Here is a 57,671-nt window from a genome sequence, read left to right as displayed (position 1 = left end):
CAAATCCCGAACTAAAACACTAAATGTCAAATTCTTACCCGACTCCACATTCCATTCGGCGCCCATTTGTCCCTTTCCTTTTGTCTGATGTTCTGCCACAACCACGGTAAAATTTTCTACAAATTGTTTTGTCAGTAAATCTTTTAAAAAATCATTTGTGGAACTTGTGGCACCGAGTTTGATAATATTCATAGAAATAAATAACTTTACTATCGCTAATCTTGTGTTAAGGTTCAAAAATAAAGACAAAATTTGATAACTTTGCGAAAATATATAAAATAATAAATGGCAAAAAAGGATAATATTAACAATGATGATCTGTTAGCTAACATCATTAAGGGAGTTGAAGAAGTAAAAGGTAATGATATAGATATTCTGGATCTAAGAGCAATCGAAAATACCGTATGTGATTATTTTGTAATTTGTAACGGTAATTCCAATACACAGGTTAACGCCATTGCCAATTCCGTACAAAAAATTGTTTCCAAGGAACTAAAAGACAAACCCTGGCATGTTGAAGGTGCCGAAAACGGAGAATGGATACTAATGGACTACGTAACGATAGTGGTACATGTATTCCAGAAACACATCCGTGAGTACTACAACATCGAAAGCCTTTGGGGTGATGCAAAAATCACTTCTATCCAAAACAAATACTAAACATCCACATTTCACATGTCAAAAGATAAAAAACCAAATCCTTCTAAGATCAGAATTAGCCCATGGGTTATTTATGGGGCCGTACTTTTGATTTTAATTGCGATTCAACTTGTTTCAAGCGGAACGAATTTTCAGGAAGTAAAACCTACCTCGTTATCCCGTTTTTACCAATACCTTGACTCTGGTCAGGTCGAAAAAGTCGTTTTCAACAAAAGTACGGCTCAGGTATACTTGAACAAAGAAGCACTTAACAGCAAAACCCACGAAAAAATTGAGAAGAAAAACCTGTTGGGCAAAGACAATACAGGTCCTCATTATACGCTGGACATCGGTACCAACAGCGAACTTTTCCAAAAGAAACTGGAGGAAGCCCGTTTAGAAGGTAAGTTAAAAGACTATTCCTCAGAGCCGGAAAGCAATTGGGGTGATATCTTGATCAACTTCCTGCCTATTATCCTGATCATTGCCTTCTGGTTATTTATGTTCCGAAGAATGTCAGGTGGCGGATCCGGAGGTGGTGGCGGACAGATTTTCTCAATCGGAAAATCCAAAGCACGTCTTTTTGACGAGAAAAACGACATCAAGGTAACCTTTAAAGACGTAGCCGGACTGGAAGGAGCCAAAGAAGAAATCCAGGAAATCGTTGAATTCCTGAAAAATCCTGAAAAATACACCAGTATCGGTGGTAAAATCCCGAAAGGAGCCTTATTGGTAGGACCTCCGGGAACCGGTAAAACCCTTTTGGCAAAAGCCGTAGCCGGCGAAGCACAAGTACCGTTCTTCTCATTATCCGGTTCGGATTTCGTAGAAATGTTTGTAGGGGTTGGAGCATCACGTGTACGTGATCTGTTTAAACAGGCAAAGGAAAAATCACCTTCGATTATCTTTATCGACGAGATCGATGCCGTAGGTAGAGCCCGTGGAAAAAACAATTTCTCCGGATCGAACGACGAACGTGAAAACACCCTAAATCAATTGTTAACCGAAATGGATGGTTTTGGTACGAATACCCACGTAATCGTATTGGCCGCGACCAACCGTGCCGACGTACTGGACAAAGCCTTAATGCGTGCCGGACGTTTTGACAGACAGATTTATGTAGACCTTCCGGACATCCGTGAGCGTAAAGAAATATTTGAAGTACACTTAAAACCGTTGAAAAAATCGGAAGAGCTGGATACCGAATTTCTGGCCAAACAAACACCCGGATTTTCCGGTGCCGATATTGCCAACGTATGTAACGAATCAGCACTTATTGCTGCCCGAAAAGGTAAAAAAGCAGTCGACAAACAGGACTTCCTGGATGCTGTAGACCGAATTGTAGGTGGACTTGAAAAGAAAAACAAAATCGTTACCCCGGAAGAAAAACGCGCTATTGCGATTCACGAAGCGGGTCACGCTACGGTAAGCTGGATGTTAGAACATGCAGCGCCATTGGTAAAAGTAACCATCGTCCCAAGAGGTCAGAGTCTTGGAGCGGCCTGGTATTTACCGGAAGAACGTCTGATTGTACGTCCGGAACAAATGCTGGACGAGATGTGTGCCACTATGGGGGGACGTGCAGCTGAAAAAGTAATTTTCAATAAAATTTCGACCGGAGCTTTAAGCGATCTTGAAAAGGTGACCAAACAAGCCCGTGCTATGGTAACCGTATACGGTTTAAACGATAAATTAGGAAACATCACTTACTACGATTCATCAGGTCAAAGTGAGTACAATTTCTCAAAACCATACTCGGAAGAAACAGCCAAAATTATAGACAAAGAGATCTCCGAACTGATCGAATCCCAGTACGACAGAGCGATTCAGATTTTGAATGAAAACAAGGAGAAACTTAATCAACTTGCCGACATTCTGATCGAAAAAGAAGTGATTTTCAAAGACGACCTGGAAGCCATATTTGGACAGCGTCCACATGAAAAAACAGAAAATGAAGTAGTTACTGAATCCTAAGAAAAATAATTATAACATTTTATACAAAAATCTTAATTCGATTGTAAAATTGAATTAAGATTTTTTTATCTTTGATTGATTTCAAGTGCAAAAAACAAAGATCTGACCTACTTTTATGAGTCTTTTTAAAAAACTTTTCGGCAGTGCGAATGATGCTTCAAAAGAGGAGAGAGAACCCGAATTGAGCCATTATCATCCAGAGATTGAGATGCCGATAGACGAGCAATTTACTTTCAATTTCAAAAAAAATGGAGGTAAGTTTTTGTATTGTGAAAATTTAACGGAAGTACACGAACAGTTTGAAAATATTTTGGTAGAAAACGATTGGTTTGAAAGCGATGTGATTTGTTTGGAACCCAAACTCTACAGTCTGCTTGACGAAAATAAACTCAACTACAACAGTCCTAAAAATCCAAAATTTTTATTTGCTTCCTGCGAAAACCTGATTGCCGATGAAGGTTCTATCCTTTTCTCATCCAATCAGTTACGCCAGAACAAACCCAACGATTTACCCTCAAACATCATTATTCTGGCTACAACCAGTCAGATCTTAGCGAATAAAAGCGATGGCCTACGGGAGATTAAACGCAAATACGATAAAGAATACCCAACCAATATCACCACTTTTAAATATTTCGAAAAAGCAAAAGAAGAGGATTTCCTACAGTATGGCAGCTGTCCTAAAAACCTGTATTTATTGCTTTTAGAAGATTTGTAGCATGCGGGAAAGTAGTATCAGAGCCCTTTCGGGGTTTATCTATATCGTCTTATTACTAACAGCTACTCTGTTTTCTGAAGTGAGCTTTACGTTGCTCTTCGGTATATTCTTATTGATTGCGGTAGTTGAATTCTGCAAACTAATCCACCTTAAAAACGGTTTACCAATTGTACTAGGACTTGGTGCCTATATTCTCTTTATTGTATTCCGTATCAATTCCTTTTATACCGATATTGCGATTTGCCTGGCAACACTGTTTGTTTCGGTAAATTTAATGCTCGATTTATTCGGATCGACACAACCGGTACGCAGTGATAAACCGGCCAAATATGTAAAACTTTTCGGTTATATCATATTGCCGTTTATTTTGTTGATGAAAGCACCTTTTATTACCGGCAGCTTTACGCCCAATATCATTATCGGAATTTTTATCCTGATCTGGACCAATGACACTTTTGCCTATATCGTGGGCAAATCTTTTGGAAAGACCAAACTATTCGAACGCATATCGCCTAAAAAAACGATTGAAGGCTTTGTTGGCGGATTGGTTTTTACCATGATCGGAAGCTATATTATCAGTCAGTTTTTTACATTCTTCCCCCCTGTTACCTGGATCATAACCGGTTTAATCGTAGGGTTTTTCGGTACTATCGGCGATTTGATCGAATCCAAATTTAAACGTACCGCCGGAGTAAAAGACAGTGGAAAAATAATGCCGGGACACGGTGGTATCTTAGATCGGCTGGATAGTGTTATATTTGCAATACCGTTTCTTTATTTGTTTTATCAAATTTTAAATTATGTTTCATAAAGAAGGCTCAAAAATTATCTTAATCACAACCTTTTTGGTTGCTTTGACAGCTGTTTTAGCTGATGAATTTATCAGTATCCTATGGTTACAAAAAGTGCTACAACTGTTAGGATTGGTTGTATTGGTACTTGTACTGCAATTTTTCAGAAATCCAAAAAGAATTGTAGCCATCAACGACAATCATATCATTGCACCGGTAGACGGAAAAGTAGTGGTTATCGAAGAAGTATACGAGCCGGAATATTTTAAAGACAAACGTCTTATGGTATCGATATTTATGTCTCCGATTAACGTACACGTAACGCGTTATGCCGTAAACGGAGAAGTAAAATACAGCAAATACCATCCGGGTAAATACCTGGTGGCATGGCATCCGAAAGCCAGTGAAGAAAACGAAAGAACGACCGTGGTGGTTGAAAACCGTATTTTCGGAGAAATCCTGTACCGTCAGATTGCCGGTGCACTGGCACGACGAATTGTAAACTACGCTCAGGAAGGAATGCGCGTTGTTCAGGGAACCGATGCCGGATTTATTAAATTTGGATCGAGGGTAGATTTATACTTACCTTTAGGTACCGAAGTGAATGTAAAATTAAATGATAAGGCTGTAGGCGGCAAAACAATCATTGCAAAAAAATAATAATGTCCGATTCTAATTTAGATACGCAATTTCAGGAAGCCTTTGAAAAAGCTTCCAATATGACGGAGAATTTACCTCAGGATGTCATGTTGCGTCTCTATGCTTATTACAAACAGGCGCTATCCGGAACCAACAGACTCAAGCAACATCAGGAGCCTCAGGATTTAAGAGACGCTTTTAAAATGAATGCCTGGATGCAGGTACGCCATTTATCGCCCGATGCTGCTAAAAAATTATATATAGAAACCGTAAATTCAATAATTAATAAGCCATGAAAAATTCTAAAATCCTTATTGCCGGTTTCCTTTTTTCGACCTTGCTTTTTTCTTGTAAAGACAAAAACAAGCTGGAAGAGGTCGTTGAAATCCCGGATCCGGTAGAACAGACAAAAACAGCAACACCGGTAGGTAATCCTGCTGATGTAAAAGCCGATCCCGGAACCTTCCAAATGAAAGGACTTCCGTATGCCTATGATGCTTTAGCACCTTATATCGACACTAAAACCGTTGAAATTCATTACTCCAAACACCATGTCGGTTATGCCAACAACCTGAACAAGGCTATTGCCGGTACCGCTATGGAAAAACAAACCATTGAAGATATCCTGTCCAAACTGGATATGGAAAACAAAGCCGTACGTAACAATGCCGGTGGTTACTACAACCATAACCTGTATTGGGAAATTATGGCGCCAAAAGCCGGCGGTGAACCCAAAGGTGCTATCGCCGATGCGATTACCAAAACTTTTGGTTCGTTCGAAAACTTTAAAACACAATTTTCGGATGCCGGTGCCAAACAATTCGGTTCCGGATGGGCGTGGTTGGTTGTAGACAAAGCGGGTAATCTTGTAGTAGGCAGTACACCAAATCAGGACAATCCTTTAATGCCAAATGTGGGTATTTCCGGAACACCAATTTTAGGAATGGATGTATGGGAACATGCCTACTACCTAAACTATCAAAACAAAAGAGCCGATTATATCACCGCGTTCTTTAATCTGATCAATTGGGATGCCGTTTCAAAAAAATACGACGACGCGCAAGCGAAAATCAAAAAATAAATTAAAAATCCGCTATAAAGCGGATTTTTTTAATTCTATAGTAAACCAAAGCATTCGTATGACAAAATTACCGCTGAAATACAGTAACCGGAAAGAAGAAATCACGCTGGAGTTTATCAATCAGGTCGATCGTCATATTGACAGCATTCTGGAAGGTCATAGCGACGTTATGTTCGAAATTAAAGACATTGCATCCATTATGTGTATTCATCCCGTACACCTCAGTACAACGATAAAATTGCAAACCGGTAAATCGCCCTGTTATTTCTTCGAAAAACGAATCATGGACGAATCCAAACGACTTTTGTCCATTCCGGATAAAACCATTGCCGAAATTGCGACACTACTCACCTTTGACCCGTCAAATTTTACGAAGTTTTTTAAACGATTTGAAAAGATAACTCCGTCGCAATACCGAAATTCCCTAAAACCAGCCATACAGGATTAATCGTCGATCCCTTTTCCCCTATAAATATTTGGCAGGTATTTTTCAATTCGTGCTTCTCTGGTTTTGGATTGTTTGGCCTGAGAAAAATAAAACAAATAGGCCCGTTGCCGTCCTGGTGTTAAGGACTCAAACGCTCTTTTTAAAATCGAATCTTCATCCAATCGTTGTTGGAATTCCTCCGGCACAAAATAATCCGTCGTTTCTTTTAAGACCACCTTTGCTCCCGATGCTTCAATCGCAATTGCTTCATTAATATATGCTACAATTACCGGCTCCAGCTTCCGGATATCGTCAATATTCGTAAACCGTAATTGTCGTGCCGATTGTACATTTTCGGTTTGCTGAATTAGAATCCCTTCCGGATCCTTGAGCAATACCCCTTTGTGAAACAACAGCGCACAATACTCCTTAAACTCGTGGATAAGCACCACATTCTTTCCCGACAGCGTATAACACGGATGCATCCATTTATAATCTTCTATAAGGCGATTCGATGTCAGTACGATTTCCCGCAATAAAGTCATTTCCGCTTTCCACTTTGTGAGCTTATCTAAAAATTGATCAACTTTTGGATTCATAGAGTATAATTTAATTTCTGATTTTAAAAATAGTTTATTTCTTTTCAAAAAGAGCAACAAACTGTCATCAAGATCATTACATATTAAAAATTATGTAATCAATTGTTAAATTTACAAACAGCAGTTAATTTTTATTACTTTTTTTTAAAAAATTTATCACAATACGAAGCAACCAAATCGGAAAAACGGTGTCTATTAACTTTATCATACTTTTTACACTGTTATAATTTTAAAAAATCTGCTGTCTCGGCAGATTTTTTTTGTTTCCACTAAAAAACACTGCTGTTAATTTTGACAAATAATTGGCTTTGTCAAAAAAATAATGGATTTTTGGGAATTAATTGACAACAAATGAAATCAACCTTTACCCTATTTTTACTTTCATTTTTACTAATCGCCTGTAAAAAAGACGAAAATCAAACCGAAACAGAAGCCGAAATCGTCAACAACTGGAAAGACTTTAAACTGACCGATAATGTAAAAACCGTGACCGAAAAATCCTTTCTCCTTGCAAACGGGCAAAAAGCAAAACCGGCAACGGAAAACCCAACCGGTTATAATACTGCTCTGGAATTTAGCGATAGCGGAAGTCTAATCCGCGAAAAGAAAAACCTTTTGGATGGCAACTTATTGGAAGAAACAACCTTTATCAATAAAGACAAGAAACTTCTCGTTTCGCAATATGTCAGTCCTGGAAAAGCGTTTACTACTAAATATTCGTGGGACGAGAACGGTAACAATACCATCATCACCCGTAGAAATCCGGAAGGAATGCAGTTGGAGAAAACACTCAACACTTTTATTAAAAACCAACGTGTAGAAGTGCGCCGATTTGACGATAAAGACAATTTGGTTGACCGAAATACCTATATATTTGGAAATAACAGTAAAATCCGGGAAGAGAAATCCTTTCTTCGCGAAACTTCCGTACAATATATCACAACCTATACGTACGATAGCAACAACAATCTGCAAACCGAACAACGTTTGAATTCGGATTATAAAAGACTGTATACAATCAACAACAAATACAACAATAAGAACCAATTACTGCAAACCGAAACGTTAAACAAAGACAATACGCTGGAATATTCGGAAGTACGCACTTATGATGCCAAAGGTAATATGACATCCAACCGAACTTATGACGGTTTTGCAGACGGAAAAATTTTAGAAGAGTTTAAATACGACAACAACAACAATCTGATCGAACGCAAAGAAATTGTCAACCAGGAAATCGTATCACATCAGCTTTACACTTTTGATGATCATAACAATATGATTTATGAAAAAACAGTTGGAAAAGCCAATAAATCAGCTATCGACCGTAAAATACGATACGAATACGACAAAAAAGGCAACTGGATCAAAAAGACCATTACCATAGACAACGAACCGAAATATGTAGTGGAACGTACAATAACGTATTATAAATAACAAAGGGCGCTTAAAGCGCCCTTTGTTATAAAATAAAAGGGAACATTTGTTCCCTTTATATCTTGAATAAAATTAATTATTCTGCTTTCTTTTTGTTTCTCTTTTCTTTGATCAATTCGATGATAGCACCGCCAACCCAATATTGAACGAAACCTACCAGGAAAATCATTAACCAAAAACCGATGGTTAAGATACATAAGAAAAGTAAAAAGCCTAAATACTGTTGAAATTCAAACATGTTTTCCGGAATTTTGAATACCTGCCAAAGATAAGCCGAATAATCGGCTTGTCCAATATTTATCAGAAATTTATTTTAATTCATTTTTTTAAGCTGTCGATATTGTCTATTTTTGAAAGGATTTTAAAACAGCGTATACGGTTTACACACAGGATCGTTTTATGGTTTTAAATCGACAGTAACAACTTATACACAACAATAAAAATGGAATACAGAATAGAAAAAGACACCATGGGTGAAGTGAAAGTTCCGGCAGACAAATACTGGGGAGCTCAGACAGAACGTTCTAGAAACAACTTCAAAATCGGTCCTTCGGGTTCGATGCCAAAAGAAATCGTGGAAGGTTTTGCCTATCTTAAGAAAGCGGCAGCCTATGCCAATCACGATTTAGGGGTGTTAGCAGTAGAAAAAAGAGACGCTATTGCAGCTGTTTGTGATGAGATTTTAGCCGGAAAATTAGACGGTGAATTCCCATTGGTAATCTGGCAAACCGGATCGGGTACGCAAAGCAACATGAACGTAAACGAAGTAATTGCAAATCGTGCCCAGGTATTGGCCGGATTGAAGATCGGTGAAGGTGAAGCCGTTATCAAAGCAAACGACGACGTAAACAAATCACAGTCATCAAACGACACCTATCCAACAGGAATGCATATCGCAGCCTACAAAGCAGTAGTAGAAGTAACCCTTCCAGGTGTAGAAAAACTAAGAGATACGCTACAGGCGAAAGCAGAGGAATTTAAAACTGTAGTAAAAATTGGCCGTACACACTTAATGGATGCCACTCCATTAACATTAGGTCAGGAGATTTCAGGTTATGTAGCCCAGTTAAATCACGGCTTAAAAGCAGTAAGAAATACACTTTCACACTTATCGGAAGTAGCTTTAGGCGGAACCGCTGTTGGAACCGGATTAAACACTCCGGAAGGATATGACGTAAAAGTAGCTGAATACATTGCTAAATTTACCGGTCATCCGTTTGTAACAGCCGAAAATAAATTTGAAGCTTTAGCAGCGCACGACGCTATTGTAGAAACGCATGGCGCTTTAAAACAACTGGCTGTGTCCTTAAATAAAATTGCCAACGATATCCGTATGCTGGCATCAGGACCACGTTCCGGAATTGGTGAAATTTTCATTCCGGAAAACGAACCGGGATCGTCTATTATGCCAGGAAAAGTAAACCCTACACAATGTGAGGCTTTAACCATGGTATGTGCTCAGGTAATGGGTAATGACGTAGCGATTACGATTGGTGGTACTCAGGGGCACTACGAATTAAACGTTTTCAAACCGTTAATGGCGGCTAACTTCCTGCAATCGGCACGTTTATTAGGTGACGCATGTGTTTCGTTTGACGAACACTGTGCACAGGGAATCGAGCCCAACCACAAACGTATTAAAGAATTGGTAGACAATTCACTGATGTTAGTAACGGCTTTAAACACCAAAATCGGATATTACAAAGCTGCTGAAATCGCGCAAACCGCTCATAAAAACGGAACCACTTTAAAAGAAGAAGCGGTACGTTTAGGGTATGTTTCACCAGAAGATTTCGACGCCTGGGTAAAACCGGAAGATATGGTTGGAAGCTTAAAATAATTATTTCTCAATATTTAATAAAACCTGTAGTTGTAACAGCTACAGGTTTTATGTTTTAATACTGTATCGTGATTTTATCGGCAATCAAAAAATCGGTATATTTGTAAAAGTAGATTAAAATGACAATAGCATGGAAACAAATCAAGTAAAGCTTTTAACTTCATTGGCTAAAAAGATTAAATCTGAAAAAAAAGATAGAGCTAAAGTTGTAGCCTCGTTACAGTCTGCCAAAATTTTGACAAAAAAAGAAAACTTCACAGGACATTATAGTAACCTAAAAAAAGTTGTTGCCGTTGCTAAATAATGTATACCAAAAGACCTAATTTAATGCTTGGCTTTCATGGATGTGATGAATCTGTGAGAGATCAATTAATTAGCAAACCGGATATCGTAAAAAGTAGTCAGGAAATTTACGATTGGTTAGGTCATGGGTTCTATGTTTGGGAAAACAATTATGAACGCGCATATAAATGGGCATTAGACAAGCAAAAAAGAGGCACGCTTAAAGTTCCTTCTGTTGTTGGAGTCGTATATCAATTGGATTATTGTTTGGATTTTACAGATTCCCAATTTATCAATATTCTTTCGACTTATTATGAATTAATGAAAGACGATTTATCTTTTGCAGGTAAGAAACTTCCTGAAAACAAAAATGCCGGTAGCGATAAACACTGTGATTTAGTTTTAAGAGAATTAGATTGTGCCGTTATACAATATTTACATCAAAAGATTGGCGAAAAAATTAAGGACGATATAGTAACAAAAGGTTTTAGTGAACTGATACATTTTGATACCGTAAGAGGGTTATTTACGGAAGGTGGACCGGCCTTTGATGGAGCAGGAATACAAATGAAAAATCATATTCAGATTTGCATTAGGAATCTGAATTGTATAAAAGGTTTTTTTATTCCTCGATCTAAAACTAAATTTCCATAAAATTAAACAATTTCATTTATAGCTATAGATTGGAATACAATCCTATAGCCCAAATCATACCAAAATACACCATGTTATTTGAAGATCAGCTTTTTGAAAAAGTCAACGGATTGGAAAAAGCCGAATACGACAATTGCCAGTTTATCAACTGCCAGTTTGGAAATGCCTTTTTAAACAATTTTTCATTTTTGGATTGCACCTTTACCGGCTGCGATTTCAGTATGGCAAACGTGGGCGGTACTTCCTTTAAGGATGTGACTTTTAACGATTGTAAATTACTCGGTGTTAACTTTAACGACTGTAATCCGTTTTTACTACAACTAAATCTTAATCGTTGTAATGTAAAACTGGGCTCTTTTTTCGGTTTAAAACTTAAAAAATCCCGTTTTTCCGATTGTATTCTTGAAGATGTCGATTTTACCGATGCCGATCTGTCCGGAATCAGTTTTCCAAACTGTGATTTCCGCGAAGCCATATTTAACCATACCGCGCTGGAAAAAGCCGATCTCCGCACGGCCATCAATTATTCGATTGATCCGGGCCGGAATACGATTACCCGTGCCAAATTTGCCTATCCGGCGGTTTTGGGATTATTGGACGCCTATAAAATCGAAGTCCAATAGCCTTACTTTTTATTTTCCATCTTATGAATGATATCATTCATCATGTCGATTTGAATCTTCTGGATTTCCAACATCGACTGTTCCTGATGTAAAATCAGATGGTCAATTTTTTCGTGTAACATCCGTATTTCCAACTCCGACTTCAAATTGATCATGTAATCGTTTTTAGACCGTTCCCGGTCTTTTTCCTCCTGGCGGTTCTGACTCATCATAATCACCGGTGCCTGTAAAGCCGCAATACAGGAAAGAATCAGATTCAGCAAAATAAACGGATAGGGATCAAAACCTTTATTGGCCAGCATAAAAACGTTCAGGGCAATCCAGGCGACCAGAAAAAACATAAACGAAATAATAAACGTCCAGCTTCCGCCAAATTCAGCGACCTTATCGGCTACTCGTTGTCCAAAAGTATACCCTTGCCCCTCTTCTTCAGGCTTATTGATTACTATTTTCTTATCTTTCAGCGCATGCAAAACTGTTTTTTCCAGTTCGGAAATTTCACCGACTTCCTTAATCAAAAAATCCGAAATATATTTTTCACGGTAGTAGTTTACCTCCCCAACCGACAAATACTGTTCCCGCGTAAACTCCGGATGCTCTTTCAGTATAAAATTCATAATGGAAGCCCGGATTGTTTTTCCGGAAACTTTTTCGGCAGCCGGAAATTCCTTTCCCGAAATGGCACTTATAAATGTTTTCATAATGTATCGTTCATTGCTTTAAAACCACTTTTTTCTTTTAAAATAGGTCACCATTAAAATGGCCAGTATTGCCATAATACCCAGAACCGCAAAATAGCCGTTATCCGTTTTTAACTCTGGCATGTTTTCAAAATTCATCCCATAAACTCCCACAATAAACGTGAGTGGCATAAAGATAACAGACACCACGGTTAGCACTTTCATAATTTCGTTCATCCGTTGACTTTGGGCTGAAAAATAAAAGTGCGAGGCGCTATCCAGCGAATTGGTATCGTAATCGATCTGTTCCAAAAGTTCGAGACATTTCTGATGCAAACGGGCAAAAAAGGTATAATTGGATTGCTCGATTCCATCATACTGATCATCATCCTGAAAACTCTTCAGACTATACAACGCATCGCGCAACGGGATAATGGAACGTTTTAGAAAATTCAGATTTTCCCGATTTTTTTCAATTCGTATGAGTACATCCTGACGGTAATTGGTTTTGGATTCGATCATCAACGCCTCAATCCGGTCTTCGTAATTTTCGATAGTGATGTAAAAATTTTCGATAATTGCATCCAGCATCAGATACAACAGATAATCGTTTTTCTTTTTGCGGACAATTCCGGTAGCAGTACGGATACGCTCGCGGATATGGGTAAAAAAGTCACTCCTTTTTTCCTGAAACGAGACCAGCATATTTCCTTTTAGAATAAAACTGATCTGTTCGACACTGATATTATCCAGATCTTCCCCCGGTAAAATTGATTTAATATTAAAAAACAACAAATCGTCCAGTTCTTCAAGCTTGGTTCTTCGTTGTGTATTCAGGATATCGCCCACGAGAAAATTCTGGATTCCGACCAATTCTCCTATCTTCCGGATCAGTTCAACATCGTGTAATCCGTGAATATTAAGCCATTTCACATCCTCTTCCTGCAATTTATCGTTGAGTTCTTTTTCAACCTTATTCAGCGTAATTTTTGTATATTCTTCAAAGCGTTTTTCATTGTAAACAAATAACTGCATTCCCACCGGCTCGCTGGTGTGAACACCGGTATATTCATAATAATTGGGCTGAACTTTGCGGACTTTACGATACTTGACTTTTCTCACGGCATAATAATTTTATATAAAGATAGGAGTTTTTAAAATTCCCGTTTATTTTTACAAAAATTATTTAAGCACTTATAAAAGCTGCTCTTTCAAGATAGAATCCTATGAAAATTTTAATCCAGAACATCAAAGAACTACTACAGGTACGAGAAACACCCGTAGCCAAAGTTTCCGGAGCCGAGATGGCCGTTTTACCCAAAATAGACCATGCTTTCCTATTGATTGAAAACGATCGGATTGCCGATTTTGGCCCGATGGCCAACTGTCCGTCATCAGAAGGCTGTGAATTAATTGATGCCACCGGTAAAACCGTACTTCCAACGTGGTGCGACAGCCATACGCATATTGTTTATGCCGGCAATCGCGAGCAGGAATTTGTAGATCGGATTAACGGACTGAGTTATGAAGAAATTGCCAGTCGTGGCGGTGGTATTCTAAATTCGGCTAAAAAATTACAGGAAACCTCCGAAGAAGAGATTTACAACCAATCGAAAGTGCGTTTGGAAGAAGTGATGCGTCAGGGAACCGGAGCGGTAGAAATCAAATCCGGTTACGGACTTACGGTCGAAGCCGAATTAAAAATGCTACGAGTGATCAAACGCTTATCCGAGAACTACCCGATTGCCATCAAAGCGACTTTTTTAGGCGCGCATGCTTTCCCATCCGAATATAAAGAAAACCACGAAGGGTATATCGATTTGATCATTAACGAAATGCTACCGGCTATAGCCCATGAAAACCTGGCCGAATATGTCGACGCCTTTCTGGAAACCGGTTATTTTTCGGTAGCCGAAACCGAACGGATTATCGAAGCGGGAAAACAACACGGATTGATTCCGAAAATCCACGTGAATCAGTTTACCGCCATAAATGGTATCGAAGCCTGTGTGAAACACGGTGCTTTATCGGTAGACCACCTGGAAATTGTAACCGACGAAGATATTGCTGTTTTAAAAGACAGCAGCACTATGCCAGTGGCTTTACCGAGCTGTTCCTATTTTATCAGCATTCCGTATACGCCGGCGCGAAAAATGCTACAAGCCGGATTACCGTTGGCTTTGGCCTCCGATTTTAATCCGGGAACCACACCATCCGGAAATATGAATTTTGTAGTGGCCACCGCCTGTATCAAAATGAAAATGACACCGGAAGAAGCGATTAATGCAGCGACCATCAACGGTGCCTATGCGATGGGAATTTCCGATACACACGGAAGTATCACCAAAGGAAAAAAAGCGAATATCATCATAACGCAACCACTTACCTCCTATTACCAGCTACCCTATGCTTTTGGCAGCAACCTGATTGATCAGGTCCTAATCGAAGGTCAGTTTATTCAATAAAAAAAGAGGAACCTGGATTCCTCTTTTTTGTTGTATTGTCGTTTATCTTTTGTTATTTCAACGTAAAACTGGTTTTGGATACCAATTCCGCTTTGTCAAAAATATTTACGAAGAATGTTCCGCCTTCTATATTTTCTACCGGTAAATCCTGAGCTACCTGAACGGTTTTGTTTTCATATTTCACCGTTTTAACAAAACTATATGTTAATACTTTGTCACCAAAAGTTTCGGTACGTTTTTCTCCCAATACATTGTTTTTGCTGTCAATGATTTGGATATAGTACGTTTTGTCTCCCGATTTGGCTACCTGGTTTTCAGCAATGGTAAAGCTTACTTTCAATACATCGGCTCTACGTGCTTTGTCCGTATCAATTTGTTTTCCGGAACTTCTTTGTTTTACTGCAGTCGTCTGTAAATTCAATACCGTTAATTTAGACGCTTTTTCAACCGTTTTGGCCAACTGGTCGTTTTGTGATACCAATGTATCGTTCACTCTTCTAGCGTCGTTTAATACGGTTTGTGTACTGTCACGCTGTGTAGTTAAGGCCGCATTTTGTTTTTTCAGTCCTTCATTTTCGCGCATCAGATTATCCATTTCACGTTTTAAACGCAGGTAATCGTTTTTAAATTTTGCTAATGAAGCCGCATCGCCCTTTGATTTTTCCAGTTCTTTCTGCAGTTGGATCAGTTTTTCTCTTTCTGCCGTCAGTTCGGACGAAAGTGAAGTGTTGTCCGCTATCGCAGCATCATATTTAGCAATCGCAGCCTGAAGCTCTTCATTTAACTTATCTTTCTCCGACATGATTTTGTTTTCAGAAGTCTGATTATCAGTACTCATCTTGTACATATAGGCCAAACTCCCGATTAACAATAACGACAAAACAACAATAATGGCTTTTAAGCTCGAATTACTTTTTTGATTTTCCATAGTCACATTTTTTTCAAATACAATTAGCTATAAAATTATTCATTTCCGTAAAATAACGAAAGTTTTATAGAAAATAGTATTTTTGGATGCAACATTTTTTATATGGAAAAGCTTATCCGATTTACACTAAACGACTTAACGAAAATTACCAATCACCGTAGTGGTGAGATAAAATTCGGAGAAAGGATCCAAACCGTACCCAAGGAAATGGATACGTTGGAATTTCTCCAGACCAGCGATGCCGAATTTGTTTTACTGGGAATTCCGGAAGACATTGGCGTACGTGCCAACCTTGGAAGAGCCGGAACAGCTTCGGCCTGGGAAAGCACTTTAAAAAGCATTGTAAACATCCAGAACAACCGTTTCTGCAAAGGCAGTCAGCTACTGATTTTGGGTAGTATTGATGTTTCCGAACAAATGGAAGCCATCAAAACGTTGGACATTACGGACAAGGAAGACCGCAGGCATTTTTTTAAAATGGTCGAAAAAATCGACAAAGAAGTGTCGCATATTGTCTGTCAGATTATCAAAGCCGGAAAGACTCCAATTGTGATTGGTGGCGGACATAATAATGCTTACGGAAACATTAAGGGACTTGCACTGGCAAAAGGAAGAGCCGTAAATGCGATCAATTTTGATGCGCATACCGATTTCCGGGCTTTGGAAGGACGCCACAGTGGCAACGGATTTTCCTACGCTTTTGAAGAAGGTTTCCTTAAAAAATATTTTATTTTCGGATTACACGAAAGTTATACGCCGAAAAGTGTACTCGATTCGATTAAAAAAGTAACTGAAAAAATCCGTTATAACACCTACGAACAAATTGCCGTTCGCCGGGAAAAGGACTTTGACGTCGAAATGGAAATCGCCTTGAAACACATCGCCACCGATGCTTTTGGTATCGAAATCGATTTGGACGCTCTCCCTGGAATTGCCAGTAGTGCGATGACGTTGAGCGGTTTTTCAGTAGCCGAATTACGCCAGTTTATTCATTACTTCGGTCAGAGTCGCAATGCTTCCTATCTGCACATTTGCGAAGGTGCTCCGGATCTGGATCAGGACAAAAACAACCATCTTGTAGGGAAATTAATCGCCTATTTAATCACCGATTTTATGAAGGCGAAGCATAATATATAAACAAAACCAATATTTTAAAGTATTTTTGCAAACGATAGCTACTAACAGTTATCGTTTTTTTATGCAATTTCAAGACTTAGATTTACTTCGCAATATACAACAGGCGCTTACCGAAGAAGGTTATGAAAACCCGACACCCATTCAGGAACAGGCCATTCCGATCATCATGGAAGGTACTGATCTTGTAGGTTGCGCTCAAACCGGAACCGGAAAAACGGCAGCTTTCGCCATTCCGATCCTTAATTTGTTACACCGGATTGTTGGATCATCAAAAAAAGTAAAACACATTCGTACGCTAATTGTAACGCCAACCCGCGAACTGGCCATACAGATTGGAGAGAGTTTTAATACCTACGGAAAATACACCAACATCCGTACGCTGGTTATTTTTGGAGGTGTAAACCAAACGCCACAGGTTGATCAGCTTAAAAAAGGAGTTGATGTATTAATCGCTACGCCAGGACGTTTACTGGACTTACACAAACAAGGTTTTATCGACCTGCATCATATGCACCACCTGGTTTTGGACGAAGCCGATCAGATGTTGGATATGGGTTTTATTAACGATGTTAAAAAGATCATCAAACTAACACCGGACAACCGTCAGACCTTATTATTTTCGGCGACGATGCCATTGGCGATACGCGAATTGGCCGATACGTTTCTGACACAACCGAAATATGTGTCGGTAGCGCCAATTTCCAGTACCGCCGAAACCGTACAACAAAAAGTATACTTTGTTGAAAAAGAAGACAAGCGAAAATTATTGTATCATATCATCCGAAACGACAAACTTTCGAATGTTTTGGTATTTGCCCGAACCAAACACGGAGCCGACAACGTTGTAAAAGCCTTAAAAAAGAACGGTATCAACGCCGAAGCCATTCATGGAGACAAATCCCAGTCGGCGCGTCAACGTGTGTTAGATGGCTTTAAAAACAAAGAAGTTTCCGTTTTGGTAGCGACCGATATTGCCGCCAGAGGAATCGACATCGAGCAATTGCCATTTGTAATCAATTTTGACTTACCGAATATCCCGGAAACCTACGTACATCGTATTGGACGTACCGGACGTGCCGGAAATACCGGATTGGCTTTATCCTTTTGCGGAAAAGACGAAAAACCGTATTTACAGGATATCGAAAAACTAACCCGTCTGAAACTAAAAGTGGTAGAAGATCATCCATTTCCATGGAAAGAAGGCGAGAAAAAAGAAGAGCAACCCGGAGCGAAAAAGGACTTCCGCAATAAAAAAAATAGCCCGCCAAAATCGCGCAAATCACCGGAATCGAAGAAGAATAAAAAGCGTTGGTATTAATAGGAGTCAACCTAAAATGGAATGATCAATTTATAATAAAAACGATCTTAACCAATCAGGCTATCCTGATTGGTTTTTTTATAAAAGAAAAAAGCAGCCCCCCTATGAGCTGCTTTTTTTTCAAAAAAACTAAAGATATGCAAATAAAAACTTATGTATAATAAATAAGGTTTTCTAGATAAAAAAATAAAAATGCTGAACTGTTAGCCGCTCAGCATTTTAACCCAAAATTAAAAGAACTTCACTAACTAAAATACACCATAAATGATGTAAAAGAGACCATATTTATTATCAACTTAAAAAGTTTAGGAACACACAGTTAATAAATCAATAAAGGGCAATATGGTCTTTTTTAAACTTACTAAATGAAAAACTCTATTGAGACAAAATTCAATATTATTGAGCTAAAATGCAATACGTAAAAATACTGATTTTGTATCCGGTAAAACACGGGTTTTCCCACAAACAGGGGGATTTCGCCGCTAATGAAGTTATAATTCGGTTAATTCCTCTATTGAAATCAACTGGTGGCGCAGTGCAAAAAGGATCACGCCAATGAAGTTTTTGGAGTTGGTTTTCTCCATAATGCGTTTGCGGTGTGTTTCGACGGTACGCACATTAATATGCAGCCTGTCGGCAATTTCAATACTGCTCAGCTCTTTACAAGCCATACGGATCACATCCATTTCACGGTCGGAGATCGTAATCGACGAAGCGGTAATTTTTGGTTTGTTGTTTTTCTCCCATAAAATCGCTTCGCGCAACACCATACCCAATTCCTGTCCGAAATAGAAATCCTTATCCCGAATACTTTTAATCGCATTTTCGAGCTGTTCCGGTTCGGAATTCTTGGTAAAGAAACCATGCGCCCCCAATTCCATCACCTTATGAATACTTTCTTTGGTGGTGAGTTGCGACACGATGAGTACTTTCATTTCCGGATAATGCTTTCGGATGTGTTCACAGGTTTCAAAACCATCCATACCCGGCATTTGAATATCCAATAGCAACAAATCCAGCGTATGATCCTGAATCTGATCCAATAGATCGAGCCCGTTCTGGGCTTCCAGAACGACATTGGTATTTTCAAAAGAATTGATCAAAAAGGACAAACTTTTTCTAAAAAGTTTATGATCGTCCACAATACCTACTCTAAGCACTTTTCTTTCTTTAATGTAATGGTGAAACTATTTCCGGTTTCGGTTTCGTTTTGGACAAAATCGGCTCCGACAATCTTTAACCGGGAGTTAATATTTTTAACGCCCGTTCCTTTTGATGTAGCCAAAAGTTGTGTAAAGTTAAACGGAATTCCGTTATCCTGTAGCGTAATTGTAAAAAAAGTGTCAGAAAGTACCATTGTTACGATCGATTCCGTCACTTTTCCGTATTTGATCATGTTGGTTGTAAACTCCTGAACAATACGAAACAACTCATAGGCAACCGGAGCGGCGATTTTAAATTCCTCCTGCTCACTAACCACTTTAAAATCGATTTCCGTTTTCTTTTTCAATCCCTCCAGATAATCCGTAAGCGCGGTAACCAAACCGTATGTCTCCAATAGTGGCGGCATAATATTATAGGAAACTTTACGGGTATTTTCCAATGCCATTTCGACTCCGGATCGAATTTCGTCAAAAATCTCCTGATTTCCGACAATACTTCCGTTTCGTTGTAAGATAGTTAAGTAATTTCGAATCGCATTCAAGTCGCCGGACACACTATCGTGTAAATCGGCGGCAATACGTTTCCGTTCGTTTTTTTCGGTTTCCAGAGCCGTTTTTAGTAACAACTCTGTTTCCTTCCGTTTCATTTTGTAGAAATGATTCTGATAGTACAATACCAGCGATAATAAACCAAAAGCCAGGAAAAGCATTCCAAGCGTTCCCAACCAAAAAGCAATTTTTATTTCTTCTGAATTCTCCATATCCCTACCATTAAAAATATATTTTTGATGATCATCAAGATTAGATTAAAAACCCAATAATCCTCGAACACGAGGTTTGGAGTTTGATCAATAATATCACCCATCAAAAATAGAAATAAGGTACCGGAAAAGTAGAAAATAAAACCCGATATAAAGTAAAAAAGTGGAAAATTCCAAAGGTATTGTTCCGTCAGATTATGAAAGACGTCTTTAAACCACAGAATAACAAAAGTATAGACGAATATCGCTTCGATAAGCGACAGATACGAATCGCCTTTTAAATGACTCCAATCGTTCCAAACAAAGAGCAAGCCGATAAATACGAGCAGGAAAACAGTACCAAAAAAATAGAAAAGTGGTCGGTATCGCTTTTCAAAAACTTTCCAAAAGAAATAAAAAAGCACAAAAAACTCCGGTAATAGATAGGCTCGGAACCAGATATCAGAATTCAATTTAAAGATCAGCGTACAGATAAGCTCATAGGCACTGGCTAAAAAGGTAAGCCAAACGAAGGGGCCAATATAGGTCGCTTGTGGCGGTAATTGCCGTTGTCGTTTCCGGATAAGGAATAAAACAAGGGGAATAAAACCTATAAATATTGATGTTAGCGCTATAGCATATACTAGTCTCAAAATAAATCCGATTGAGGTTTTTGAAATTACGCAAATATATAAACTAAAACCTGTTGGGAAATCCAACAGGTTTAAAAATTAGATTTTAAAACAGAGTAGTGAACTATCCCTGGAACAGCGGACTAGTAATATCGCACATATCCGGGCAACGTACCCCTCTGTCGAATATTTTACCTCCAGTCATATCTTTTCCTTCGGCATCTACACCTACCACTACGATATTGGGGCAGTCTTCTTCTTCGTTATAACCGTTATAGATCCGAATTCCTACACATCCCTCCTGATTTAGAACATCCTGTACATGCTCAACTCCAAAAGCAAATGCTTTCACTCCTTTTGGAAACCTTGCGTTGTGTGCTTTCACATAGGTCATCGCTTGCTCTAAACTAATCTCTTCTCCTAAACTTTTACTAAATTCCATTTTGATTATATTAAAATTCTCCGCGAAATTAGGGATCGCTACTTTTTATGAAAATACCTGTAAATACGTAAATTTGTACGTATAAATACGTAACAACATCGCTATTTCATCCCTGCTTTCCCGGATAGAAGATCAGCAATCAAAATAAAGCGCACAATTTTACGGATTAAACAATAGTCATAATAGCGTGTTTATACCTGTTTTTTGGGTACTTTTTTAGGTACTTCCGGAGCACATCATTACAATATTTATTAGTAATTTTACAGAACCAAATGCAATGAAGATGAATATGAACCAATACCCCGAAAGTCCCTTTAAAATCAAAGTATCCTTTCATAAAGTATTAGAGACCCTGGAACACATTGCCCATTCGGATGATGCCGACTATCGTTCCAACTATGCCAAAGCCTTATTGAAAGAAGCCGGGACAGTTCCGGAATTACGGGACGGGATTACTTCGTATGATCAAATTCAACAACAGGAAAAGCTCATTCACAATTTACTGGCGGATCTTTTTCCTACTGCCTTAACCCATAACGAAATCAAAGCCGTTACGGTGCCTTTTCAGAACATTACGTTTAATTATACCGAACGCTTTAAAAAGATCCTCAAAGAAGCCGGAAAAGACTTCGATATGACCATCCGGGATTTTGATCAGCATCAGTTTTATATTCTGAACTGTTGTTTGATTCTAAACTCCTTTTACAATCGGGATTTTGATTTCAGCCGACCACTTTTTTATGATATTCCGGACAAAGACGGGATTATCCGCCATTACCGGATTATGTATAACGCCGATTTTATGGAAATTATTCCAACTGAAAAATCGGTAAAACTCACCGAAGAAGATATCGATTTGTTGATTGACAATTTCGATAACATCGTCTTATGGAAAGAAAAATTCCCGCAGGAAAGTTGGATTCTAAAAGGATTCGGAATTGTTATTCTCTTTGATGCGACGATAGAAAATTCGGTTTCCAACCTAAAAAGTAATTTACTAAAACCGGACAAACAGAAACTAAACGACGACAATAGTACAGAGACGATCTTCCGTTCCATCTATAAAATACCGGATTTACGGATTGGTTTTACCCCCTATAACAGCGAAGAACAAAAATTTGAGTTGGTTCCCAATCGGAAATTCACAAGTTTTATCCTGACACACGAATGTAAAAATGCGTTGTGTAGTAGTTCGTTTGAAACCCTTATCCGCGAAAAGAAATATTTTGCAATATCCGATACCATGCGTTTTGTGGAATGTTCGGAAGACAAATCTTTAGGCAAACATCTGTTGGCGCAAAACATCAGAAGCTGTATTTTGGCTCCGGTTGTAAAAGACGACAAAATACTTGGGATTATCGAACTCGCTTCATCCTATCCGCAAAAACTAAACAGTTTAAATGCGAACAAACTGGAATTGATCATGCCATTTTTGGTCGATACGGTCGATCGGTACCATTCCGAATGGCAAAACCATATCGAAGCTGTTATTCAAAAAGAATATACCGCCATTCACCCAAGTGTTTACTGGAAATTTAAGATCGAAGCCGAAAACTATTTAACCGAAAGCAGTCAGGATAAAGAATATATTTTCAAAGAGATTGTCTTTAAAAATGTATATCCGCTTTACGGTCAGATTGACATCAAAGGATCGTCGGATGCCCGTAACAAAACGGTTCAGGACGATCTAAAAAACCAACTGGAAATGATCATTTCCATTCTGGAACAGATGAAATCCGGAGTAAACCTGATGTTACTGGAACAACGTAAATTCGAAATTGAATCCTTATTAAAAGAATTGGCGGCATCCTTAAAAGCCGATACCGAGCAACAGATTCAGATTTATATTCAGAATGAGATCCATCCGATCCTGAAAAATGCCAAAAGTGACCATTTGGAAGAAGACTTGATTGATGCTTATTTTGAAAAACTGGATGAAAAAACCGGAACTTTTTATGAATCCCGTAGAAAATTTGATCTTGCCTTATCACTCACCAATAAAAAAATGGCGTCTATACTCGATGCCAAACAGGTAGAAGCACAAGCCATTTTCCCGCATTATTACGAGCGTTTCAAAACCGATGGTGTGGAACACAACCTTTATATCGGAGGTTCCATCGCGCCACAACGGAACTTTGATCTGATGTTTTTACAAAACCTCCGGTTATGGCAGTTACAGGCCTTATGCGAAATGGAAATCGAACATGAAAAACTCAAACGATCATTGCCTTTCCAACTGGAAGTAACCTCGTTGGTACTCGTTTTCAGTTCGCCTATTGCGATCCGTTTCCGTATGGATGAAAAACGTTTTGACATCGACGGCACGTATAATGCGCGATATGAAGTGGTTAAAAAGCGAATTGACAAGGCCCATATCCGCGGAACAGACGAACGCATTACCGAACAGGGCAAAATTACGATCGTTTATTCACATCTTGCTGAAGAAACCGAATATAAAAAGTACATTCAGTTTCTACAATTCAAAGGCATTCTGGAGCCCAATATCGAAAGTTTCGATGTCGAAAGCCTGCAAGGTGTTTCGGGCTTAAAGGCGCTTCGTGTAAAAGTGAATTACAAATCACAGAAAGGACCAACCCGAACCTATAGCTATCAGGAATTACTGGACGAACTGAAATAAGATCAAACGCCGAGCGAACGGAAAGCGATTACAAACACAATAACCGAAAAGATAATTCCGATCATAAAGATCGTATACGTAATGCGCAATAATTTGTATTTGCGATCCAATACCAGTCCGAGGTAATATAAATCCTTGATCATGGAGTTATACAAATAATCCCGGTCTTTCATCATGACGTTCATCGCCCATTGGTATTCGTCGATTGGCATTTTATAAAAATTCCCAAAAAAGAGCAGGTTCACTTTTTTATCTTCGATATCCTTACGGGTAAAGGTTCCGCTGGTTACTTTGGGGCGGGTTGATAATATGGCAAAAATGATCGACAATACGCTAAACATAATCATCGTAAACGTCGGTATGATCAAATGCGAATTACTCGGACTGTCCAATTTAGGCACCAAAGTTGATAGTGCGATGGAGATGATAATCGCATTAACCGATAAAAGAATATTTGCCTTACTGTCGGCAATATCGCTCAACCGGGTATGATTGCTTAGGGTAACGCGAAACATCGTATCAATACCGCGCTCGGGGCGTTCGAGTTTTTCCAGTTTCTTTTTTTTGATATTCGATTTCGAATCGGCTCTATCTTCCGTTAATTTCTGGATGATTCGCTGGCATTCGATCGTATTTTTTTCTTTTTTCGGTTGCCAGTTGGTTTTGGCAAAATCGGTATAATAACGATGGCATTGTACCATCATGGCACGGTTACCCATTGCCCATTCCAGATCAGTGTAATTCTTTTGTTGTGTCAGTTTCCATTCTTCACGCAAAAGTTCACTGAGTTCGCTATAATTATCGGCTGCAAAATGAAAATAATCGGCATCCTTGATAATCTTTTGCGCCAGGTTTACCGGCTCCTGATCAATTTTCGTAGCTCTTATGATCTCTTTTACATCTTCAATATACGCGGCAGATTTCCCTTGTTCCCGAAGGAATTTTTCTACGATATGCGTTCCACATTCTTCGTGTTCGGTACAACCTTTGGTATATCCGACATCGTGAAACCAGGCCGCTATCATAATTTTCTCAGCCGTTTCGGGATCAACTTTTTCATTTTCAACAAGTTGTTTGGCTGCAGACACCACCCGTACAGTATGATTAAAATTATGGTAAGTATATGAAATAGAAAGTTTATCTTTGAGTAAGGCGAAAACGTAATTTTCAGCTTGTTCTATAATATTCATAAGCCAATTTTTATCCCTCTAAATTATGAAATTGTTTTGGTTAAGTATTGATAAGAAACGTAATTATATACTATTTCAGTATGTATTGTTTATTTTATTATTCCAATCCTGTGCCACCCATACCATTCAGACGGGGAAAAACCTTACCGACACTATTGACAACCAAGCGATAAGCAAAGGTCCGGAGTATCAATTATATTTGGTGGGCGATGCCGGAAATTCGGATGAAAGCAACGGTCAGCAAACACTTAAATCGTTGGAAGCCCAATTAAAAAACGCAGGAAAAAACACCACATTACTGTTTTTGGGCGATAATATTTATCCGTACGGTTTTCCCGATTCGAAAAACGAAGCCGCACAACAACTGGCCCGACAAAAACTGGACAATCAGATACAAATGGGGAAATCATTTTCCGGCAAAACTATTTTTATTCCGGGGAACCACGACTGGTACAGTGGTGTAAAAGGACTGGAACGCCAGGAAAAATATGTGATGGATCAATTAAAAGACAAAAAAGCATTTTTACCCCGTAAAGGTTGTGCCATTGACGCTATCAAGCTGAGCGACCGTATCACGATGATCACGATCGACAGTGAATGGTATCTTGAAAACTGGGATCAACATCCTACAATAAACGACAATTGCAACATCAAAACCCGTGACGATTTTTTTGAGGAACTCGAAAGTCTTCTCAACAAAAATCAGGACAAAACCATTGTTCTGGCGATTCACCATCCGCTGATGAGCAACGGTTCCCACGGCGGACAGTTTTCGCTTCGAAAGGAACTGTTTCCGCTGGAGAAAGACATCCCGCTACCTTTTGTTGGTTCGCTGATCAATCTGATCCGAAAAACCTCCGGAATTAGTCCGCAGGATATTCAAAACAAACAATATACAGCCTTAACCAAACGAATCAAAACCCTGATTCAGGGCAAAGACAATATCGTAGTCGTTTCCGGCCACGACCATAATTTACAGTATATCGAACACAACAACATCAAACAGGTGATTAGTGGTTCCGGATCGAAAAGAGAAGCTGCAAGAAGTATTTTTCCAAACGACTTTTCTTATGGCGGCAACGGTTATGCCCGACTGGATTTTGACGCAGACGGTTCGGTAGCATTGCTTTTTTTCGATAAAAACAACACGACTCTATACCAGCAAACCATCATTAAACCGGAAACCGAAACGCACCCTGTTTCCTATCCCGATACTTTTCCGGCCATTACCAAAGCTTCTATTTATTCCAAAAAAATGACCTCCAAAAGTGGTTTTTACCGTTTCTTATGGGGCGAACACTACCGCAAGTATTATAGCATGCCGATACTGGTGCAAACGGCGACACTCGACACGCTTATGGGCGGCTTAAAACCCGTACGCGCCGGTGGTGGCCATCAGTCGAAATCCCTGCGCTTAAAAGACAAAAACGGAAAAGAATTTGTAATGCGTGCTTTAAAAAAGAGTGCTTCGCGGTTCTTACAATCCGTAGCTTTTAAAGATCAGTTTATCGAGAACGAATTTGAAGACACGTTCGCAGAAAATTTCCTATTGGATTTTTATACCTCATCCCATCCCTATATTCCCTTTATGGTGGGGAATCTGGCCCAGCCTATAGGTGTAAGCGCTACCAATCCGAAACTGTATTACATTCCCAAACAGGCGGCATTAGGAGCTTTTAACGACCGTTTTGGAGACGAATTGTATATGGTTGAAGAGCGCCCAAGCGACAGTCATGCGGAACACGAAAGTTTTGGAGAGGCTGATGCTATAGTGGGTACGGACGATGTATTAAAAAATCTAAAAAAGGACGAGAAATACAAAATCAACGAAACCGAATATATCAAAGCGCGATTGTTTGACATGCTAATAGGCGATTGGGATCGTCATAGTGATCAATGGCGATGGGCCGAAAACAAAGAAGGCCACAATATTGTATACCGACCGATTCCAAGAGATCGTGATCAGGCTTTTAGCAAATATGACGGTGCCCTGCTTTCGCCATTGATGCGCGTTCCTGCCTTACGTCATATGCAGGGTTTTGGCGAAAACATCCGCAGTGTCAAATGGTTTAATATGGAACCCTACCCTATGGACCTTGCTTTTGCCGCCAATGCTACCGAAAACGACTGGATCGCACAAGCCCGATATATCCACGACAACTTAACCGATACGCTAATTGACAATGCTTTTTTTAACCTACCGGAAGAAGTAAACGATGCGACCATCGAAGACATCAAAAAGAAATTAAAAGTCCGTAAAACACATTTGGAACAATATGCTTCCGAATATTACAAAGTGTTGCACAAAACCGTACTGATTGTCGGTACGGATAAAAAAGACAAATTTATAATCGACCGAACCCAAAACGGCTCCGTAACGGTTTCCAACATCCGCTTAAAAAATAGCGGTGAAGAAATGGTTAGTTCCAAAACCTATCCCGATAGCGAAACGAAAGAAATCTGGATTTACGGGCTAAATGATGATGATCAATTCGAAGTAAAAGGCGACGGGAAATCCAAAATCAAAATCCGACTGCTCGGTGGTCAGCATCACGATACCTATACCGTTGAGAATGGCAAAAAAGTAATTGTATACGATTTTAAATCCAAAGAGAACACCTATACGCTGGATCGTAAAACCCGTAAATTCCTAACCGACGATTACGAAATCAATTCTTACGACTACAAAAAACCGAAGTACAACGCATTTAACAGTCTGCCGACAATTGGTTATAATCCGGACGACGGTTTTAAACTCGGCATGGTCGGTTCGTATACCGTTAATGGTTTTAACCGTGCCCCGTACTCGAGTCTGCACGGCTTTAAAGCCAACTATTATTTTGCGACCCATGGTTTTGAATTAACCTATAATGCGATTGTAACGAAAGTAATTGGTGACTGGCAATTTGAATTTGAAGCCCGTTTTACAAGTCCGAATTTTGCGGTCAATTATTTCGGATATGGAAACGAAACCGCCAATAACGACGAAACACTCGGAATGGATTACAACCGCGTTCGCATCCAATCGTATAAAGCGGCGCCATCGTTGCGAAAAATTGGCCGAAACGGTAGCGATATTCAAATCGAAGCCACTTTTGAAAATATTGAAGTCGAAGACACTCAGAATCGTTATATCAACATTCCGGGCATTATCAACCCTAAAGTATTCGAAAACCTGCAATTTGCGGGATTAAACTTGAAATACAGCTTTCAAAATTACGATAATCCGTCACTTCCCACTATGGGTATGGGCTTTTCAATTCTGGGAAGCTGGAAAATGAATCTATCCGATACCAAACGTAATTTTCCATATATCGAAAGCAAACTGAACTTTAATCATAAAATCGATCCGGAAGGAAAACTGGTATTGGCGACAATCTTCAAAGGGAAGTTTTTACTGAACGACAATTTCGAATTTTACCAGGGCGCCACCATTGGCGGCGACCATGATATCCGTGGTTTCCGTAACGAGCGTTTTTTAGGAAAACAGGCGTTTTATCAAAGTTCCGATTTACGACTAACACTTGGTAAAATCCGTAAAAGCATTATCCCGATGACTTTCGGTATGATTGGCGGATTTGATTACGGTCGCGTATGGTTGGACGGTCAGGATTCACACAAATGGCACAACTCCTATGGTGGCGGTTTATGGCTAAACGGCTTAAATGTGATCACCGCACGGGTGACCTATTTCAGAAGTAACGAAGACGGTCGGATTGCATTTGGATTAGGATTTGGTTTTTAAGGTTTTTATAGCAACCTCATATACCTTACCCCCATTTTTTTTGACTTTTTCATCCGCAATGAGCAACGTACTATTATCCGTAAAGGTAATGGCTTCTTTTTGCGACATATGATTCAGTTCCAGTCGGGTTACTTTTCCGTTAAAGAAATCGTCGTTTTTAAAATCTTCGAACAACCACACTTTGGTATGACTTAACAGCACCATATGTTTACCATCCGGACTAATTGCCGCACTGGTAACCGCACAATGGTTATAGATATCACAGGTTTTAAACGATCCGAGTAATTCGGCTTTATGGTTTCCGGCTTTATTGGGCACGCGATATAACAAGGTCGTTCCGTCGAATCCTTTACTACGGTTTTTAGTAAACAGGTAGAAATTGTCTTTCCAGATAAAAAAACCTTCTACATCATACCATAATTCTGTTTTTTTCGGCGGAAAGGCTTTTTGTTCCGGGTAGGAAAAATGAATACTCGCACTGGAATTGACTTCCGATTGCGCTAAATCGGCCGCATTGACTTTATAAATTACCAGATCCTTACGCGTATTATCGTTATTTCCGAAATCGCCTATATACATATTTTTATGCTCATCCATCGTGAGATCTTCCCAATCGGTATTGGTCGCATTCCCAACCGTTACCGTATGTTGGATGGCCCCTTCCCGATCCAATTGGTACACTTTATTTTCATTACCACTATCCTCGATCACCCACAAGCTTTTACCGTTATCGGAAGTTGTAATTCCCGATACTTCTTTTAATTTTTTAGGAAGTGGAAACAAAACCGGTAATTCTTTTTTGGTTGTACAACAAAAAAGAAGGGTAAGACTAAGCAGGAAAAAAGTCGTTTTGATCGTTTTCATAACAGCGTGAATTCTTATTTCTTTCAAAGATAGTATAAATACAACTTCGATGTTGGTAATCGAAAAAACAGTATTTTTATTTTATACTTGCTGTAAAAAAAAATAAAAACCAACAACATTCGTCGTCGGTTTTCCTATACAAACTAAAAGGTGTCACCCCTTGTTTTTTTTACACCATCGGTCTATCATTCCCTCCGAGAGAATCGGAATAAAAAACAGTTACAGCAAACCATTAAAACAATAGAAAACCTCGTTGCTACACACGAACATTGTCGTTATATCAATCTGTTGGATGATCCCCGATTTACAGCGAACGATTTCTATGATGCTGATCATTTAAATGCAAGCGGAGCCAAAAAACTATCCTTTTATATTAATGATTACAGTATGAAAGCTTTAAAAAACTGATTTTAAGTGTTCCTCAAAGGAAGCTATCAGGCGTTTTTCAAGCAGATTACTATAAAGCGCCATAATAAGATGTTTTAAATACAATTGGCAATAACATAAACTATTTTTGACTATCTATTACAAAAACAAATTCTCAATTTTAAAACCTAATTGATTGTTTACAGAATCGCTTTCCAAATCCGGATCAATATCAATTTCTTTTAAAACCAACTTTGTATTTCTTTTATCGGTATAGGAATCAATGGCTTTTGGCATTTCTAATCCTGTCAATTCTTCAATAAGCGCGATATTGACCTGATACGTATCCGCGTCTTTGAATTGCATAAATAATGTATCGTCCGATTCCAGCTCTTCAATAATTTGATCCTTTACGAATAACTTATTCTGGCTCATCATAAAACCAACGCGATAAAGCTGTTCATTTTCTTTTTGAAAGACAACCACTTTCCAGAATAGTAACGGAATTTTTATTAGTTCCTTATTTATTGGTGTTATAAAATAGGGGTTTAAATCGGATAAAACCGGACCTGTATAAACACAAATACGTAATTCATTTTGCTTTGCCTCGGTATGTAATATATAATCTTCAAGGTTTTTCCATATCTTCTGATTTAAGTCTTTATGTTGCGGAACCGAATTGGTATAATAAAATGTTGCTTTAGCAGCACTTAACGCTATTCCGGTTGTAGCGCCCCATTGCACATCTTCTCTTTTAGTCATATGCCCTCTATCGAAATCACTTTTAGGGGCTCCATATAATTCTTTTCCCAATTGAAATGCTTCCGGAATACGAGGATCTTTACGCCAACTACCTTGTCTTGGTATCTTCTTAAACGCTTTACCGTCGATGTTTGCTGCGGTATAAAAAGGGAACTTGTGAGATGCCGATTGCTGCAAACTATAATTGATATATTGTATCACTTTATTCCCTTCATTATCCAATACCAGATCATCGGCTTGTTTCTCATTAAGTCCAGGCAACGGCACTATTTGATTCGAGATAAACTTTTCATCATAGCCCTGAAATAATTTTTCACTAATCATAACTTCGACTTTTACATTTTACAGTTTTCTTTTACAAATTGGATAATTTTATTAATAAAAATACCTTCATTACGCGATTTGATTCCTTCCGGGAGTTTCGGTTCTCCGGGTTTACTCCCACCACCACTGTGATGCAGTGCGACAACTTCCCAATCGGAATTAAATACAGGAGAACCGGAAGAACCTTTGAGTGTATCTGTCAGATATTGAACAACCCTGTCATCCGTATGAGTCACTATATTATGATAAAGCGAAATTTGTTTCATTTCACCTTTTGGATGTTGGATTATATTGACAAAATCATTTGCCGTAATTTCAACCTCTTTTAATTCGATCCAACCGTATTCTGCTAATCTATCAGCTTCATCAATTAATTGGAATATCGTAGTATCATACTCTCTTATTCCGGAAGAATACCAAGGACCATCAGGATCGATTTTAAAACTTCTTGATGGGACAGAATGATCGTCAACATCAAGTTCGTAATCGAAAATGATACGTGTTCGTTCAATATCTTTTTTGTCATTGATTACATGATAATTTGTTATAAAAAATAAAGCATCCACTTCCTTTATTTTAAATAAAAACCCGGTACCCACACTATATCTGTTATTGCCAATTTTTAGTTCTACTTTTCCTACCGATTTACTTTTTAGCACTCCTTTTGCCAAAAAATTAACCGGTAACAACGTACTTTGTTCCATTGTGAGTAATTCTAATGTTTCATCTGAAACATCCTGCCAGTCAGCAGTATCATCAATATCGGGGCTTGCAGAAAAATCAATTTCCTGTGACGTTAAAGCCGATTTTAAATACAGATTATCCGGATAAGCATCCAATACCGATTTTAGCAATGTATCTATCTTACTGCTTTTGTCAGCTTCGTTTAGAATAGTGTTCCAAATGTCTGTAACATTACTACCGAGCCCCATAGACTGTGGTTTTAAACCGGATGCTTTGGCATATTTTATAATCCCATCTTTGTCAGGAACCAGATCACTTAAAACATCATTTAATTGCAGGAGTTTTTTTGTCCAGGTCATAATACATTAAAAAAATTCCGGTACACGCTACAATCGCATAATAGGAAAGGAGTGCCCGTTACAATTTATTAATTATATCATTCCTGATTTATACAGATGCTTCTTTTGTAAACCATTATGACTTTTTTTTCATTTTTGAAATGAATTCACAGGCTTACTTGATAAGTTCCGTAAAACTTGCGTATCATCCGTGTCTATCCAGAAACGATACGAAAAGAAACATCTTTGTTTTATATTGGTTGTAGGTTACAATATATATAGCGTAAAAACCGCTATTAGGTATTCGCTTTTATTATTTTTTTGGATTAAAATCGATGATCCATTCAATTCCATATTTATCTCGAAACATTCCAAAATAGGAACCCCACGGGCTATCCGAAATGGGCATTTCAATTGCTCCGCCTGCAGAAAGGCTATGGAATAATTGGTCGGCTTCTTCTTTACTGGCTGCGCTTATTGAAATTTTACTTCGGTTTTCATTTTCATTAACCCTTCCCAAAAACTCCGGCACATCATTACCAATTAACACATTACTTTTACCAATGGGCAATGCAATATGCATAATCTTATTTTCTTCGTTTTTGCTTATTTGGAATTCCGGGTTTTTAAAATCTTTGAACCGGACAATTTTTGAAAATTCTCCACCAAAAGCAGCTTTATAAAATTCAAAAGCTTCTTCTGCATTACCATTAAAGTTGATATGAGGGTTGATCAGTGCCATAGTGTAATTATTTTGGATAAATGACGTTTTTACAATGCCAATCGGGTCTTATCTTAATCGCTTAATTCTGTTAAAGATAACGATTTTTAGCGAGGATCAAATATGAAGAGGATCAAATATGAAGAGGATCAAATATGAAGAGGATCAAATAATGTGTTATTGGATTAGACGGTTATAAAACGACTGATTAATGATATCTTCCACATCTTTTTGGGTCGTTACGTTTTTTCCGGCATCAGTAAATTCATAAAGATGGTGTTCTTTTGAAATCTCTCTGATCAATCCGTTATCAATTAAAAATAAAAAACATTGAGCAACTTCAAGCTCTTTACAACTACTTTTTTTGACTTCATAAATACAGCGCGCTACATTTTTCATGACCTTTTTACCATAATCCGATTGATACCACAATTCCCGGATTAATAGAAACATTATTTCCGCACTGCGTTTTTCATTTTCTGAGTTTTCCATTTTGTTTTATTCATTAATCCGTAAAAGCATCTCTGTAATTCTTTTAGTTTCAACAGGTGAAAATATCGGTTTAAAATAATTCACATAACTAAGAAGCTCGTTGACAGTTAAAACTTTCACATATTGAAATTCTTCTTGTGGTTTTGTATTAGTCAAAACAATTAGATTTTTAATTGGTATTTTTTTATTCCCCCAATGATGACTGTCCAAGCTTAAATGATAATCACTCTTCGTATTATTTAGTAGATAAAATAACACAAAATTTGTCCTTTTAATTTGTTCTACAGGTGAGCGTAAACTTAGATTTGCTAATGATTTTTCACTCCAATTCTTTGTCTCGATAATAAATATCCCCGATGGACCAACAAGTATATGATCAATTTGAACAGACTGTATGTAATCGTTTTCTTGTCTATTATAAATTGCAGGTGAAAATGAAACTGTAAAGTCATTAATTAAAAAATATTCATCAGATAGCGTTTCTAACGTCTTAACTACTTTTTGTTCTCCTAACGCACCGTAAATAAAATTATTGAGACTATCTATTGTCGTTTTTTTTCGTTCTAGTTCTGATAAAGCATATCGAGCGCTTTGTTTTACTGCTTCATTAAAATGGGAAGCTATAAATTGATAGCGATTCATTTTGACTTGGTAATTGTAGGTAAGTGCGCTAATTGATTTTTCTAGTTCACTATCAAAATTATTTTCTTTAAATTTTATTTTCCTTTTATAATCTCTCTGTTTTAAACGACAGATTATTTTATGGAGAAAGTTTTTAGACGTATTGATTGTTGCAATATTCAGTTGTTGTTTTAGCTTATCAATTTCGTTTGTTAATCTTAGTATTGATTCATGTCTCTGTACTTCAATTGTTCTGTCTAAATTCGGTAAGTCTATATTGAGGCTATTTTTTTCTTGCTCTATACGACTTCCATGATGTGAAATTAATTCTTGTTGGAGAATCGAATATGATTTTTGAAAATCAATGACTTCTTTTAATGACGTAAAATCATGAATATTGTTTCTCTTTAAATGCGATTTTAAAGTTGTCAGTGAACCAATGGTATTATAAGTTCTGCACATTTTTACCGATTGTTAATTGTTGCGTGTCATTACTTATTGCTTGTAAAGGGCTAGATTTAAGAAGTTGGAAGAGTTTAATAGGAGTATAAAATAAAAATTGTATTTAAATTTTGTATAAAGTCCATTTTCATAAAATTATTATTATGTATTGTTCTCAAATTTAACGTATAACCGCCAAAAGAATGAAAATAATAATCACTATCGCAATAATAAGATACCCCGTATTTAAAGTTTGAAGAAAACAACCTTCTTTTGATTTAACAATAACACTTGTTTCGTTCTTAGAACTCGAATTTGAGTCAACATTGTTAGCTCTACTATTGGTTATTGGATAAGCACACTTTAAGCATTTTTCAGCTTTATCTGAAACTTCTGTTCCGCACTCAGGACAATCTATTAATGCCATTATTTAAAATTAAAGTTAATATTTAGAAGATTATAGCATGTAAATATTATATAACATTGTTTTCACGAAACTACTCATCTTTTAATTTCGTAAACCCGAAAGAAACTAATTTATATACAACAAAACAATACGTGTTTTTACCTAATTTAGACCGCTCCAGCTAATTCGGTATCAAAAAATCACTTACTTTTAGACGTTTTTTATAGCTGCATATGTTAGAGATTATTTATCAGGACGATTATTTAGTTGCCATCAATAAACCACACGGTCTTTTAGTACATCAATCCCCTATTGCAAGAGATGCTTCAGAATTTGCCATTCAGTTGTTGCGGGATCAAATTGGTAAAAAAGTATATCCGGTTCACCGGATTGATCGCAAAACTTCGGGGATTTTGCTTTTCGCATTGGACAAAGAAGTAAATAAAAATCTTACGGAACAGTTAACGCTAAAAACCGTCGAAAAAAAGTATTGGACCATTGTAAGAGGTTATACTCCCGATGAACAACTTATCGATTATGCTTTATACAAAGACAATGGCACTTTACAGGAAGCGCAAACATTAATTAAGACTCTAGCCAAAGTAGAAATCGATATCCCTTCGGGTAAACACAGTACCTCCCGATATTCGTTTGTAGAGGCTTTTCCGCTAACAGGCAGAATGCATCAGATTCGCAAACATATGGCTCATATTCTACATCCAATTATTGGTGACCGTCCTCACGGATGCAACAAGCAAAATAAAATATGGCTTGAAAAATTTGAAATGAATACTATGTTACTCCATGCTCAGAAATTGGTTTTCACACATCCTGTATGCAATGAAAAAGTGGTGCTTACGGCCCGCCCACAAGACGAATTTATGCGAGCCGCTGGAATTATCGGCTTTCATATTGATGACAAAAAAGGTATTAGTATTGGAAATACATAGTTTATAAACGCTTCCTTTGCTTTTACTATGGAGAAAATTAGCTCATTAAATATTATAAAATATTTCATATAAGATAGGTAGCAAATATTTATGTAGCTATTTTTAGAGAAGATTAAAACTGTATCATCTTCTTTTTATCAAATTTAAACCACTTATTACTTAAGATTCTAACCTATTCCTTCTTACTCATTACACCGTTTATAAATTCATTATACTGAATAGATGTTAATTCCAATTGCTTAATAGTTATCTTAGTTCTGCTTTCTCCAAATTTTTCATCAGTTAAATCAGGCAACTTTATCATTCCATAATATTTATTACCTACAACTATTTTTGCGGTATCATGGCTGCCATTGTTACATATATCTTCCTTTGGAATTTTTCTAGAATAGCAACATTAACTTCTTTTTCGCTAAATGAAATCGTAGTAGATACACGTAAAATATAAAATCGTCCTAAATATCCTTCTAATCAAGGCCGATTATCAGCAAACCTAGCCTATAACCGGACCTCAATTTCCGGTCTTTATACAGTATTAACGCCAAAAAGATAGCCAACCAAAGCAGTTGCGCCCATGGCAACGGTTCCCCAAAAACAGATCCGCATCACTGCTTTTCGGATACCAGATCCTCCCGCTTTTGCTGCAACAGCACCTAAAAACATTAAAAAGACAATTGAAAAAAGATATTGATACGGAATCATATATACCATCGGAGCCAACCAGGAAACCAGTAACGGTAATACCGCTCCGGCCACAAACGAAAAAAATGAGGCCATAGCGGCGAGTAATGGTTTTGCCTGAGTAATTTCATTTAATCCCAGTTCGTCCCGGGCATGTGCTTCAAGTGCATTATGACGCGTTAATTGTTCGGCAACCTGTAAGGCTAAATCCGTATCAAGTCCCCTTCGCTGGTATACTTTCGCGAGTTCTCTCAATTCGATATCCGGCATCAGCTCTAATTCCTGTTTTTCCCTGGCCAGATCAGATGCTTCGGTATCTTCCTGAGAACTCACCGAAACATATTCACCTGCGGCCATAGACATGGCTCCGGCCACCAGCCCGGCTAATGCTGTGAGAACAATAACCGTACGATCGTTACTGGCGGCCGCTACGCCAATTACAATACTACTGGTCGATAAAATTCCATCGTTTGCTCCTAAAACGGCGGCACGCAACCATCCTACCCTATTGACATAATGTTTTTCCAATTCCATAATAATCCTCTAAAATTTTCGTGTAAAACCTAACCCTACATTGTTGGACTGATAAAACGGATAGACCAGCGTGCTTGTTTTCTGTCCCTTTCCTTTTAAAAGATGATCAATCTTTGGAAAAAGCCAGTACGCCAACTCGGTAGACAGGATTCCAATTCCGGCTCCGGTGATAACATCTCCTACCCAGTGTTTATCATTTAAAATCCGGTAAATACCAGTAAATGCTGCCAGAGGATATCCGGAAAGTGCCAACCAAAGGGATTTGTCTTCGTATTCGCGAAACATAAAGTGTGCCGATGAAAAAGCGGTTGCTGTATGTCCGGATGGAAATGAAAGGTTATTTGTTTTATCGGGCCGCTCTTCTTTAACAAGATACTTTACCGGCATGATGATCGCTCCGGCAATCAGCTGCGAAGTCGCATAAATCAGAGTACGATCCCGTAAATTGTGTTTCCCCTCAACTCCAAACAGATTTAAGGCATATACCGCGGCTGCCGGCGCATATTGGGTATAATTATCATATACAATATGCTTTGGAGCATGTTCGCTTACCTCAAATTGCGTGGAATTATTAATATTCTTAATATCTTCAACCATAAGACTCAACAGTCCATACGTAATAAATACAGCCGGTATAATCATTTTTTTGGTTGAAAACTGATAAACCGGATCTGCTTTTTTTACTATTACTGTAGTATCAGGGTTGTGTACCGTAAACTGATAAGTACCGGTACCTGTCGCTCCGAAAAAGGTAGTCTCCCAAAATAAGACCACCAGCAGCAGTATTGTTTTTCTAATATTCTGTATCATTTTCCTTATTTTTTAATTGCATTAGCAACGCATAAGCTCCCTTTAAAACAAGGGTCTTTCCCTCTAAAATACTACTATTTTGTATTTCCACATCCGAATTTTCCTGATTTCCGATGCTAACTTCCTGCATTTTATAGGTTCGAAGACCCGTTTGAATGAAAACATAATTCTTTCCTTCAAAATTAACGATACTGGCTTCCGGAAGTGTATTCACTTTACCGGAAGTCAATTCCACCTCAGCATTCATATACATACCCGGTAACAGGTCTTTATCATACTTGGTAAAATGACAATGCACGGTAGTTAATCCATCGGTATTAATATCTTTACTGATCAAAATGATTCGGGCTTCATATTTTTTATCCGGTTCCGCATTGCTGTAAGCTATTATTTTCTGACCTATAGCCAGTTTAATCACGTCTTTTTCATATACCTGTAAACTCAGGTGAATATCTTCCGGATCAATCAGTTCAAACATCACATCAGAAGGGGTTACATATTTACCAATGTTGGCATTGACTTTACTCACAAAACCGGAAATCGTACTGTAAACCGAAACATTTTTCGAAATCTTATCCGCTGTAAGTGTCGCCGGATTAATATGGATCAGTTTTAATTTTTCGGCCAGTGCCTGCATCAGGATACGCTGGTTGTTCATTTCTGCCTGAGCCAATTGCAAGACCTTATTACTGCTGGCCTGACTTTGGTTGAGGTCTTTCTGGCGCTGATAATCCAACTCGGCAAAATTGAGTCTGGACTTCGCCTGTAAATAATCCTGTTGCAACTGGATATATTGTTGATCTTCCATAATCGCAATTCGCTCTCCTTTACGGACATGCGTTCCGGGCAAAAGATTGGTTTGCAGCAAATAGCCTCCTAAGGGCGCACTTACGGAAATCAGATTTTGTGGTGGAACATCTATTTTTCCGTTTAGTTTCAGGATACCCGCCATGTTTTTTGACGTCAACTGTGTGGTTTCAATACCGGCATTTTTAAACTGCGCAGTAGTAAGTACCACCTGATTTTCTTTTTTAGAAATGTTGGTATCCGATGCGACTTCGGTTTTATTTTTACAGCTTACCAGTCCCAGTAATACCATAATCAGTACTGCTCCCGGGAATCTCTGGAATTTGTATTTTGTTATATTTATGATCCCCCGTTTTTTAGGGCTATCTAATCCTATCGTTATCATATTTTTTTAATTTGAGGTAAGATAATTCAGTTGAATAACGGTGTCGTTCAGTGTTTTTAAGGCTTCTGCATAATTATTTTGTATACTGATAGACTGATTTAAAAGCAGTACGAAATCGAGGTAGTTAATTTCTCCATTTACGAACTGTTTTTCGGCTGTTTCTGCAATTAACGAGGCATTTTTAAGTCCGTTATTTTCAAAATACTGCACGATTTCGAGGTTACTCAGATAGGCTGCCATCAGCTTTTTATTTTGTGTTTGAAGTAGCGCAGTTGCGGCTTCATAATCGCTTTGCGCTACTGTTTCCATTATTTTCGAAGCTTTTGCTCTGTTTTTCTGTCCCTTGGTAAATAGTGGTACCGAAACTCCTGCCTGAATGGAATGGAAACGGCTTCCGGCATCGTATACCACCTCATTCGCGCCGGTACCTCTAAAACTGGTATTACTATAGCCCACCATAAATCCGGGTAGTAACCGGGCTCGTTCCAAGGCTGTTTGTCGTGCCGCTACGGTCTTGGATTGTTCCAATAATTGTAAAAAAGGATTTTCATCAACACCAACAGCCGGTATTAATGCTGCTTTTTTATCGGTATTTTCCGGTTTATACACGGTATCCGAATTAAGCAATAACTGAAATTGTAATAACCCTATTGCGATTTCCTGTTGGATTTGTTTTAGTTGAGTGGTTATAGCCATTTTTTGGGTTTCGGCAGTTGCTTTTTCCAAAACATTACTTTCTCCTTTTTGAAGTCGGAGATTTGCTTTTTGGTAAAAATTACCGTAAAGTGTATCGGCTTTCGAAAGAAGTTTTTCCTTTTCATACCAGTACTGTAACTGATAATAAAGTTGAGTAACGGCTTTTTTGACTTCATATTCTTTTAGAGAAACCCCTAGTAAACTTTGCTTCCATTCTTCCTCAAAAAGTTGTCGTTGTCTTGTATACACTGTTGGAAAAGCAAAACTCTGTGCCACTCCAAATTTGGTATCATTGTAATAACTATTAATCTGACCTACATCTGCAGTAAAATCGGTTTGAGGCAAGCTGGCAGATGATTTAATCAGAGCTTCCGCATAAGTGGCTTTTAAGTGTTCACTTTTAAGAATCCGATTGTTTTTTACTGCCGTTTCCAAGGCTTGATCAAGGGTGATCTCCGTTTGTGCCTGTATCGTCCCCACCGTTAAAAAGGTCATAATACAAAACAATTTCAAGCTTTTCATTCCGACTTTCCATTTGATTCCCTTTTCAAATAAAATAAAGAGGATCGGCAATACAAAAAGTGTCAGAAAGGTCGCAATTAGTAATCCTCCAATTACTACCGTTGCGAGCGGACGTTGTACCTCGGCTCCCGCACCATTACTTACTGCCATAGGCAAAAAGCCCAGTGAAGCTACAAATGCGGTCATTAATACCGGACGAAGTCGCAATCCGGTACCGGTTATGACAATTCGGGCTATATTTTTCATATTTGCTTTCTTTAGACGGTTAAATTCTGCAATCAAAACAATACCATTCAATACGGCTACGCCAAAAAGGGCAATAAATCCAACGCCGGCACTGATACTAAAGGGCATTCCTCTTAAAGCAAGGAACAAAATTCCACCTATGGTCGATAATGGAATCGCCGTGTAAATAAGTAAACTCTCTTTTACAGATTTAAACGCAAAAAACAGTAATACAAAAATCAGTAGCAATGAAACCGGAACCGCTACCAGTAGACGGCTTTTCGCTTCGTTCAGGTTTTCAAACGAACCGCCATAGGTAATATAATACCCATCGGGCAACTTAAGTTGCGAATTAACTTTTGTTTGCAGTTCTTCTACAATACTTTGTACATCGCGTCCTTTTACATTAAATCCTACAATTATCCGGCGCTGCGCATTTTCCCGTTGAATCTGGTTGGGTCCATTTTTAATCTGAATATCGGCCAGTTGTACCAAAGGAATCTGCTTTCCGTTTGGAGTTGGGATCAATAAATTACGGACATCTTCGATATTTTTCCGATCACTGGTATTAAGTCGAACCACAAGGTCAAACCGTTTTTCGCCTTCAAAAACCAATCCGGAACTTTGCCCTGCAAAGGCGGTATTCACCACTCTATTGATATCGGCTATCGATAAATGGTATTGTGCAATTAAAGGTCGGTTATACGAAATGATAATCTGTGGCATACCGGTAACCGGTTCAATATAAATATTTTCGGCTCCCTTTACAGTTCCGATTACTTTCCCCAATCGATTGGCCGTTTTGGCGAGTGAATCCAGATTTTCGCCAAAAATTTTTAAAACCACATCCTGTCGGGCTCCGGTCATCAACTCATTAAACCGCATTTGAACCGGAAACTGAAATCCCGCTGTTATACCGGGTACATCTTCTAATGCTTTATGCATTTTGGCCGACAATTCCGGAAAAGTATGTGCCGAAGTCCATTCACTCTTATCCTTTAGAATCACCATCATATCGCTGGCATCCATAGGCATCGGATCAGTTGGAACTTCTCCACTACCGATTTTAGTAACCACTTTAATCACTTCGGGAAACTGTGATTTCAATATATGAGCGGCTTTTTGGGTCGTTTCTATCGTAGTCGTCAGATTACTTCCGGTTAATACACGGGTATCAACCGCAAAATCACCTTCTTCCAGCGAAGGGATAAACTCGCCTCCCAATGTTGTCAGTACCAAAATGGCAATCCCAAAAAGCCCGATTACAACTGCTAAAACAGCTCCCGGAATTCGTAAAACCTTTATTAAGTTTTTTTTATAGATGCTTTCTATACGTGCCATAACCCTATCGGACAGGTTGGCCTTGTGGTTAATTTTTTTACTTAGAAAAAAAGAACTCATCATCGGGATATAGGTGAGCGACAAAATAAATGCGCCAAGAAGTGCAAAAGCTACTGTTTGTGCCATAGGTCGAAACATCTTACCTTCGATTCCTTCCAGGGTAAAAATAGGCAGGTATACAATTAAAATGATAATTTGTCCGAATACGGCACTGTTCATCATCTTACTGGCCGATCCGATTACCGTTTTATCCATCTGCTTTCCGGACAGATTGGTAACCTTCTGAAATCGGGCGTTATGCGAAAGCTGATGCATCACCGATTCGACAATAATTACCGCCCCATCTACAATCAGTCCGAAATCCAGTGCTCCTAAACTCATCAGATTACCGCTAACACCAAAGGCGTTCATCATACAGATCGCAAAAAGCATCGATAGCGGAATTACGGAAGCCACAAGCAAACCGGCCCGGATATTTCCCAGAAAAACCACAAGTACAAAAACGACAATCAAGGCGCCCTCCAACAGATTCCGCTCGACGGTACCAATCGCATTGTTCACCATTTTAGTCCGGTCAAGAAAAGGTTCGATTACCACGCCTTTTGGTAGCGTTTTCTGGATCTGATCAATACGTTCTTTTACATTTTTTATCACCTGGCTGCTGTTGGCTCCTTTAAGCATCATAACTACCGCGCCGGCTACTTCGCCCTGATCGTTATAGCACATGGCTCCAAAACGAGTTGCAAATCCGGTTTTGATATCGGCAATATCTCTTAAAAACAACGGGGTTTCATTATTTTTACCGGCTATGGCAATATTTTCGATATCGGTTATGGTGCCAATGAGTCCTTCACTTCGGATATACAATACGGTTGGTCCTTTTTCGATATAGGCACCTCCGGTATTTTGATTATTGGTTTCCAGCGCTGTAAAAACATCGTTTATCGTAATACCATAAGCATTTAATTTATTGGGATTAACTGCAATTTCATACTGCTTTAATTTTCCCCCAAAACTACTGACTTCGGCGACTCCTTTTACGCCCAATAATTGTCGGCGTACAATCCAGTCCTGCAAGGTCCTTAAATCGGTAATATCATATTTTTGTTCGTATCCTTTCTCAGGACGCAACACATACTGATAAATCTCTCCCAATCCGGTAGAAATTGGCCCTAAACCAGGCGTTCCTATCCCCTGCGGGATTTGACTTTGCACTTGTTGTAAACGTTCCGCTACCTGTTGCCGGGCCCAGTAGATATCGACATTATCTTCAAACACTATGGTCACCAAAGACAGTCCGAATCTGGAAAAGCTCCGGATCTCCTTTAATCCCGAAATATTACTGTTAGCCTGTTCAATCGGAAAGGTTACCAACCGTTCAATATCGGTGGCTCCGAATGACGGCGCTGTAGTGATTACCTGAACCTGATTATTGGTAATATCAGGAACCGCATCGATGGGCAATTGTGTTGCCTGATAGCCTCCATAGCCAAGCAGCGCCAATACCAATAGCCCGATTATGAGTTTATTCCTTACGGAAAACTCAATTATTTTATTTAACATAGTTCTATTTTATTAATCTGATATGTTTCGAATATTCGCATAGAAATCTGCAAACACTACTATTACTGTTTGGAAATTCTATTCACTCAAAAAAATTAACAAAACCTTGGAGGCTGCCAAATACTTGAAAGATATAAGGAAATATAATCCGGGGATTCATAAAATGCCTGTTGCTTTTCTACCCGGTTCGTGTTTAGTGGATTCGTAAAAGAAATTGGTGTTGGAATAATAAAAGAGATGCAAGCCACCACGGGATACGTCAATGCTTTAAAAGGTAGTTGCATGTCGCGGTCATAATCGGCATCATGTATATTTCCATTAGCATAATGCAGGCATAAAAAATCCCATAGTGTTATTTTGTCATTCTCGTGTCGATGCTCCATATAATGCTCGACCAATATGGGTATTTTCAACAATTCCGATAATTGAGTTGTTGAAAACAGATACAGGCTTACAAATAGTATCGCTATCGTTTTTTTCATTACTATAAATATAAGCATTTTTAAGTTGCCTACTACGTTTCTTTCAATTCTTATTAAGACTGCTTTTAAAAACAAAACACTCATACACAAAATGATACCTTCTAAAATTATTGTTATTTATTCTTTGTATAAACAGTATTTTTTATATTTTTTTTTAATCAGTCCATCGAAAAAAAGTATACCTTAGTTATACATTTAAGAAAAATACTGTTGCTTTATCAAGAATTTAATTTTTTAGTAGCCTTATTTCTTATTGTAACAATTTTTGATTTCCCGGATTATGGAACACTGCTACGCTAACTTATAAAATTGTTAATCGATAAAATCAGAACGGCTGTGTTCTGATTTCACTTTAAACACCGATTTTTATGAAATTTATAGCCTTGCTTCTGGTTGCATTACTCCCTACGCATTGGGAGCCGGATTTCGAACACGCTAAAAAATTAGCAAAAGAAAAAAACGAACTAATCCTATTAAACTTCTCCGGTTCAGACTGGTGCGTTCCCTGTATTGTAATGCATCGGGATTATTTTAACAACACCGTTTTTACAACAATGGCGGATGATAATCTCATTATGGTTAATGCCGATTTTCCAAGAAAGAAAAAAAATATAGGTTCGCCCGATCAGGTAAAACGAAATGAAGCCTTAGCAGAACGATACAATAAAGAAGGGCTTTTTCCTTTTACGCTACTTTTGAATGCCGATGGTAAAGTAATTAAAACCTGGAAAGGCAAGCCTGATGTTTCGGCTGAACAATGGGCACAGGAAGTAAAAAATATATGTGATGCTCAAAAGTAAACCTATACCATGAAAACCTATTCCCAGTCGTTACAATTAATGGGGAACAATTTTACCATATCGGTAGTAGCCGAACAGGAAGCGTTTGCTCAAATAAATATAGAAAGGGCCATTGCCGAAATAAGACGAATTGAGCAACTATTTACCACCTATAACGATGACAGTCAAACAAACCGGATTAATAAAAATGCCGGAATCGCTCCCGTAACAGTTGATCAAGAAGTGTTTGATTTAATTGAGCGAAGTATCCGCATCTCAAAAATAACGCAGGGAGCGTTTGATATTAGCTACGGAAGTATTGATGCGTCGTTATGGAACTTTGACAAAACCATGACCGCATTACCGTCTAAAGAAGAAGCTAAAAAACGGGTTCATTTGATCAATTACAAAAACATTATATTGGATAAAAGCAATTATAGTGTTTTTTTAAAGGAAAAAGGAATGCGTATCGGTTTTGGTGGTATCGGGAAAGGATATGCCGCAGAACGGGCTAAAAAAATTCTAATAGAGAACAAGGTTATAAGCGGTATTATCAATGCAAGCGGCGATCTTACAACCTGGGGAAAACAACCCAATGGTAAGCAATGGACTATTGGTATTGCCAATCCCGATCAGCCGACTGCTGCATTCTCCTTTATTGAAATATCGGATAAAGCGGTTGCGACTTCCGGAAACTATGAAAAGTTTATTCTGATAGACGGTAAAAAATATTCGCATACCATCGATCCAAAAACCGGGCTACCCATTAGAGGAATCAAGAGTGTTACCATTATATGTAATAATGCCGAGCTTGCCGACGCGATGACCACCCCTATTGCCATTATGGGTATACAGGCCGGCTTGTATTTGGTGAATCAGTTACCCGAGTTGTATTGTATTATAATAGACGATAACAATAAAATTTACACTTCCAAAAACATTAACCTCCAATGAAAAAACGAATCATTATCAAGCTTCCGGTTTTATCTGGCGTACTTGTATTTGCAACGGCCTCCTGTACTTCAGTAAAAGAATATCAGAAAGGAAAACTAAACGATTCCGAAATGATCCTTTCCAATCGAAAAATAGAAAAAACCGAATTAAGTTTTCAATCCTATCGCGAAGGTTCCTCCGGGGCGAATTCGGGTAAAAGTGGCGGCGGCTGCGGTTGTAACTAATCTTCAACCTTTAAAAGTTAACAGATGAAAAGAATATTTATCACAGGCTTCGCCTTGTTGGGATTACTACGCGCTCAAGCACAGACACCTTCCGATTCGACGGGCTATAAAAGCACCAAATTAAAGGTAGACGAAATTAATCTGGTATCCAGTTATTACCGGCAGGATGGTAATAATTCGGCCGTTACAGGAGGTATTGGGACAGAAAAGCTAACCGATGTATCCAACACCATTGATGTAAAACTCATTCGGTACAGTAAATCCGGAAAAAAACATACGCTTGATGTAGAAGCCGGGATCGATTATTACACTTCTGCTTCATCGGATATGATTGATCTTCAAGCCAATTCATCTGCATCATCATCAGATATTCGTTTTTATCCCTCTTTTAATTACAGTATCGAAAATGAAGAAAAAGGAAACACCCTTGGCTTTGGTTTGTCGTCTTCATCGGAATTCGATTATCAATCTTTTGGAGGCAATGTGAGCTATTCCCAAAAAACAAAAGACAAAAGTGGTGAATTTACAGCCAAATTTCAGGCTTATCTGGATCAGGTAAAGTTAATCGAACCAATTGAGCTACGAACTAACGGGAATCACTATGGCTCGGCTTCGCGGAATACCTTTGTCGGTTCCCTTAGCTATTCTCAAATTATAAATACAAACCTTCAAATTGTCTTTTTAGCTGATATTATCACGCAAAATGGCTTTTTAAGTCTCCCGTTTCATCGTGTTTATTTTACGGATGGATCGGTGCATCAGGAAAACCTCCCCGGAAACCGGTTAAAAATTCCTTTGGCTGTTAGAGCCAGTTATTTTTTGGGTGATAATATCGTTATCCGGGCCTATTATCGTTATTATACCGATGACTGGGACATTAAATCCCACACAGCCGATATTGAGGTACCGGTAAAAATATCGCCTTTCTTTTCGTTAAGTCCGTTCTACAGGTTTTACACACAAAGTGCCGCTAAATATTTTAAACCCTATGAAGCGCATACAGGTACCGACGATTACTATACCAGCAACTACGATCTTTCGAAGTTTGACAGTAATTTCTTCGGAATCGGAATGAAGTTTACTCCAATTAAAGGCGTATTCGGAATTAAACATTTTAATACAATCGAAATACGTTATGGTCATTATTCCAGAACAACAGCACTAAATGCCGACATTGTGAGTATTAATCTGAAATACAAATAAACCAGGATAAAGCTAAAAGAATAGCAATCAGTGAGAAGTGATCAGGAAGCCGAAAAAAATAACTATGTATAAAATATAGCTTAACTTTTATTCTACTTTTTGTTTGCATATCCAGAGAAACATGATGTAAAAAACTACCATAATAAATAGATTCATATCATAATTATCCTGTTGAAAAGGAATTGACTGTTGTAAATATATCAGACTACGTTCCCAATGTCTTTGAAAAAATTTCATCAAACTTGACTTGCTATTTTAGTAGTATATTAAATAATGGAATTATAGAAATGTAATAATACCTCAGTCCACTGCTTAAAGCAATGGGCTATTTCTTTAATTGACCGATACGGTCAAAGTTTCATACAATCAGTTAACGATGATAGTTATCTTACAAACTTTGATAATATAACTTTCCCGGAATAGGATTTTCAGTTAGAGTTTAATGAAAAGTTTAAGGCTTTGGAATGCTCTTTTGTGGCTCAACTCTAAAACGTATAAAACAATTAAAAAAGTCAATGTTATTCAGATTAGCTTTTTTTGTATTTTAGCGATTGATGCAATAAATTTTACAGACAAAAACGGATCACTTTCTTAGGTGCCTTTTACCAAAAAACAAGCTAAAAACCAATACTTAAAATACGACTATGGATTCAGTTCAGACACAAAATAAAAGAAAGTGGATTTCAAAATTCATTTTGAGTTTTTTAGCTATCGTAGGTGGCGTTGATTCAATCCTTCATATTATATTACCTCTTTTCCCCTATAAACTAAATCAATATATACTTCCAATTGGAATGTCATCTTTGATTACTGGGATTCTTTTTTCATTAGGCTTATCACTTTATTGGCATCGTAACGAAAAGAAAAATAACATTGATTCACAAAAATACTTTGTTTGGCTTACTACAATTCTACGATACTGGCTTGCGCTATATATTTCTACATTTGGCTTTGAAAAATTATTTGATGTCAATTTTGCATTTTCCTATCATATTGAAGACTCATTAGTGAATACCTTAAATGGACAAGAACTTACTTGGAAATATTATGGTTATTCCTATACGCTAACTGTTATTATCGGTTTAATTCAAATAATTGGAAGTGTTTTATTATTATTCAGACGTACCACATTGCTTGGAGTAATTACACTTTTACCCGTTCAAGTAAACATACTTTTAATTAATCTATTTTATGGAATTGGTCCACTAACCACTTTCATATCAATAATTATGGTTTTGGGATTATCCTATTTATCATTAGAAAGGAAAAAAGATATAATTGCATTTTTTAGTAGTTATAAAAGCAAACTTCCTGCTATAGGCACTAACACAGTACGTAAATTAATACGTTTGTTATGTATCTTAATTCCATTTGTGTTCGTATTGTATTACAGTTATGATGTAAAGAAATCGAAAAAATATTTCGGGAAATGGACCGTTGAAAAAATGACACGGAATGGAAAAATAGTTTCCGAAAAAGCTTGGGAAAAAGATACTTTAGCATGGAAAACATTATACTTTGAAGAACGAGGGAAGTTGTTATTCTGTACTAACCCTAATATGTATGTTGACAGTGTGTCAATATTTATGAAGTATCATTATGATAAAGACAAAAACACTTTAAAGGTCATTTCGTACGAAAAAAGTCTAGAGAAACCAGACACAATCCCTGTTCTTATTTCTAAATTTGAAAACAAATCTATGCAATGGAAAATGATTTTCAATGGAGATACAATTCAAATGAAATTAAGAAAAGAAAATCCTTGATAAAAAACGAACGCCTAATAACTAGGTTTTCGTCTTGTCCTCAGTACTAAAAATGAAAACTGTGTTGAACGAAACCGAATGTCATGCACTTGTGGAGTTGTCATTTGAATTTTAAAGGATATACAAAAAGGAGGAAAACCTACTTTTCAGTTCAGAAGGGTTTACAATGCTAAAATAGCCATTTTCAAACCGATCTACTTGCAGTTGGGATACTAGACTTTATCTTTTATAGGACTTTTGTAAGAGGATGTTGATTTTTCTTGTAAATCGAAAAAGGTATTTATATACTTGAATGTACTAATCCAATTTTTAATCTATTTCATCTTTTTTCTATTTCATCTATAATTAAAATTCAGTCTTAACCTCCTTAAGAATTAAATTTAGACTCAACTTTTCATTGGTACAGTGAAATATATAATTATCTCTGTTTTTCTGTAGCGGTTATGACAGAATAATCAACCTCATTCTTGAAATGTGATTTTTTTATTTCACTTATTATTTTACACACCTGTAAAACAGGTGTTTATACGCAGCTTTAGATCGATTCGCTTGTGTAACTTTATTCCTATTAATTGAATTAATTGCTTTTGAAGCTTATTTAATATGTACTGTCTTAGATCGGTTTTCCTCGATTTTATATCAGCTTATTTGTGGTGGGGCTCTTAATTGTATTGATTTCAATAGTATAATTTCTAAGAAAGCATTTTTAGTTTTATTACAATCATTTTAGGAAAATATTAGTCGTTTCAAATTGCATTTATATTTAATAATTTAATCAATAAGTAATGGACTTAAAAGAAAAACTCAATCAGATTGGCCCAAAGCCGGACATGATTCTTATTATTACCGACGAACAGCGTGCAACGCAGCATTTCCCACCGGGGTGGGAAGAAAAAAACCTTCCGACTCTCACATTTCTAAAACAGAACGGATTTAGTTTTGATAGAGCTTTTTGTAATACCTGCATGTGCTCTCCCAGCCGTGCGACGTTATTTACAGGAACCTATCCTGCTAAACATGGAGTCAGCCAGACATTAACCGAAGGAGGCCTTTTATCTCCGCAAGAACCGACACTCAGTAATTCCATCCCCAACATCATGAATGTGCTTTGGGCAGATGGTTATGATGTACAGTATAGAGGTAAATGGCATATGAGTAAAGGAGTAGCTCCCAATGGCACTAAAACTAATTACGATGATTTAACTGCTGCAGATATTTCATTGTATGGTGCAATGGGCTGGATTGCTCCAGATGCCGGTGAAGATGTCAATCCGCTTAATTTTGGTGGCGGATATGCCAATCATGATGCAAAATATACGGCCCAAGCCATACAATACCTTAAAGAGGTAAAAGCGCAAAGAGCATCAGGAAATCATAAACCTTACTGTCTTATCCTTTCACTTGTTAATCCGCATGATGTTTTAGCATACCCAAAATCGGCTGGTAAGTCGGGCTATCATACAGATACCTGGTCGGGCAGGGAAATTGGGCTTCCAGCAAGTGTAAATGAAAATTTACTTAAAAATAAAAAACCTATGGCTCAGGAACAAATTTTACTCAACATGGCATTAAGTCTGGGCGAAATAGCTACTGATGAGGATAAGCTGAACTACATTAATTTTTATGGTTATTTATTAAGTCATGTTGATAAGGAGATTGGATACCTAATTAAAGAACTATATGAGGAGGATGAGAATGGAAATAAATTGGCAGATTCTACAATTGTTACTCTTACTTCGGATCATGGAGAGATGGGTTTAGCGCACGGCGGTCTGCGTCAGAAAACTTTTGTAGCCTATGAAGAAGCCTTAAGAGTGCCGCTTGTGATTTCAAATCCAATACTTTTTAAAGATCACAGCATAAAGCAATCAATGGCATTAGCAACATTGGCAGATATTATGCCGACTTTTATCGACATAGCAAATGTATCAAACCCGCCTACAGGACTTGCAGGTGTAAGTTTGTTTCCCATAATGGAGAATAATACTCCTGTTCAGCATAGCATATTATTTACTTATGACGATATCAAGGCTGGCTCTAATAGTAATTGGACAGTTGTGAAAGCTGCTAATCGTATTCGTTGCATCAGGACGGAAAAATGGAAATTCGATTATTATTTTGATGCGTCAACAGCTTATTTCAAGCAATATGAACTATATGATTTAGTTAATGATCCATTAGAAGTTACAAATCTTGCTTACGATCCGGCATACAGTGAAATCAGAAGAGATCTGGAAGAGCAATTGCATCAGCTTGAGATAGAAAAACTCTGGGTCAATATGCCAGAAGATATTTATAGTCTAACGACATTCAACTGACAAAACAGCTTTAAAACTAAAAAGAAACGGTTATAATAATAACAAAAACACCTATATCATGTCGCAAAATATAAATTCAGAAGTGAGTACAGTAAGTTATACCGATTTTAATAATCCTGCCGGACAAACAACAATACAGGGAATAAGAGGAGTTTCGGAGTCTGAAAACGTGTATATTGCAGGTAGTTTATTAAGTGAAAACAATCTTGTTCAGGGGTTAATTTACGAAGGAACGCTTAAAACAAAAGGGAATGAAGGCAAATGGCATGTCGTTAATTTCCCCAGTACGCCAACAGCCGAAGTTGTAAACACTTCTTGTTATGGACCTAATAACGGACCAGATGGCACGGTACAAATTGTAGGATCTTATAAGATAACTGCTTCTACTGATAAAGCCCCGAGCGGAAATCTCGGATTTTATTACGAAGGTCCTATTGATGGTTCCGGAACATGGATTCAGGTATCGCCAAACGGAGGAAATACGAACAATGTATTTGTTCACAGCGTAATGGGCGGACTTGCTGTTGGAAATTATGATATTGAAAATGATAAAAACGGATATGCGTTTTTATATAATACCAACAATAACGAATGCACCGATTTTAAAGTGCCGGATTCACTAACGACTACCTTATATGGTATTTGGCATAATGGCGGGGATAGTTACACTATGGCCGGAGGCTATACCAGTTTGAAATTAGGTAAAATAAGCCAGGCCTTTTTGGCGGATTATAATTCTAAAACAAAAGAAATCACTAATTTAAAATCATTTAGTTACAAGAACGAAACAGCCCTATCTATAATTACTCATTTTGAGGGTATTACCGTTTCTGATGAGAATGGCTATAATATGCCGTCGGATTGGATTACTCTAAATAGAGAAAAAACCGGAGCATCATTTGTTTCTGTGAAAAGAAATTCTGACGGATCATTTGGAGAAGCACAATGGATTGATATTGATTTTCCGGATTCAAGTGCTACAAGTGCCAATACGGCATATCGGAATAATATATTAGGGATTTATATGGTCGAAGATAATTCGGGAACCAAAGCAACATCTTCTTTCGTTGCAAAAGTAAGTATTTAAAAAAAGGGGATGATATAATTTGAGGCATTTATACACAACAAAGCAATACGTGTTTTTACTTAATTTCATGTTTTAAATAAGAAGTTAATAGAGTGCGTTTTCAAGTGCGTTGGTTGATACGTGCAAATGAATAAACGAATTCATATATTCACATATGTACATATTTATATATTCCATATCCGTTTTGTCACGGGTGAAAAGAAAGAACTATTTATAATCAATAATTAGGAAAGAATCTTTTTCTGTCTGTTGGAGATATAACACTTCCATAGTTTTATTAATTGATCAAAAAAGAGGATGATTCCCATCATACATTCAAACTCATCTCTATAAATGTTTGTAACATTCTAAGCAATACAGATACTCACTATAAGAAAAGTAAAACAGTCTTTGTAAGTGTTTATACTGCATTTTGGTACAAAATGTCTTAATTACGGGGAAACCGTAATTGTTTTATTTATCACTGGGCAATATTTGCATACGCATTTTAATAACAATTATGAAAACTATTTTTAAAGTATGGATTTTTATGATCCTGGTGCTGCTTGCAGGCTGCGAGCTAAACGAGGAAGTCGTTCGTAACGAAAACTATGCGACTAAAATCAAGATTAGAGAAACATCATTGGATAAATTACTTGGTGAAAGTAAGTTTTTGACGGCCTATAATAAAGTTTATGCGAACCGAGATAAATCCCGTACGGCAATGGAAGCTCAGTACAATTTCAGCATCGTACCACATGACGCAAAGGTGATAGAAGATGGTACTAAGACTTCTTATACCTTTAAGATTACACGGGAAATCAATAACCCTAATTATTTTGAAAATCTTGTGATCAACGTAGACAGTATAGGACAACCAAGTGCTTACATTTTAAAGTATACGCCAAGTGAGCCTTTACATTCAGGCACCCATGGCTCGTTTGTATTTAAGGGAGATATTAATTTAACACCTATCAATTATAACGTTTCCCAGATGGGTAAGGATATTGTTTGCCATACGGCAACGGTAATGATGTGTAATGAAGCCAATAGCGGCAATACTGTTGGAGTGGAACATGTTCGCGGAGTTAATTGTAATAACTCTGATTTTTTGTATAGTGTTACATCCACAACCTGCGACGTTGTTGGCGGAGGTGGAAGTTTTGGTGCCGGAGCAGGTCAATACACCGGAGGTAATAATACCGGAGGGCAAAGCGGTAATGGCGGTGGCGGTGATGAAGATCCAAGTGGCGGGAACTCTAATCCTCCGAGTAACTGCCCACGTTGCCCCAATATTATAACGGTACCTGTTGAAGATTGGCTTGAAGCTCCTTTGCATTGTGACAAATTGAATGAGTTGTTTAAAAGTTTCAATTTTAAAGCGGCCATAAAAAAATTAATAACTGATCAGTCATTGACAGGTGTTAAAGAGCAAGGATTTAATTTATCCTATAATGGGAAAGGAAATATTGTCGTATCAGAAGTTCCTGAAGCAAATACAGGCGAAAATCACGTAAATTATTCCAGTAATTCATTGCTTTTTGGTGGAATACATTGCCATTTGAATGGTCATTTCTCAATGTTCTCGGAAGCGGATCTCTTTTTACTGGATAAATTTTATCAGGGACATAATTATACTGCAAATAATGGAATTCCAGATCCATTAATACCTGTCCATATACTTGTTTCGAATATAGGAACTTATGCTATATCTGCTGATAATGTTCAAGCATTGGAAAAGCTAAGAGCCATTTATTCGGATAATAGCAAGCGTGAAGATTTTAAAAGAGCTTTAGGGAGAAGATATAAAAAAATCGATAACAGTAGCTTTGCATTAGCAAATTATCAAACGATATTTTTAGAATTCCTAAAAGATAATGGCTTAGAACTTTCATTATATAAAGCTGACGATAATCTAACTAAATGGACTAAATTAGCTTTGAATGAAAATCCAGAGACCAAAACAAACAAACCGATAAATGAAATAAACTGTAATTAATGTTAATATGAAATATATTCTTAAATTTCTCATGTTGCTAACCTTCTTCTCATGTAAAGCACAAATCATAGTGCCTCTTGCAGCAGATAGCGATGCAGCATATACAAATGGTACTTATAACAAAGATGTTGATAATGATTTTAGTAAATATATCGGTACTTGGAAATATCAAAACGGCACTACTGCACTAACAATTTCTTTAGTAAAGAAAACTTTTGAGTACTTCCCGTATAAAAATTACTATCAGGATTTGTTAGTTGGAGAATACAAATATGTTCATAATGGAACTGAAATCATAAACACTTTATCATTGCTTGCTAATAACTCACTACGAGGAGATGATCACAGTATTTCCGGAAATTTGATTTGGCCAAAAAATTTGTACCCTATATGTAGTGATTGCGAAGAGAATGAACGTCGTATTAAATTGTCAATTTCTGATCCTGAAAGAACCTATTTAAGCAACTCTATTGTTTTACGATATAAAAATGACAATGGAACCCAAAAGATCATTGTAAAAATATATAAGAGTGATAATTCTATTATGCAACCCGAAGGTTATCCAAATGAGATGCGTGTTCCTTATGGAGAATATATTTTGACAAAGCAACCGTAGTTAGACAGTATTAGCTGTAACTAAATACAACATGAGATATATTTTCACAACGCTTGTTTTATTTGTCCTATTCTCCTGTAAGGCACAGACTGTGGTCTCACTTGCAAGTGATAGCGATTTAGCTTTTACAAACGGAACTTATAATAAAGATGTAGATAATGATTTTAACAAATATGTTGGAACCTGGAAATTTATACAGGGTAGTACCAGTTTGACTTTTGAGATAAAAAAGCTAACATTTAACCATTATCAATCAAAGAATTATTACGATGATTTATTGGTTGGAGAATATCGATTTATTGAAAATGGTGTTGAAAAAATAAATACTTTAAGTCAAATGATCAATCCGCCTGTTAAGGCTGGGTATCACAATATTTGGGGCAATTTAATATGGACAAAAAACTTATTCCCTAAGTGTGATGATTGTTCTCAAAATGAGAGAAGAATAAAACTGTATATTACAGATCCTGAAAGAAAATATCTTGACAATGCTGTAATCTTACGATATAAAAATGAAAATGGAGTAGAAAGGATAATTGCTCGAATATATAAGAACGATACATCTGTAATGCTTCAAGAAGGAGCGCCGGATGTAATGCGTGTTCCTTATGGAGAATATATTTTAACAAAACAACCTTAGAATTTCTTAGGAAGTTTACCTCGTTCCTGTAAACGGCAAGATGTCCGGTTGTTAAATAAGCCGATCTTTTAAGCCCTTAACTCGGAACGCGTGGGCTTAGTTTGTAGTAAAGATTGATGCCTGTTTACTTTTAATGTGAGTAGACAGTTTTTTTCTGTCTGGAATTAAGATGCTCAATAGCGCGGATTTTTAATCTGTGCCTGCGAAGAAAGATAACATTAAGCATAAAAAAAGCCCTGATAAAAAAATTATCAGGGCTTTTTAAAAGTGGCGGGCTGAGAGGTATCACAATCGAACACCTGATGCCGTTTTTGTTGTATTTTGATAAGGTTGGATAATATATATGATCGTATTGTTTAGTATTATTATGGCTTAATTATTTATAATGTCCCGCCTGCTTTGTACTGGTGGGAATTTTTGTTACCGATGTTTACGAATATACAGAAAAGTTAGAGATAGAAAACTTATTTCGAAGAAAGAAAAATTTTCACTGACCATTACCCGATTAAAGCTGAACTAAGCCATTTCACAAAACCGCCGTTATAGATTGCTTTAATATTTAATTATTAAAATCTTCATATTGATAAGAATTTGTTGTCAAAGTTTTGTCTTTTAAATACCCAAAAAAAGTGTCTTGCCTATTCGGATTAGTAATGTATTCAATTCCGCTTACACAATCATTTGTATCGAATTCAAATGTTACTTCGCCTTTTGAATATAATTTTAAGTCACAAGCTCCATAGGGAAAATAGATTGATGTGTCAAGCCAATACTCGTAACTATCATTGTCTATATTTTCCAGTGTCCACTCTCTCTTATATTTTACTTGTTTACCAGTTTTGTTTTTTAAGAATTCCTTATTATCATATGGTGAAATTGATATTTTTCCAGCTACAACATTTCTAAATGTCAAAGTCCCGAAGCCCTGAATAGTCGTTTCATTACCAGAAGATTTCTGAATTACTGATTTTAAATTAATTTCCTTATCTAAATCTAAGTATTGTGTCCAGTCAAAACCTGCCATTAAGCCTACTCCCCATATTTTAAATGAAACAGTCGAAGGCAAAAAAATAGTTGGATCGAAAAATATAGTCTTGCTGTCATAAAAGCTAACACTTTTTACATCATCAAATATTTCTCTTGTCAAGTCTATTGTTAATTTCATTCTATTTCGTTTCGTCTGTTAGGGTTGCCTATAACGTGCAGCGGATTTGCACTAGTGGCGGAACTTTAATAATTGATTTAAAGATAAGCAAATTTTGAATTAGTGGATTATTTTCCAAGAAAGAGAAAATGGGCTATTGTATGAAACCGTTGCTACAGGCAGTTATGGTCACGAAAAATATTCAACTACTTCTTTATCTTCAACTCCAATATGGTTAGCGATATGAAAAACGTCTTTTATCCATGGATGTTTCAAAGCATCATTTCTGTCCAAAATTTTCCCCAGTATTTCATGTTTCCAAGGCGATTCTTCTTTGTCTATTAAACCGATTTGATAATTGCCTTCTTTTGTCTACATTTTAAAAGGAAACGAAAACCTGTTTTTAGGCTCTTCGTCAGTTCCCCAATCTCCAATACTGATTATTCCGATCACAATTTTTTCTTCGTGATCTTTGGTGAACTTTATATAATAATTGCAAAAGTCTCATCATCTTCATACACAAATCTAGTTAACTTCACGGTTTCTTTTCCGCAACATTCACATAATTCAATATTTAGTTTTTCAGATTCTATTTTCAGCATGATTTTCTCTTAAGCAAGGTTTGGAGATAATTACCTGTAATGTTATTTGGCTTTGCGACTGTTGCTGAAATTGAAACTGAGTTCGTTCGGCAAAGCTAAACGTAGTTAGGAAATCTAGACGTAATTTCATAACTTAAAGCAACAATCGTGCAAAACCGCTGTTGGCAGATGTACTAAATCTTTTTACTTACATTTTCTATTACATTAGTGACGAGATTTGGTGAACCTATGTCATTTTCAGCACCGCCGTATCCAGTATTTTGGTGTGAAAATATTGCCTGTGTTGCTTGGACTAATAGTTTATCGTTGCCATCTTCTGATTTAGCCGTATCCAATAGACTTAATGTGCTTTTTAAAGAATTTGATTTATGAGAATTGATTATAAAATTATGCATTTGAGCATTATAATTTTTCGCACAAAATCTAATTCCATAAATTAAAAGGGAATAAAGTAATAACTTAGAAAAAATATATTTCCCATAAGAAATATAGATTGTATTATTTATGATAGTTAGATCATATTTTACTTTATCTGATGCAAAATCTTTTTGAATTGATTTTGC

General features: G+C 37.4%; 55 protein-coding genes (2 of these 55 cut by a window edge). 30 read left to right on the top strand and 25 right to left on the bottom strand.

Features of this window, described 5'->3' with window-relative positions:
• Positions 1–192 carry the start of a biotin--[acetyl-CoA-carboxylase] ligase gene (locus tag ABFU83_RS03965; RefSeq protein ID WP_347069133.1) on the bottom strand. 540 nt of this gene lie to the left of the window's left edge, so 192 of the gene's 732 nt are visible here — the first part of the coding sequence; the start codon lies at positions 190–192; the stop codon falls past the left edge of the window.
• Between the two features lie 93 nt (positions 193–285).
• Here ABFU83_RS03965 and rsfS point away from each other — a divergent pair, with 93 nt between their 5' ends.
• The 8 genes from rsfS to ABFU83_RS03925 all read left to right on the top strand — a co-directional run bounded on the left by rsfS (position 286) and on the right by ABFU83_RS03925 (position 6,290).
• On the top strand, positions 286–660 hold the full coding sequence (rsfS, locus tag ABFU83_RS03960; RefSeq protein ID WP_136401933.1) for a ribosome silencing factor: 375 nt from the start codon (positions 286–288) through the stop codon (positions 658–660).
• 15 nt (positions 661–675) lie between these two features.
• On the top strand, positions 676–2,613 hold the full coding sequence (gene ftsH / locus ABFU83_RS03955; protein WP_347069131.1) for an ATP-dependent zinc metalloprotease FtsH: 1,938 nt from the start codon (positions 676–678) through the stop codon (positions 2,611–2,613).
• Positions 2,614–2,728: 115 nt separating this feature from the next.
• Positions 2,729–3,331, top strand: a complete 603-nt coding sequence (locus ABFU83_RS03950; protein WP_136401935.1) for a lactate utilization protein B/C — start codon at positions 2,729–2,731, stop codon at positions 3,329–3,331.
• Position 3,332: 1 nt separating this feature from the next.
• A complete protein-coding gene (locus tag ABFU83_RS03945) occupies positions 3,333–4,142 on the top strand; it encodes a phosphatidate cytidylyltransferase (protein ID WP_347069129.1) in 810 nt (269 codons plus the stop codon).
• The gene (locus tag ABFU83_RS03940; protein ID WP_347069127.1) at positions 4,132–4,782 is read left to right on the top strand and encodes a phosphatidylserine decarboxylase family protein; all 651 of its coding nucleotides are present in this window, start codon (positions 4,132–4,134) and stop codon (positions 4,780–4,782) included. Before ABFU83_RS03945 ends, ABFU83_RS03940 begins: the two co-directional genes overlap by 11 nt.
• 2 nt (positions 4,783–4,784) lie before the next feature.
• Positions 4,785–5,057: an acyl-CoA-binding protein gene (locus ABFU83_RS03935; RefSeq protein WP_136401938.1), complete on the top strand. Its 273-nt coding sequence runs from the start codon at positions 4,785–4,787 to the stop codon at positions 5,055–5,057.
• Positions 5,054–5,842 (top strand): superoxide dismutase, encoded by a 789-nt coding sequence (locus ABFU83_RS03930; protein ID WP_347069125.1) that lies wholly within the window; start codon positions 5,054–5,056, stop codon positions 5,840–5,842. The genes ABFU83_RS03935 and ABFU83_RS03930 overlap by 4 nt, the downstream gene beginning before the upstream one ends.
• A 58-nt stretch (positions 5,843–5,900) precedes the next feature.
• Entirely contained in the window at positions 5,901–6,290 is a 390-nt protein-coding gene (locus ABFU83_RS03925; RefSeq protein WP_347069123.1) for an AraC family transcriptional regulator, read from the top strand.
• Here ABFU83_RS03925 and ABFU83_RS03920 read toward each other — a convergent pair.
• On the bottom strand, positions 6,287–6,868 hold the full coding sequence (locus ABFU83_RS03920; protein WP_347069121.1) for a YdeI/OmpD-associated family protein: 582 nt from the start codon (positions 6,866–6,868) through the stop codon (positions 6,287–6,289). The genes ABFU83_RS03925 and ABFU83_RS03920 overlap by 4 nt on opposite strands.
• 351 nt (positions 6,869–7,219) lie before the next feature.
• Between ABFU83_RS03920 and ABFU83_RS03915 the strand changes: the two genes are divergently transcribed.
• Positions 7,220–8,305, top strand: a complete 1,086-nt coding sequence (locus tag ABFU83_RS03915) for a hypothetical protein (protein ID WP_347069119.1) — start codon at positions 7,220–7,222, stop codon at positions 8,303–8,305.
• A gap of 76 nt (positions 8,306–8,381) precedes the next feature.
• Here the strand turns inward: ABFU83_RS03915 and ABFU83_RS03910 are convergent, their stop codons facing one another.
• Positions 8,382–8,543 carry a hypothetical protein gene (locus tag ABFU83_RS03910; protein ID WP_168732736.1) on the bottom strand — a complete coding sequence of 54 codons (162 nt, stop codon included), beginning with the start codon at positions 8,541–8,543 and terminating at the stop codon, positions 8,382–8,384.
• Positions 8,544–8,747: 204 nt separating this feature from the next.
• Between ABFU83_RS03910 and fumC the strand changes: the two genes are divergently transcribed.
• The 4 genes from fumC (at position 8,748) to ABFU83_RS03890 (ending at position 11,704) form a co-directional block, all read left to right on the top strand.
• Positions 8,748–10,145 (top strand): class II fumarate hydratase, encoded by a 1,398-nt coding sequence (gene fumC / locus ABFU83_RS03905; RefSeq protein WP_347069117.1) that lies wholly within the window; start codon positions 8,748–8,750, stop codon positions 10,143–10,145.
• A 130-nt stretch (positions 10,146–10,275) separates the two neighbouring features.
• Positions 10,276–10,449 carry a hypothetical protein gene (locus ABFU83_RS03900; RefSeq protein ID WP_347069115.1) on the top strand — a complete coding sequence of 58 codons (174 nt, stop codon included), beginning with the start codon at positions 10,276–10,278 and terminating at the stop codon, positions 10,447–10,449.
• A complete protein-coding gene (locus ABFU83_RS03895) occupies positions 10,449–11,081 on the top strand; it encodes a hypothetical protein (protein WP_347069113.1) in 633 nt (210 codons plus the stop codon). The genes ABFU83_RS03900 and ABFU83_RS03895 overlap by 1 nt, the downstream gene beginning before the upstream one ends.
• A 71-nt stretch (positions 11,082–11,152) precedes the next feature.
• Entirely contained in the window at positions 11,153–11,704 is a 552-nt protein-coding gene (locus tag ABFU83_RS03890) for a pentapeptide repeat-containing protein (protein ID WP_347069111.1), read from the top strand.
• Positions 11,705–11,706: 2 nt separating this feature from the next.
• Here the strand turns inward: ABFU83_RS03890 and ABFU83_RS03885 are convergent, their stop codons facing one another.
• Together ABFU83_RS03885 and corA are read right to left on the bottom strand one after the other, a co-directional pair.
• The gene (locus ABFU83_RS03885; protein ID WP_347069109.1) at positions 11,707–12,405 is read right to left on the bottom strand and encodes a DUF1003 domain-containing protein; all 699 of its coding nucleotides are present in this window, start codon (positions 12,403–12,405) and stop codon (positions 11,707–11,709) included.
• A gap of 18 nt (positions 12,406–12,423) precedes the next feature.
• Complete coding sequence (gene corA / locus ABFU83_RS03880) at positions 12,424–13,506, bottom strand: magnesium/cobalt transporter CorA (RefSeq protein ID WP_347069107.1); 1,083 nt, start codon at positions 13,504–13,506, stop codon at positions 12,424–12,426.
• A 104-nt stretch (positions 13,507–13,610) separates the two neighbouring features.
• Between corA and hutI the strand changes: the two genes are divergently transcribed.
• A complete protein-coding gene (hutI, locus tag ABFU83_RS03875) occupies positions 13,611–14,849 on the top strand; it encodes an imidazolonepropionase (RefSeq protein WP_347069105.1) in 1,239 nt (412 codons plus the stop codon).
• 52 nt (positions 14,850–14,901) lie between these two features.
• Here hutI and ABFU83_RS03870 read toward each other — a convergent pair whose 3' ends face one another.
• Positions 14,902–15,777 (bottom strand): hypothetical protein, encoded by an 876-nt coding sequence (locus tag ABFU83_RS03870; protein WP_347069103.1) that lies wholly within the window; start codon positions 15,775–15,777, stop codon positions 14,902–14,904.
• A 102-nt stretch (positions 15,778–15,879) separates the two neighbouring features.
• Between ABFU83_RS03870 and ABFU83_RS03865 the strand changes: the two genes are divergently transcribed.
• Both ABFU83_RS03865 and ABFU83_RS03860 read left to right on the top strand, forming a co-directional pair.
• Positions 15,880–16,914 (top strand): formimidoylglutamase, encoded by a 1,035-nt coding sequence (locus tag ABFU83_RS03865; RefSeq protein ID WP_347069101.1) that lies wholly within the window; start codon positions 15,880–15,882, stop codon positions 16,912–16,914.
• Between the two features lie 61 nt (positions 16,915–16,975).
• The gene (locus tag ABFU83_RS03860) at positions 16,976–18,232 is read left to right on the top strand and encodes a DEAD/DEAH box helicase (RefSeq protein ID WP_347069099.1); all 1,257 of its coding nucleotides are present in this window, start codon (positions 16,976–16,978) and stop codon (positions 18,230–18,232) included.
• 491 nt (positions 18,233–18,723) lie between these two features.
• Here ABFU83_RS03860 and ABFU83_RS03855 read toward each other — a convergent pair whose 3' ends face one another.
• From ABFU83_RS03855 to ABFU83_RS03840, 4 genes are all read right to left on the bottom strand, one after another.
• On the bottom strand, positions 18,724–19,392 hold the full coding sequence (locus tag ABFU83_RS03855) for a response regulator transcription factor (protein WP_347069097.1): 669 nt from the start codon (positions 19,390–19,392) through the stop codon (positions 18,724–18,726).
• Entirely contained in the window at positions 19,380–20,156 is a 777-nt protein-coding gene (locus ABFU83_RS03850; protein ID WP_347069095.1) for a histidine kinase, read from the bottom strand. Before ABFU83_RS03850 ends, ABFU83_RS03855 begins: the two co-directional genes overlap by 13 nt.
• Positions 20,135–20,788 carry a hypothetical protein gene (locus ABFU83_RS03845; protein ID WP_347069093.1) on the bottom strand — a complete coding sequence of 218 codons (654 nt, stop codon included), beginning with the start codon at positions 20,786–20,788 and terminating at the stop codon, positions 20,135–20,137. Before ABFU83_RS03845 ends, ABFU83_RS03850 begins: the two co-directional genes overlap by 22 nt.
• A 103-nt stretch (positions 20,789–20,891) precedes the next feature.
• Complete coding sequence (locus ABFU83_RS03840; protein WP_347069091.1) at positions 20,892–21,209, bottom strand: hypothetical protein; 318 nt, start codon at positions 21,207–21,209, stop codon at positions 20,892–20,894.
• A gap of 283 nt (positions 21,210–21,492) precedes the next feature.
• Here ABFU83_RS03840 and ABFU83_RS03835 point away from each other — a divergent pair, with 283 nt between their 5' ends.
• A complete protein-coding gene (locus ABFU83_RS03835; protein ID WP_347069089.1) occupies positions 21,493–23,847 on the top strand; it encodes a GAF domain-containing protein in 2,355 nt (784 codons plus the stop codon).
• 2 nt (positions 23,848–23,849) lie between these two features.
• Here ABFU83_RS03835 and ABFU83_RS03830 read toward each other — a convergent pair whose 3' ends face one another.
• Positions 23,850–25,037 (bottom strand): Pycsar system effector family protein, encoded by a 1,188-nt coding sequence (locus tag ABFU83_RS03830; RefSeq protein WP_347069087.1) that lies wholly within the window; start codon positions 25,035–25,037, stop codon positions 23,850–23,852.
• A gap of 25 nt (positions 25,038–25,062) precedes the next feature.
• Between ABFU83_RS03830 and ABFU83_RS03825 the strand changes: the two genes are divergently transcribed.
• The gene (locus ABFU83_RS03825; protein WP_347069085.1) at positions 25,063–28,782 is read left to right on the top strand and encodes a metallophosphoesterase; all 3,720 of its coding nucleotides are present in this window, start codon (positions 25,063–25,065) and stop codon (positions 28,780–28,782) included.
• On the opposite strand, the gene ABFU83_RS03820 is transcribed toward ABFU83_RS03825, so the two are convergent.
• A complete protein-coding gene (locus ABFU83_RS03820) occupies positions 28,765–29,646 on the bottom strand; it encodes a hypothetical protein (RefSeq protein ID WP_347069083.1) in 882 nt (293 codons plus the stop codon). The genes ABFU83_RS03825 and ABFU83_RS03820 overlap by 18 nt on opposite strands.
• Positions 29,647–29,796: 150 nt before the next feature.
• On the opposite strand from ABFU83_RS03820, the gene ABFU83_RS03815 reads away from it, so the two are divergent.
• On the top strand, positions 29,797–30,054 hold the full coding sequence (locus tag ABFU83_RS03815) for a hypothetical protein (RefSeq protein ID WP_347069081.1): 258 nt from the start codon (positions 29,797–29,799) through the stop codon (positions 30,052–30,054).
• Between the two features lie 117 nt (positions 30,055–30,171).
• Here the strand turns inward: ABFU83_RS03815 and ABFU83_RS03810 are convergent, their stop codons facing one another.
• The 6 genes from ABFU83_RS03810 to ABFU83_RS03785 all read right to left on the bottom strand — a co-directional run bounded on the left by ABFU83_RS03810 (position 30,172) and on the right by ABFU83_RS03785 (position 34,822).
• Complete coding sequence (locus ABFU83_RS03810) at positions 30,172–31,098, bottom strand: DNA/RNA non-specific endonuclease (RefSeq protein WP_347069079.1); 927 nt, start codon at positions 31,096–31,098, stop codon at positions 30,172–30,174.
• Positions 31,099–31,109: 11 nt separating this feature from the next.
• Entirely contained in the window at positions 31,110–32,141 is a 1,032-nt protein-coding gene (locus ABFU83_RS03805; RefSeq protein ID WP_347069077.1) for a serine protease, read from the bottom strand.
• 292 nt (positions 32,142–32,433) lie between these two features.
• Entirely contained in the window at positions 32,434–32,862 is a 429-nt protein-coding gene (locus ABFU83_RS03800) for a VOC family protein (RefSeq protein WP_347069075.1), read from the bottom strand.
• Between the two features lie 156 nt (positions 32,863–33,018).
• Positions 33,019–33,333 carry a hypothetical protein gene (locus ABFU83_RS03795; protein WP_347069073.1) on the bottom strand — a complete coding sequence of 105 codons (315 nt, stop codon included), beginning with the start codon at positions 33,331–33,333 and terminating at the stop codon, positions 33,019–33,021.
• Positions 33,334–33,339: 6 nt separating this feature from the next.
• Positions 33,340–34,416: a nuclease-related domain-containing protein gene (locus ABFU83_RS03790; protein WP_347069071.1), complete on the bottom strand. Its 1,077-nt coding sequence runs from the start codon at positions 34,414–34,416 to the stop codon at positions 33,340–33,342.
• Between the two features lie 160 nt (positions 34,417–34,576).
• Positions 34,577–34,822, bottom strand: coding sequence for a zinc-ribbon domain-containing protein (locus ABFU83_RS03785; protein ID WP_347069069.1), 246 nt, complete (start codon positions 34,820–34,822; stop codon positions 34,577–34,579).
• A gap of 212 nt (positions 34,823–35,034) precedes the next feature.
• Between ABFU83_RS03785 and ABFU83_RS03780 the strand changes: the two genes are divergently transcribed.
• Positions 35,035–35,751, top strand: coding sequence for a pseudouridine synthase (locus ABFU83_RS03780; RefSeq protein ID WP_347069067.1), 717 nt, complete (start codon positions 35,035–35,037; stop codon positions 35,749–35,751).
• A 525-nt stretch (positions 35,752–36,276) separates the two neighbouring features.
• On the opposite strand, the gene ABFU83_RS03775 is transcribed toward ABFU83_RS03780, so the two are convergent.
• The 5 genes from ABFU83_RS03775 to ABFU83_RS03755 form a co-directional block, all read right to left on the bottom strand.
• The gene (locus ABFU83_RS03775) at positions 36,277–36,966 is read right to left on the bottom strand and encodes a VIT family protein (RefSeq protein WP_211089516.1); all 690 of its coding nucleotides are present in this window, start codon (positions 36,964–36,966) and stop codon (positions 36,277–36,279) included.
• A 9-nt stretch (positions 36,967–36,975) separates the two neighbouring features.
• Complete coding sequence (locus tag ABFU83_RS03770) at positions 36,976–37,776, bottom strand: phosphatase PAP2 family protein (protein ID WP_347069065.1); 801 nt, start codon at positions 37,774–37,776, stop codon at positions 36,976–36,978.
• A complete protein-coding gene (locus ABFU83_RS03765) occupies positions 37,760–38,968 on the bottom strand; it encodes an efflux RND transporter periplasmic adaptor subunit (RefSeq protein WP_347069064.1) in 1,209 nt (402 codons plus the stop codon). The genes ABFU83_RS03770 and ABFU83_RS03765 overlap by 17 nt, the downstream gene beginning before the upstream one ends.
• 6 nt (positions 38,969–38,974) lie before the next feature.
• Positions 38,975–43,315, bottom strand: coding sequence for a CusA/CzcA family heavy metal efflux RND transporter (locus tag ABFU83_RS03760; protein ID WP_347069062.1), 4,341 nt, complete (start codon positions 43,313–43,315; stop codon positions 38,975–38,977).
• 95 nt (positions 43,316–43,410) lie between these two features.
• Positions 43,411–43,797, bottom strand: a complete 387-nt coding sequence (locus ABFU83_RS03755) for a hypothetical protein (RefSeq protein WP_347069060.1) — start codon at positions 43,795–43,797, stop codon at positions 43,411–43,413.
• A gap of 368 nt (positions 43,798–44,165) precedes the next feature.
• Between ABFU83_RS03755 and ABFU83_RS03750 the strand changes: the two genes are divergently transcribed.
• The 10 genes from ABFU83_RS03750 (at position 44,166) to ABFU83_RS03705 (ending at position 55,362) form a co-directional block, all read left to right on the top strand.
• A complete protein-coding gene (locus tag ABFU83_RS03750; protein ID WP_347069059.1) occupies positions 44,166–44,597 on the top strand; it encodes a thioredoxin family protein in 432 nt (143 codons plus the stop codon).
• A gap of 9 nt (positions 44,598–44,606) precedes the next feature.
• Positions 44,607–45,530: an FAD:protein FMN transferase gene (locus ABFU83_RS03745; protein WP_347069058.1), complete on the top strand. Its 924-nt coding sequence runs from the start codon at positions 44,607–44,609 to the stop codon at positions 45,528–45,530.
• The gene (locus ABFU83_RS03740) at positions 45,527–45,754 is read left to right on the top strand and encodes a DUF4266 domain-containing protein (RefSeq protein ID WP_347069056.1); all 228 of its coding nucleotides are present in this window, start codon (positions 45,527–45,529) and stop codon (positions 45,752–45,754) included. Before ABFU83_RS03745 ends, ABFU83_RS03740 begins: the two co-directional genes overlap by 4 nt.
• A 24-nt stretch (positions 45,755–45,778) precedes the next feature.
• Positions 45,779–46,957: a DUF3570 domain-containing protein gene (locus ABFU83_RS03735; RefSeq protein WP_347069055.1), complete on the top strand. Its 1,179-nt coding sequence runs from the start codon at positions 45,779–45,781 to the stop codon at positions 46,955–46,957.
• A 644-nt stretch (positions 46,958–47,601) separates the two neighbouring features.
• Positions 47,602–48,723, top strand: coding sequence for a hypothetical protein (locus ABFU83_RS03730; RefSeq protein ID WP_347069053.1), 1,122 nt, complete (start codon positions 47,602–47,604; stop codon positions 48,721–48,723).
• Between the two features lie 785 nt (positions 48,724–49,508).
• On the top strand, positions 49,509–51,041 hold the full coding sequence (locus ABFU83_RS03725; RefSeq protein ID WP_347069052.1) for a sulfatase-like hydrolase/transferase: 1,533 nt from the start codon (positions 49,509–49,511) through the stop codon (positions 51,039–51,041).
• A gap of 58 nt (positions 51,042–51,099) precedes the next feature.
• Positions 51,100–52,128, top strand: a complete 1,029-nt coding sequence (locus tag ABFU83_RS03720) for a hypothetical protein (protein ID WP_347069050.1) — start codon at positions 51,100–51,102, stop codon at positions 52,126–52,128.
• Positions 52,129–52,627: 499 nt separating this feature from the next.
• On the top strand, positions 52,628–54,106 hold the full coding sequence (locus ABFU83_RS03715) for a hypothetical protein (RefSeq protein ID WP_347069049.1): 1,479 nt from the start codon (positions 52,628–52,630) through the stop codon (positions 54,104–54,106).
• Between the two features lie 7 nt (positions 54,107–54,113).
• Complete coding sequence (locus ABFU83_RS03710; protein ID WP_347069048.1) at positions 54,114–54,722, top strand: DUF6705 family protein; 609 nt, start codon at positions 54,114–54,116, stop codon at positions 54,720–54,722.
• Positions 54,723–54,753: 31 nt separating this feature from the next.
• On the top strand, positions 54,754–55,362 hold the full coding sequence (locus ABFU83_RS03705) for a DUF6705 family protein (RefSeq protein ID WP_347069046.1): 609 nt from the start codon (positions 54,754–54,756) through the stop codon (positions 55,360–55,362).
• Positions 55,363–55,921: 559 nt separating this feature from the next.
• On the opposite strand, the gene ABFU83_RS03700 is transcribed toward ABFU83_RS03705, so the two are convergent.
• Together ABFU83_RS03700 and ABFU83_RS03695 are read right to left on the bottom strand one after the other, a co-directional pair.
• Positions 55,922–56,527, bottom strand: a complete 606-nt coding sequence (locus ABFU83_RS03700) for a hypothetical protein (RefSeq protein ID WP_347069045.1) — start codon at positions 56,525–56,527, stop codon at positions 55,922–55,924.
• Positions 56,528–57,281: 754 nt separating this feature from the next.
• Positions 57,282–57,671: the 3' portion of a hypothetical protein gene (locus ABFU83_RS03695; RefSeq protein ID WP_347069044.1), read on the bottom strand. Its footprint extends 612 nt past the window's final position; the window shows 390 of its 1,002 coding nt (coding positions 613–1,002); its start codon lies off the right edge, out of view — the gene reads right to left on this strand; the stop codon is at positions 57,282–57,284.

The organism is Flavobacterium sp. WV_118_3, assembly GCF_039778605.1.
Classification (GTDB): Bacteria; Bacteroidota; Bacteroidia; order Flavobacteriales; family Flavobacteriaceae; genus Flavobacterium.
This window is presented reverse-complemented; position numbering and strand designations above follow the sequence as displayed.

Bases quoted from the DNA above. Each gene is read 5' to 3' on its own strand.
- ABFU83_RS03925 (WP_347069123.1), top strand. From the start codon at position 5,901: ATGACAAAATTACCGCTGAAATACAGTAACCGGAAAGAAGAAATCACG.
- ABFU83_RS03920 (WP_347069121.1), bottom strand. From the start codon at position 6,868: ATGAATCCAAAAGTTGATCAATTTTTAGATAAGCTCACAAAGTGGAAA.
- ABFU83_RS03760 (WP_347069062.1), bottom strand. From the start codon at position 43,315: ATGTTAAATAAAATAATTGAGTTTTCCGTAAGGAATAAACTCATAATC.
- ABFU83_RS03915 (WP_347069119.1), top strand. From the start codon at position 7,220: ATGAAATCAACCTTTACCCTATTTTTACTTTCATTTTTACTAATCGCC.
- ABFU83_RS03850 (WP_347069095.1), bottom strand. From the start codon at position 20,156: ATGGAGAATTCAGAAGAAATAAAAATTGCTTTTTGGTTGGGAACGCTT.
- ABFU83_RS03865 (WP_347069101.1), top strand. From the start codon at position 15,880: ATGGAAAAGCTTATCCGATTTACACTAAACGACTTAACGAAAATTACC.
- ABFU83_RS03765 (WP_347069064.1), bottom strand. From the start codon at position 38,968: ATGATAACGATAGGATTAGATAGCCCTAAAAAACGGGGGATCATAAAT.
- ABFU83_RS03810 (WP_347069079.1), bottom strand. From the start codon at position 31,098: ATGATTAGTGAAAAATTATTTCAGGGCTATGATGAAAAGTTTATCTCG.
- ABFU83_RS03820 (WP_347069083.1), bottom strand. From the start codon at position 29,646: ATGAAAACGATCAAAACGACTTTTTTCCTGCTTAGTCTTACCCTTCTT.
- ABFU83_RS03945 (WP_347069129.1), top strand. From the start codon at position 3,333: ATGCGGGAAAGTAGTATCAGAGCCCTTTCGGGGTTTATCTATATCGTC.
- ABFU83_RS03785 (WP_347069069.1), bottom strand. From the start codon at position 34,822: ATGGCATTAATAGATTGTCCTGAGTGCGGAACAGAAGTTTCAGATAAA.
- ABFU83_RS03740 (WP_347069056.1), top strand. From the start codon at position 45,527: ATGAAAAAACGAATCATTATCAAGCTTCCGGTTTTATCTGGCGTACTT.
- ABFU83_RS03730 (WP_347069053.1), top strand. From the start codon at position 47,602: ATGGATTCAGTTCAGACACAAAATAAAAGAAAGTGGATTTCAAAATTC.
- ABFU83_RS03895 (WP_347069113.1), top strand. From the start codon at position 10,449: ATGTATACCAAAAGACCTAATTTAATGCTTGGCTTTCATGGATGTGAT.
- ABFU83_RS03710 (WP_347069048.1), top strand. From the start codon at position 54,114: ATGAAATATATTCTTAAATTTCTCATGTTGCTAACCTTCTTCTCATGT.
- ABFU83_RS03910 (WP_168732736.1), bottom strand. From the start codon at position 8,543: ATGTTTGAATTTCAACAGTATTTAGGCTTTTTACTTTTCTTATGTATC.
- ABFU83_RS03750 (WP_347069059.1), top strand. From the start codon at position 44,166: ATGAAATTTATAGCCTTGCTTCTGGTTGCATTACTCCCTACGCATTGG.
- ABFU83_RS03775 (WP_211089516.1), bottom strand. From the start codon at position 36,966: ATGGAATTGGAAAAACATTATGTCAATAGGGTAGGATGGTTGCGTGCC.
- ABFU83_RS03735 (WP_347069055.1), top strand. From the start codon at position 45,779: ATGAAAAGAATATTTATCACAGGCTTCGCCTTGTTGGGATTACTACGC.
- ABFU83_RS03950 (WP_136401935.1), top strand. From the start codon at position 2,729: ATGAGTCTTTTTAAAAAACTTTTCGGCAGTGCGAATGATGCTTCAAAA.
- ABFU83_RS03715 (WP_347069049.1), top strand. From the start codon at position 52,628: ATGAAAACTATTTTTAAAGTATGGATTTTTATGATCCTGGTGCTGCTT.
- ABFU83_RS03870 (WP_347069103.1), bottom strand. From the start codon at position 15,777: ATGGAAAATCAAAAAAGTAATTCGAGCTTAAAAGCCATTATTGTTGTT.
- ABFU83_RS03725 (WP_347069052.1), top strand. From the start codon at position 49,509: ATGGACTTAAAAGAAAAACTCAATCAGATTGGCCCAAAGCCGGACATG.
- ftsH (WP_347069131.1), top strand. From the start codon at position 676: ATGTCAAAAGATAAAAAACCAAATCCTTCTAAGATCAGAATTAGCCCA.
- ABFU83_RS03935 (WP_136401938.1), top strand. From the start codon at position 4,785: ATGTCCGATTCTAATTTAGATACGCAATTTCAGGAAGCCTTTGAAAAA.
- ABFU83_RS03830 (WP_347069087.1), bottom strand. From the start codon at position 25,037: ATGAATATTATAGAACAAGCTGAAAATTACGTTTTCGCCTTACTCAAA.
- ABFU83_RS03890 (WP_347069111.1), top strand. From the start codon at position 11,153: ATGTTATTTGAAGATCAGCTTTTTGAAAAAGTCAACGGATTGGAAAAA.
- ABFU83_RS03755 (WP_347069060.1), bottom strand. From the start codon at position 43,797: ATGAAAAAAACGATAGCGATACTATTTGTAAGCCTGTATCTGTTTTCA.
- ABFU83_RS03825 (WP_347069085.1), top strand. From the start codon at position 25,063: ATGAAATTGTTTTGGTTAAGTATTGATAAGAAACGTAATTATATACTA.
- ABFU83_RS03705 (WP_347069046.1), top strand. From the start codon at position 54,754: ATGAGATATATTTTCACAACGCTTGTTTTATTTGTCCTATTCTCCTGT.
- ABFU83_RS03940 (WP_347069127.1), top strand. From the start codon at position 4,132: ATGTTTCATAAAGAAGGCTCAAAAATTATCTTAATCACAACCTTTTTG.
- ABFU83_RS03795 (WP_347069073.1), bottom strand. From the start codon at position 33,333: ATGGAAAACTCAGAAAATGAAAAACGCAGTGCGGAAATAATGTTTCTA.
- ABFU83_RS03780 (WP_347069067.1), top strand. From the start codon at position 35,035: ATGTTAGAGATTATTTATCAGGACGATTATTTAGTTGCCATCAATAAA.
- ABFU83_RS03840 (WP_347069091.1), bottom strand. From the start codon at position 21,209: ATGGAATTTAGTAAAAGTTTAGGAGAAGAGATTAGTTTAGAGCAAGCG.
- rsfS (WP_136401933.1), top strand. From the start codon at position 286: ATGGCAAAAAAGGATAATATTAACAATGATGATCTGTTAGCTAACATC.
- ABFU83_RS03770 (WP_347069065.1), bottom strand. From the start codon at position 37,776: ATGATACAGAATATTAGAAAAACAATACTGCTGCTGGTGGTCTTATTT.
- ABFU83_RS03720 (WP_347069050.1), top strand. From the start codon at position 51,100: ATGTCGCAAAATATAAATTCAGAAGTGAGTACAGTAAGTTATACCGAT.
- ABFU83_RS03790 (WP_347069071.1), bottom strand. From the start codon at position 34,416: ATGTGCAGAACTTATAATACCATTGGTTCACTGACAACTTTAAAATCG.
- ABFU83_RS03900 (WP_347069115.1), top strand. From the start codon at position 10,276: ATGGAAACAAATCAAGTAAAGCTTTTAACTTCATTGGCTAAAAAGATT.
- hutI (WP_347069105.1), top strand. From the start codon at position 13,611: ATGAAAATTTTAATCCAGAACATCAAAGAACTACTACAGGTACGAGAA.
- ABFU83_RS03800 (WP_347069075.1), bottom strand. From the start codon at position 32,862: ATGGCACTGATCAACCCTCATATCAACTTTAATGGTAATGCAGAAGAA.
- ABFU83_RS03805 (WP_347069077.1), bottom strand. From the start codon at position 32,141: ATGACCTGGACAAAAAAACTCCTGCAATTAAATGATGTTTTAAGTGAT.
- fumC (WP_347069117.1), top strand. From the start codon at position 8,748: ATGGAATACAGAATAGAAAAAGACACCATGGGTGAAGTGAAAGTTCCG.
- ABFU83_RS03700 (WP_347069045.1), bottom strand. From the start codon at position 56,527: ATGAAATTAACAATAGACTTGACAAGAGAAATATTTGATGATGTAAAA.
- ABFU83_RS03860 (WP_347069099.1), top strand. From the start codon at position 16,976: ATGCAATTTCAAGACTTAGATTTACTTCGCAATATACAACAGGCGCTT.
- ABFU83_RS03885 (WP_347069109.1), bottom strand. From the start codon at position 12,405: ATGAAAACATTTATAAGTGCCATTTCGGGAAAGGAATTTCCGGCTGCC.
- ABFU83_RS03835 (WP_347069089.1), top strand. From the start codon at position 21,493: ATGAATATGAACCAATACCCCGAAAGTCCCTTTAAAATCAAAGTATCC.
- ABFU83_RS03930 (WP_347069125.1), top strand. From the start codon at position 5,054: ATGAAAAATTCTAAAATCCTTATTGCCGGTTTCCTTTTTTCGACCTTG.
- ABFU83_RS03745 (WP_347069058.1), top strand. From the start codon at position 44,607: ATGAAAACCTATTCCCAGTCGTTACAATTAATGGGGAACAATTTTACC.